The sequence below is a fragment of the Pedobacter chitinilyticus genome, from assembly GCF_003313385.1.
GTDB lineage: Bacteria > Bacteroidota > Bacteroidia > Sphingobacteriales > Sphingobacteriaceae > Pedobacter > Pedobacter chitinilyticus.
Genome location: NZ_QMHN01000005.1, coordinates 156,414 through 214,084, shown reverse-complemented (window position 1 = coordinate 214,084; position 57,671 = coordinate 156,414). Strand labels below are relative to the sequence as shown.

Below are 57,671 nucleotides of genomic sequence, written 5' to 3'. Positions count from 1 at the left end.
AGCGGCTTTTCCTTCTACCCGTTGCTTAAATTTCTGCCAAGCTACTTCTTCATCAACAGTATCGGCAGGAGCTAAGTCCGCACTTTCACTCCATATCCGTTCTAGTTGTTGGTAATAGGTTGCATTTTCGGCACTATCGGCAATCCAATCCTGTACCTGTTTGGTTTCTTCTAACGTGGTTTCTTTAAGCAGAAACTTTATCAAGATCTCATCATTCATATCGCTTCGCTTAATTTAAATAATCATTATAATTGGCCAGTCCCAGTAGTACCAGCACTAAAAAATCAACTAACTTGAGGCGTAAAATTTTAAGGGCCTTGCCCATTTGATTTTCTACGGTTTTGATAGAAATACCTAATCGTTCGGCAATCTCCTTATATTTCAATTCCTCAAAACGGCTCATTTGAAAAATGATTCTACACTGTTCTGGCAAAGCATTTAAGGCGTGCTGCAATTGTCTTTGCAATTCCGAAAGCTCTACCTTGTTAGATGCTGCCTCATGTTCGGTATTCATGGTATGCAGGCTAAAATCTTGGTACTTATTTTTAACCTGCTCATGCTTCATGAGGTTAAGACTATCGTTATACACACATTTATACAAGTATGCTTTAATAGATGTCTGCACATCTAGCAAATGCCTTTTTTCCCATAACTTTAAAAACATCGACTGCACCACTTCTTCGGCGGCATCAAGATCTTTTAAGAGCATGTTGGCATAACTGTGCAGAGCCTTGTAATGAGACTTAAAAAGCTGCTCAAAAGCAGCGTCGTTATATGTTTGTACGGCTATATTCACGTTTGGATAGTTCAAATATATCGGTTTGATTTCAGCTACACAATTAACCATTGGTTAACAAATTAATCCGTTTCAAAATTTGCGCCCCATTCTCGCTATCAATGGTAAATAAATCAATGTACTGCACTTTGGGGAACCAAAAACTTCCACCCTCTACTTTTACAAAAACTCGTTTTAAAAGCAGGTCCTTTCCTTCTTCTTTAATGTAGAGACGATACTGTTGGTCGGTTGGCGATTTCAACAAATACATGGGCAGCTTTTTGTAGGAAACCAAACGGACTTCATAAGCTTCGTTGCCCAAAGCTTTACATTTTACGCCGTAGGCAAATTTCCTTTCAATACCTGATAGTTCCTTAACCACTCCATTTTCTTCATACCTGATCCACGAAGCTTTTACAGGAGATTTTTCGTTTAAGCGGCCATCTTTTTCTAAATTCAATTGATAAACTACGGTGTTGGCGTCAGGTGTACGTTGTAAAAAGAACAACATATTTTTCAACTTCGGTTCGGGCAAGGGAGGCTGGGCCAATAACAATTGCGCCACTAAAAGCAAAAACATTCCTAAAATAGTTCCTTTTAAAAAGCGGGCAAGCTTGTATTGCTTATGGCTTTTGGGTTGCTGTTCCGCTTTATACCGATAAACCTTTGCGGGGCTGGCAAATAAAAAGAAAAGCATTTCCTTTAGGCCATCGCTTTGCCTAACATCTTCAGCAATGGCCCTGTACTCATGAAAATTAAGCACGAAAGGATTACTCTTTTCCGTAAGTGGAGTCGTAAGCCCGTATTTGGGTTTTTCTTCTTCGTACTGAAACGTTCCAAATAAATGGTCCCAGATCATGAACGTGGCTCCGAAATTTTTATCAATGTATTTTTCTTGGCTACCGTGATGTACTCTGTGGTTAGATGGCGTACCAAAATATTTTTCTATCCAAGGATGAAGCTTGCCAATAGTTTCGGTATGTACCCAAAATTGATAAAGCGTACTCATTTGACTGGCTACCATAAAAATTACAGGATGAAAACCGAACAGCGCCACTGGAATAAAAAACACCACCTTAACATGTTGTACCCAACTTTGTCTAAAAGCTACCGTTAAATTGTAATGTTCTGCAGAGTGGTGTACCACGTGCGACGCCCAAAAGAAGCGGTTAAAATGGGAAATGCGATGCGACCAATAGCTGCAAAAATCATAAATCAAAAAGCAAGGCACCAAGCTCCACCAGCCAAATTCCATGCGCCAAGGTAAAAGGTTATACAGCCAAACAGCACCTATAAACAATCCTGATTTCAGGAAAAGATTTACGAGCAAGTTGCCCAAACCCACCCATAGCGATCCTTTCAATTCATCATGGGTATAATCTTCGTGCTTAAATATTTTTCCAAGCACAAACTCCAGTACCGTAAACACCGCTACAAAAGGCAAAGCATAGGTAATAAGATTGGGTGTGCTGCTTTGCAATAGGTATAGATCTTCCAGGGCAAGCTTATGAGCGCCAAAATTGGACCCAAAAGCTTGCCAAAATGATTGGCCAGCCATAAAACTTAAATTTAAATTAGAACTTGATCAGTTTGCCAGATCCGCTAATGTCTTGTTGGATTACTGGGCTACCTTTGTAATAAACTTTACCACTCCCGCTTATCTTTGCCTTGATTCTGTCTTGCACCTGAAGTCTCAAACTTCCGCTACCAGAAATATCAGCATCAGCAGTTTTACTGGTGACATCTTCAAAATCTACGGTTCCAGAGCCCGAAATATCAACCTTTACGTTATCTATATGTAGGGCATGATCCGCCTCTACTTTTCCTGATCCGCTCACGGAGACATTCAAATTGGCAATTACAGGGAAGTTTCCTTCTATTTCGACCTCGGTGCTACCACTTAAATCTATCCTATTCAAGGTAGGCATGGTCAGGATCACTTCTACATCATCCCGCCTTACGTTTACCCCTTCAAAACCAATGTGCAGTACGTTGTTCACGATCCTGGTGGTGTAATGCGGAACAATATTGCTGGAACCTTTTACCACCACATTAAATTCGGTTCCATATTTTACCTCTACAGGTGTGGCACCGCTAGAACTGATTCCCGTAAACTGTCCCAAGTTTCTCGTTTCAGCAACAATGTTTCCATTCGCCGTTAATCGATCCTTTTTACACGCCGAAAAGTAAATAACGAAGACTAAGCCTAACACGATTGCGATTACTTTTTTCATATGTTTCATTTATTTGTGTGTGTGTGAAATCTTTAAAAAACAAATTGTAAACCTGCTTGGTAACCAATATGCAGTGACTGTTTAAAATCTGAGTTTTTACGGTTCCAGGTACGGATCACCAAATCATCACTTTCTGGGTGCAAGGCTTTTCCCTCTACCGTATTGGTACTTACGAAATTGATGGATGGACCTCCAAAAATCTCCAACCAAGGAGCTACTTTTACGGCTGGCAATAACCTAAAAGTACCCTTAAAGTATTCGCCCTTTTCAAAGCTTTCCAAAATCGTTTGCGTTAACTCCATATTTAGCCTAAAATATTTCGATTTAAAGAAATGAGCTCCCAAACCAGCCTCAAAAGCATAAACCTCATCTTTGTTTTTAAGGTTGTAGCCCACTCCAATAATTCCGTACATGTTTTTTCCCCCAGACCTGAACGTTAACATAGACGTCTGACTCTCGTCAATGGTTGCAGCGATGCTTTTTTCTCCGTTTTTGATGATGTTGATGATCCCGATTGGGTTATCGCTCGTTTCGGCAATATTGATGAATCCCGCTACTTGGGCGCCTTTCACCTTTTTGGCAATGTTAATGAACCCAGCAAACTGGCTACCGTTTACATCTTTAGCCACATTCATAAAACCAGCAAACTGTGATGCCGATATATTTCTGGCAATATTAGAAAACCCTGCGAACTGCACGCCTTTCATGTCGCCGCCCGTGGTATTAATGAAACCAGCAAACTGCGCTCCCTCCACATTCTTTTGAGCTAAGTTGGCAAAACCAGCAAATTGGCTACCTTTTGCCGAACGATAGGTATTTAAAAACCCAGCGAATAATGCGCCATTGGTTTGTTTACCGATATGGTTAGAGAAACCAGCAATTTGCACCCCATAGCTCTCGTTACGTACTACATTGCTTAAACCGGCATATGAAAAGCCTTTTTCTACCGAAGAAATGCCCGCTAGTAAATGGATAGATAAATTATTGGTATCTAAAGGTGCGTGTGTACCGTTAGTGCTTAATGGATAAATGAGCCCAAAATGAGCTTTGGTTGTTTTTGCCTCTTGTGCATTGGTTTGGAAGGCTAAGCCTAAAAAAGTAATCCCTAGGTAGGTTGCTTTTTTTATTTGATTAAATTGATTGGTAAAGTTTAACGCTTTCATTTATGTCTTATTTAAAAATGAGACAACAAGAAAGAAATGTACCCCTACGTGAATTTTAAAAAAAGTAAATTTTATTTATAAAACACTACAAATCAATGCTATAAAAAATAATTTTTGAATATTTATATTTTTGAAAAGCAATATTTAGTAATCCTTAGGTAGCATTAGTCCCGCTTTCCACTTTACTCTCCTGATTTAACATCAGGATCGTGTTCGTTTCAATCGGGTTTAAAAACTTGGGTTCAATGAGCAAAAAACCTAAAATTTGTGTATAGTTTTAGATTTTCAAGACCTCTAAGAGGTCAAATATTTATAAAAACCAGCTTATCACCTTTGGTACGACTCCTACAGAGTCGCATGCTCTCGCTCACATTTTTTCTCTACGACCATTGAAATCCTTCGGATTTTCGATTTCTCATTTAGTTAGCGTATCCCCTTACCAGCCTACCTTTTGATGATTGGTGATAACACCAACCATAGGACGAAATCTAAGCTGATATTTTTTTAAAAAGCAATCTTCTGTATTATTTCGGAATATTGACGGGCTATAAAAAGATCGTCATTTCGATCGCAGCGCAGCGAGTGGAGAAATCTTTGAAATATAAAGCAAGCGTGCTGTTGTCAAACGACACGTGTGTCATCGCTCATTAGCACGTGTGTCGTTTAGTGATGACACGCTAGGTATTACCCAACGACACGCGTGTGATTTGGTAACGACACACGTGTCATTTTTAATAAGCAGGTTTTAATGTAAACTTTGACGGTTAATTTCTTACTTCTGGCTTAAGACTGGAGCATTCAGAGACCACAAAAGATCGTCATTTAGAGCGTAGTCGAGAAATCTTTTAAAGTTCAAAGGTTTAACATAGCTTTCAGTGTTTCGAAGATCTATTTCGAGCTTTGATTCGGCTTAATTTACATTGTACAAAGATTTCTCCACTCGCTGCGCTGCGGTCGAAATGACGACCTTCCCCTCACGATCGGCGTTATCACCGTACCAGTTTATCTTTCTAAAGGCTGGGGATAACACCAAACATAGTTCTAACATCACTTTCAGTGTTCCGAAGGCCTATTTTCAACCTTTGTTGCAGCTTAATCTGCATTGTTAAAAGATTTCTCCGCTCGCTGCGCTGCGGTCGAAATGACGACATTTCCCTCTCTGGTCAGTGTTATCACCGTACCGGTTTATCTTTCTAATGGTTGGTGATAACACCAACCATAGGTTCTTAATAACTTTCCGAAAATCTATTTCGGCATAAAACAAAACTTTACAATACCCCGCCCATATAAGGATCAGTAATACTATCCATCCCAGTTTCAATGTGGCCAGCATAATGTTTTTGGTAGTCATCAAACCCATTTACCTTCACCTTGAAATTGTACCAATGATGGTATTTCTTCAAGTTAAGTGATACTATTTTTTTGGCACCTGCATCAACTTTGATGGTCTTGTTATTGGCTTTATACACATCATTAACAATCAATACTTCCATGGTTTGGTTGCTTTTGTTTTCCAAAAGCAACTGCAAATTCCCTGAATATTTTTTTGAATTATCCTGCAACTCCGGCATTGCGGTAAGCAACAAATCAGGATCAGCTTTGCTACCCATAAACCTACGATAAAAACCATTTGGCCCATGTACCGATAAGTCATAACGACCTTGTGCAAAAGCATCTATTTCCCAATTGTCCTCTATGTGATCATTTGCTTTTACGCCAATGTACCAGTTGCGACCTTGTTCACCACTGTAGGTATTTAAAGCCGAAACATTAAAAGGTGCGCCAACGCTTTGCTCGTCGGTAATAAAATCAAGAACGACACTTGTTTTGGTTTCATTTAAACGGGCGTCAACCCTTAAATGATACGGTAAAGCGCAAGCAGGCTTCGTACCTTTTTCCTGTTTGGCCATCAAGGCCGATACGCCATCTTCAAAAGCATGGTGTCGATTGATCTTGGCTATCTCATCTTCCTTTAACGGAAACGGAATGCGTTGTTGAGGCTTGTTCTTTACCTTTTGAATATGATCAATCACCTGATTGCGTTCCAACACATTTGGATATTTGAGCTTCTCACCTTTATAAGGCCTAAATATGGAGGTTAAATTCCCACAAACGGCCCTCCGCCAAGTACTAATTTGTTCGCTCTTTAGTTGCTTTCCAGTTTTATGCTTTAGGAAATCCTCCAAAAACATTAAGGTACTGGTATGGTCAAAAACCTGCGAATTCACATAGCCACCCCTGCTCCATGGCGAGGCTACAATCATGGGTACACGATAACCTAAACCAATGGGGCTACCTTCGTTGGCTTCATAATCCGAGGCAGTATCGATACCCTCAGAAACCTTCCCGCTGGCCAAAGTATCAGGTTTTGGCACTACAAATGGTGGCATATGGTCATAATAACCATCATTTTCATCGTAGTTGACAATAAAAATGGTCTTCTTCCATATTTCAGGGTTTTCAGTCAATATATTTAAAGCTTCCGATACATACCAAATGCCGTATAAAGGCGAACTGGTGTGTTCAGAAAAGCGCTGAGGAGCCACCAACCACGAAACCGTAGGCAATTTCCCTTCTTTAACGTCTTTTCTAAACTGATAAAAAATATCGCCCTTAGGCACATTCAAAGTTTCTTGCTCACCTTGTTCATTTTTATAAGTATGGGGAGCCAAATCTAAATAATCGGCAGCGTTAACATTAGTGGTAAACGCTTTATCAATTAGATTTTTCTCACGCTGTGTTAAACGATTGTATTTTTTAAGCACTTCTTCCGCCGAAAGATTTGGAGTAACCGTTTTGTCGCCATTCTTTCTGAAATAAGCTGATAATTTTACTTGATGCCGCTTTACATATTCCAAGGCATTATCGCCATAGTTCCCTAACCAATCATCGGTTTCAGACGGAAGTTTAGCTGTCCAAATCTCGTTTTGGTACACACGCCAATCAACCCCATTATCTTCCAATAATTCAGGGAAGGTAGGCCAATCTACAAAACGGCCTGTATGCGATTCGGCTTGTGAGTTGTTCACTACTGCCTTGGTTGTTTTGTCGTTGGGATGTGGACGTACATTGCCCGTCCAAAAGAATAATCTGTTGGGGGTGGTTCCTGTTAAAGACGAACAAAAATGATGATCGCAAATGGTAAAAGCATCGGCCATGGCATAATAAAAAGGCAAATCATGTCTTTTATAGTGAGCCAGGCACATGGCTGATTTTGCTGGAATCCAATGGTCATATTTTCCATTATTTCTGGCGGCTATTTGATCGGGCCACGAATGCGCCAAACCTCCCTGCCAAGTAATTTTGGTTTTATGAATATCTACATGAAAAGGTGTATACGCATTTCCTTTGGCATCACGCTGCACCCAAACTTTATCTTGGTTGGGCAAAATATGCGGATGAGGGTCATTAAAACCACGCACTCCTTTCATGGCACCAAACATGTGATCAAACGATCGGTTTTCCTGCATCAGAAAAACGATATGCTCCGCATCATAAAAAGTACTGCCCAATGTAGGGTTAATGGCTAAAGCTCGCTGGATAGCCTCTGGAAACATCGTGGATAATGCCGTAGCTCCCGACAATAAACTGGCTTGTTTTAGGAAATCTCTTCTGGTAGTCAAATCGATTATTTCAAAGTTAAAATTAAGGGACTGTTTCATAAGCTCTTCATCAAGAGTTTACGAAGCAATCTTAAACACTAAATATGATGCCCATTAAAAACAACAAATTTCCCAGCTTCGTTCCCAGCTTTCTCCACTCTGCAACTTTTCCATCCCTTCTTTATCTGCTAACTGCTGGTTGTGGTTAACACCATCGGCTATGCCACACCAAGGTTCCAAACATACAAAATTCGCATCTTTGGCCGCCCAAATTCCAAAGTAAGGAAATCCTTCGAAATGAAAATTTAAGCCATTATAATTTTTATTATTGAGCAGTCGGATATGTTTACTTTTCAGACTTTTAAAAACCAGCGCATCCTCATAAAAGAGCTCATGCTTTAAAGGTAAAATCTTATCGCTAAGCTTTAACGTCGTGGTTTCATCTAAAACCAGGTTATCTACAATGTGATGAAAAGTAAGCTCGTCATCATTATCAAACTGCAGATAATAATCGGTATAAACCCCTTCATTGTGCAAAGGTGCCGCAAAGGCGGGATGCCCACCAATAGAAAACAAAAGTGGTTGATTACTTGGGTTTGAAACCTGATAAGCGCATTGTAAGCTAGCTCCCTGAAGCCGGTATTTAAGGGTGAGTTCAAATTCAAAAGGATAGTTTTTTAAGGTTTCTTCATTATGTCTTAGCTTAAAAGCAATCTCCGTAGTATTTAATTTTTCATAAGAAAATTCCATATCACGGGCAAAACCATGCCTTGATAAATGATAGGATTTGCCTTGGTAGAAATAGGTATTATCTTTAAACGCTCCTACAATCGGAAATAGCACTGGACTAAACTTCCCCCAAAACTTCGCGTCACCACTCCACATATAGTTTACCTCACTATCGGTTCCCATGATACGTTGAAGTTCTGCGCCTTTGGTAGAAAAATCTACCACCAAGTGCTCATTCTTTATAGAAACAATCATGAAATAAAAATAAAGCTTTTCGGAATATCTTTTTGAAATTTTAACAAACTCTAACAAATTGTGCTGGCAGATCAGCAAATAATTGTAGTAACCATGTCTCCCTTTGAAGAGCCTGCTCCGAAACTTCGGAGGAGATTAAGAGGGAAGTTGAACAATTAGCAATAATATTATCCCTCCCTATCCCCTCAAAGAGAGGGGGATATAGCAATAGCTCCTAACATTAGCCACATCGTTTAAACCCTCATTGTCACTCTAACCCTTTTTGATACACTTCGGGGTTAATTACCTGTGGCATTTGCTCGCCCTTTAAAGCTTTAATGATATTTTGGGCTGCCATTATTGCCATTTTTTCTCTGGTTTCTTCAGTAGCAGAGCCTATATGCGGCAGTATACATACATTCTCCATATTTAATAGGGGATTGTTTCTATCCATAGGTTCGGGGTTAGTCACATCTAAACCAGCACCCCAAATAGTTTTATTTTGTAGTACTGTCATTAAATCCTTTTCATTGTGAATAGCCCCACGTGCAGTATTGATAAAGATGGCATTGGGCTTCATTTTTTCAAACGCTGTGAGATTGAACATGCCTTTAGTTTCTTCCGTTAAATTCACATGCACCGAAAGCACATCGCTTCGTTTCAGTAAGTCATCAAAAGATACATAAGTAGCGTTTAATAATTCCTCTGCATTTTTGTTTTTACTTCTGTTATGGTAAATCACCTTCATTCCGTATGCTGCTTTTGCTTTTTTGGCAAGCTCCAATCCTATCCTGCCTAAACCCAATACACCAAGGGTTTTACCGTAAAGTTCTTGTCCTAGGTTTTTCATGGGATCAAAAAATCCCCACTCGCCACGCTCAATGGTTTTATGCATATAGAAGGCTTTTCTCGCTACAGAAAGCATTAACAAGAAAGCCGTATCTGCTGTAGCTTCACTCAATACGTCGGGCGTATTACTGATAGGCATGCCATGTTTAGTGGCGGCGTTAACATCAACCTTATCGTAGCCAACGCTCATTAATGCAATGCCTTTTAAATGTTTACAAGAGCTGAGAAAATGTTCGTCGATTTTATTAGGTCCCACACTTAGTAATCCAACATGTCCCTCACACATTTTAATAAGCTCAGCGGGCGTTAAATCTTTGTTTTCAGTATAAATGCTAAGACCATAACCTTCATTTCTAATCAATTCCAAAGCATTTTCGCTAATTCTACGTGTAACTAAAACTTTCTCCATAACCCAAATTGTGTCTCGTAAAATTAACGCTTTTAATTGGCTATTGTTTAGACAAAAACAGCTATCCAAAGCTATTTCGGCATTTTTAATATATTTTTTACCAAGGAAGTTAAACCTTGCTTCAAAACACCACTCTATCGGATATGCAAGCAAAACATTATCTTAAGATCCAGTTATTGGCATTGTTCATGTTCTCCTCGCTGTTATCGGCAGTAGCTCAAGAGAGTAGTCCAAAAACAATGGAATGGAACATTAATGGCGAGACCAGAAAAGCACTCGTTTATATTCCTGCCGCCGCCAAAAACAAATCAACTCCAGTTATTTTTGCTTTTCATGGCCACGGCGGCACCATGCTCAACATGTACAGAACTAGAAGTTTTGAAAAGCTTTGGCCAGAAGCCATTTTCATTTGTCCGCAAGGATTAAATACGCCAGGTTTGCTTACCGACCCAGAAGGTAAAAAAAGTGGTTGGGTGATGAATGTTGAAGCTGATAAGAATAGAGACTTACAGTTTTTTGATGCCATGCTTAAAACGCTTAAAGCCGACTACAAAGTTGACAACAATCGTATTTATGCCACAGGACACTCCAACGGCGGTGGCTTTACTTATTTGCTGTGGGCAACAAGAGCCAACGAGTTTGCCGCCTTTGCGCCAACCGCTACCGCAGCTGGAAAATTAAGAGGCGACTTAACCCCTAAACCTGCTCTGCATTTAATGGGCGAAGCAGACCCCTTGGTAAAACCATTCATGCAAAAAGCAACTTACAATAAAGTATTATTAGTAAACGGCTGTAGTAAGGAAGGAACAAAATTAGATAGTAATGCCACTTTATACGCTGGTAAAGATGGAAACGATGTCATCATTTTTTTGCACAGCGGTGGGCATGAATACCCACGAAACGCGAACCAAACGATCATCGATTTCTTTAAGAAATATACAAAAAAGTAAAACCAGCATCAAATTTATTCCATTTAGCTATATTTAACTATGGAACAAATGGTGATGCTTAAACATGCTTTACTGGCATTTGCAGGAATAGATGAAGAGAACTTTGATCTTTCGCGTGAATACTGGCAGCCAAGGAATTATCAGAAAGGTGAGTTTTACAACGAATATAAAAACGTCTGCAAAAACTTAGGATTTATCATTGATGGTATTTTTCGCACCTATTATGTAAACGAGGAGACTGGAGAGGAGAAGAACATCTTTTTCTTTTCGCCCCAACAAATTATTGTTTCTTATAAAAGTTTCGTTAACCAAGCACCTTGTAATTATCACACTGAATCGATGACGGCTGCGAGCGTGCTCTATATTAGCTATGCAAATTTGGAGAAACTTTATCAGCAATCACACCAGTGGGAACATTTTGGACGGCTCATTGCAGAGAAAGCTTTTAACCTAGCCATGACCAGAACGGAAGATTTTATTTTTAACACACCCGAACAGCGCTATAAAGATTTAACCGAAGCTCATCCACAATTGGCCAATCATATCCCATTATATCATATTGCTTCTTATTTAGGCATTCAAGGCCCGTCATTAAGTAGAATTAGAAAAAGAATGGTAAGCAAATAACGATTTTAACCTGGGTTAAAATTATTGACAGTTTTTGTGCGGAATTTTGACTTGTTCAATTTAAAACAAATTCAAAAAACGATGAAAACTATCAACTCTAAAACCGTACTATTTGTAACAGGTAATTTTGTAAGCCACTTAGGATGGACCGCTTGGCAAAAATATTTCGAAGAACAAGGCTACACCACCCTTGCTCCAGCTTGGCTTTTTAAAGAAGGTACCGCAGCAGAACTGAGACAAAAATATCCAGATCAAAATATTGCCTCATTAAGACTAAGCCAAGTAGTAGATTATTTCGAGAACATCATTAAAACCTTGCCTGAAAAACCAATTATTGTAGGCCACTCTATGGGCGGCTTAATTACCCAACTATTAGTTCAACGTGGTTTGGCAGAGGCGGCTGTGGCTATTCATTCTGTACCACCACAAGGCGTAATTACCACTAAATTTTCTTTCTTTAAAGCTACTTGGGGGCCATTGGGATTTTTCACTTCGCCAAATAAAACTTTCTTAATGTCTTTCCCTCAATGGCAATATGCTTTTACCAATGGCATGCCTTTGGAAGAACAACAAAAAGCTTATGATGAAAATGTCATTCCAGAATCTAAAAGAATTTCAAGAGATGGATTAAGCAGTGCAGCAAAAATTGATTTCAAAAAAGCTCACGCACCTCTACTTTTCGTTGCTGGCTCAACAGACAACGTTATGCCCGCTTCCTTAAACTACAGCAATTACAAAAAATATAAAAACGAGCAATCTATCACCGATTTTAAAGAGTTTGAAGGCAACAATCATTTTGTGCTAGGCCTTTCTAACTGGAAAAATACAGCAGATTATATCCTTAATTGGCTTGCCAACAAAAACTAATTCCCTAATTTAGGGTTTATTTGATATGGCAAAAAACATTCTCATTGCAGGTGCCACTGGCTTAATAGGCCAAGAGTTGGTTGCACAGCTGCAGGCAAAAGGACATCAGGTAAGTATTTTAGTGAGGAAACCTACGCAGAAAGCAGGAGTCAAAGTTTTTCTGTGGGATGTTGATCAGCAACAGATTGATAAGGATGCCTTTAACGGGATTGATACCGTGATTAATTTAGCGGGAGAAGGCATTGCCGACAAACCATGGAGCCAGCAACGCAAACAACAGATTATTGATAGCAGGGTAAAATCTACCGAGCTGCTTTTTAAAGCCATTAAAGAAACTAACGCACCTGTAGAAACTTATCTCTCTGCTTCGGGCGTAGGTTATTATGGCGACAGAGCCGATGAGGTTTTAGATGAAGAAAGTTTGCCTGGCAACGATTTTTTGGCTGAGTGCTGTATTCTTTGGGAAAAAGCCGCTGATCAAGGCATCGCTTTAGGAATTAGGGTAGTAAAGCTGAGAACAGGCATTGTATTGAGTGAAAAAGGTGGCGCATTAGCTACCATGGAAAAACCAGTGAAAAATTTTGTAGGTGCGGCACTAGGTACTGGCAAACAGTGGATGCCTTGGATACATATGGATGATTTGGTAAACATCTACCTTAAAGCAATTGAAGATACTTTGTTATTTGATGCCTACAACGCTACAGCGCCTTCGCCCGTTACAAACACCACTTTCACCAAAGCACTAGCCAAAGCTTTACACAGACCTGTTTGGCCAGTAAATGTTCCCAAGTTTGTTTTAAAATTGATTTTGGGAGAGATGAGTATCCTGCCTCTAATCAGCAATAATACCTCTGCTCAAAAAATATTGAATACTGGCTTTCAATTCAGATATTTGACCCTCGAAAATGCCTTGACCGCTATTTATGAGCAAAGAAAATAATGCACAAGCCATCAGCATTTGCTGGCTGAGAAGAGATTTAAGATTAGAAGACCATGCCGCCCTGTATCACGCCCTTAAATCAGGTTGCCCCGTACTCGTTGTTTTCATCTTCGACCTCAACATTTTAGATCTACTAGAAAATAAAAAGGATGCAAGAGTAGATTTTATCCATCAGCAATTAACAAAAATCAATCAACAACTGGTAGATAAAGGCTCTTGCTTGCTGGTTAAATTCCAAACGCCACAAAAGGCATGGGAAGAAATCATTATTGAATTTAACGTGCGGACGGTTTACACCAATCATGACTATGAACCTTATGCGAGAAAAAGGGACGAAGAGATAGCCGATTTGCTAAAACAAAATGACATCGCCTTTCATACCTATAAGGACCAGGTAATTTTTGAAAAAGATGAAGTTAAAAAAGGAGATGGCAGCCCTTATACTGTTTTTACTCCTTATTATAAGCAATGGCAGCTCAAGCTCAATCCTTTTTATTTAAAGCCCTATCCTACGGCCAAATATTTTAAGAACTTATATCAAGTTTCTGCTGAAAAAGCATTCCATTTTCCTTCTTTGGAAGATATGGGCTTTTCTACAAGTGGAGTTAAGTTTCCATCTATCAACTTTAAGGAAAAATTAGATGGTTATGAAAAATACAGAGATTATCCAGCCAAAAATGCCACTACCAAACTTAGCTTGCACTTGCGTTTTGGCACAGTAAGTATCAGAAAAGTAGTGGGTGAAGCACTCTCTCAAAAGGCCGACAAATGGGTATCTGAATTGGCGTGGCGGGAGTTTTACATGATGATTTTATGGCATTTCCCCGAAACCGTTAACAGCTCCTTTAAACCTGATTACGACAAAATCAATTGGCGCAATAATGAAAAAGAATTTGAACTTTGGTGCAAGGGCGAAACGGGTTATCCTTTAGTAGATGCAGGCATGCGAGAACTGAACAACACAGGCTTTATGCACAATCGTGTGCGCATGGTGGTAGCTAGCTTTTTATGCAAACATTTGCTCATTGATTGGCGTTGGGGTGAAGCCTATTTTGCCGAAAAACTTTTGGATTACGAACAGGCCAGCAATGTGGGCGGTTGGCAATGGGCCTGCGGTAGCGGTAATGATGCAGCCCCTTATTTTAGGGTATTTAATCCCGAACTACAGCTCAAAAAGTTCGACCCTAAAATGGAATATGTGTTTAAATGGGCTCCTGAATATCAAAAAGCGATCGCTCCTATTCCTATTGTAAATCATGAGTTTGCTCGCAATAGAGCATTAGAAAGTTATAAGAAAGCATTAAACGAAAAAGCCAGCTAATTGCTGGCTTTAATATTTTTAACTATTTGTAACATTAGTAATTTCTATTGTGAAATCAAGTACAGCATTTGGAGGTACAGAGCCATAACCAGAAGTTCCATATCCTAATCCAGAGGGAATAAAAATCCTCACTTTTGAGCCCTTCTTAAATAGCGGCAAAACTTCTCCCCAACCTTTCACTACCTCAAGCAATTTTGCCGTGTACGAATCACTGCTATCAAATTGCGTTCCATCCAAGAATCGTCCCGAATATTTTACCACTAAACTAGAATGCTCATCAATAACATCTGTTCCAGTACCCTGAGTTATCTCTTGATAATAAACTCCTGACGAATGCTTAATTGCTGTAATCTGGTTAGCGGCTAAAAATTTAATGATTTTATCGTCATCTAATTCGTCTTGCTTTCTAAAAGCACTTGTTTTAATATATAAGTCTATTATTTCATTCGAAGGAATGGGACCTGCTCCATTTTTACCAAAAGCTAAATAGGAAGGCAATAATATCCTTGCACTTCCACCAGGTTTCAAAGATAAAACAGCTGTTCTTATCGCAGGTATATTATAATAAATCGAAGTAGATAGCGAACTGTTAAAAAACGAATTCAGGTACCCAACATAATTGCCTAAATTGGCGTAAGTTGGGGATTGAAGGTATTGCGTCCCATTCATTAATGATTTAACCGTAACATCATAAAGCACAAAATCGGTATTAGTAAATAAATCTCCTGTTCCTGGTTCTGTAATTTGATAGTAAAAACCAGAAGGGTCAGACTTTACATTCTGCAAGTTATTTTTAGAGATATAATTTTTTATTTGCGTTTCATCAATATCTTCTATTTTTTCATACTCTTTTTTGCATGAAGTAAAAAGTGTTAGCACCATAAAAAGCACTACCAAATAAGTAAAGGTTTTATACATTAAGTTCTTATTGTGCATGAATCAAATCAATAGTAAAATCTAAAACAGTATTTTTAGCAATCGGCCCTTGGGCTCTATTGCCATAAGCCAAACCAGAAGGAATAATCAAACGAATACGGCCACCCACCTTAATCAAAGGTACGCCAATAGTCCATCCTTGTATTACTTGATCTAAAGGAAAGGTCACGATCGCCTCTGATTTTTCAAATTGAGAACCATTTAAAAATTTACCTACATAATTAACGCCAACTGTAGAGGCGGCCGTTACGCTAGCTCCTGTCCCTGGGGTGATAATTTGGTAGTATAACCCTGAACTGTGTTTTGTTGCTTGGATATTGTTTTTGGCAATAAAATCAACAATTAGGGCGTCATCCTTCTTCGCTTGTTCCTCTGCATTATAATCGTCTTTACTACATGAACTTAGCGTTACAACCGCCAAAAAAAACATGAGTAAACACTTTATGTTTAACTTCATTTAGCAAAAATAAACTTTTAAACCCGATGCTACAATTTTTAACCAAATTTAACAAATTGACAGTTGATCGATGGGGTTATTGAAGCATAGAAATCTTTTGTCTCTCAACAGGGACTAATGTTCTAGAAAGTTATTAAAGCACTAAATATTAGTCTTTGGTTACACTAATAATTTCTATATCGTAGTCCAACACTTTGTCGCTAGCATATAGATGCCTTAATGGATAATATACCGTATTAGGATCTGAGGTATTTCTGTACCCTAAGTGGGAAGGAACGATGATCCTTATCTTTCCGCCTGCAGAAATTCTACCTATTAAAACTTCCCAACCTTTGACAAATGAGCTTAATATGTCAGTTTGAGAAGTCCCTTTTTCAAAAATGGTTCCATCTAAATACTTGCCAGTATAATTACAAACAAAAGTAGTGGTCGGACTCACTAATTCAGCCCCAGTACCCATAGTGATCAAGTTATATTTTATGCCAGACGGATCCGTATTAAAAGTTAGGTTGTTTTTGGTAATGAAGGTTTGTATCTCGAAAGCATCAACCTGGTGTCTTTTCTCAAAGCTATACAAGCCTAACTCCACCACAATGGTTTCATTTGAACCTATCCCGAAATTACTTAATCCATTTTTACCAAAAGCCATTCGTGAAGGTAAAAGAAGCACTGCTTTCCCACCTCTTTTTAATCTTCCTAAAACTTCCCTAATGGGTTTAAAAGTATAAACGGAATTTCCAATCGCAAAACGGTCCGTGTATCCTAAAAAAGTTCCTGAAATAGAGATATCACTTGTCTGATAATAAACCTTACCTGAAGTAGATTTAAAGGTATAAGAATAAAAAACAGAATCGGTATTTATGAGTGTACTACCTATTCCAGGGTCCGTAATACCATAGCTATAGCCGTCTACATCTGTAAATGTTAAACTAGAATGGACATCTTTATAGCTTTTAATGTTTCTATTATCTAGTTCTTCAGTGGTTTCATACTCCTTCTTACAGGAAGTCAAAAGTGCGAACACCGTAAAAAGTGCGAACAAATAGGTGCTGGTTTTAGAGGTTGTGCTTTTATTGTGCATGGATCAATTCAATTAACGGATAAGAATACCATCCAACAACTTTTTATTAAGTCCTAGGGTTAACAATGGGGCAAAGCGTTTTCTGATATTTTTCATAAAGTTTATGTGTAAAATTTATCAAAGAAAAAGCTTTTTAAAACAGCGTGCAAAGGCATAAAACCTGAGGTTTTAGGATTTCTCAAAACCTTCATAACAAACTGATTTACAGAAAAATAATTTAATATTAGTTTTCCACAAAAAATATTTAGCGTATCATTAATCATCGGTCAAACTCGGTCCTTTCATCCTTAAAACCAGTCATCTATAAGAACTTAAAACTTAAAAAACAATGAAAAGAAACTTAAAAATGCTGGCTGTAGCTGCCGTAATGGGGCTTACAGTTTTTTCGTGCGCTAAACAGAATGAAGCTGATTTAGCAAACGCTCAAGCCGAAAAGCTTGTTTCGAGTACTGAAGGGCAAATGACTACCTTAACTACCTACACTCCTGGCGTAAGCTATCAGTATAGGGTAACCAATGGCACTTCCACTTTTCTTGCGATTGAATACATTGCTGGCGATGCGGATTCTAGGTTAATCATCGCTGCGCCGCATGGCGGTGGAACTAGACCTGCATTTATGAAAGACCGGACGGAGACTTACACCTATGGCACTTTACCTTACGACCAGTACAGCACCGACACCAGCTTCTCTGACCTGGCAGACACTAAAACCAAGGAACTGGCGATCGCCATTGCCGATTCGGTTCGTATTAAAACGGGCAAAAGGCCTCACCTGATCATTAACCACCTTCATCGCTCAAAACTTGATGCCAACAGACGACGAGAAGTAGCAACGCAAGGAGGCATTTATGCTGGACCTGCCTGGGACAAATTCCATGAATATATTGACGCTGCCAAAGCAACCATTAATGCCAGCTACGCCTCTGGATTATTTATTGACATCCATGGACAGGTACATACGCCAGAAAGAACTGAAGTAGGCTACATGCTCACCAAATACCAACTTGCCACCTACACCAACACCTTAGGTAACTTAACCAGCCAATCGAGTGTTAGGGCAATGGTGGGCAACGGCATTACGCACACTAGTTTGATTAAAGGCACCAACGCTTTTGGCAGCCTGCTTAATGCCCAACTAGGCTACATGGTGACACCAAGCAATACTTATCCGCTGCCAGGAGATACGGCCATTTTCACGGATGGCAAATATTTTGATGGGGGATATAATACCTCACGACATGGCTCTAAACATGGAGGCACAATCTCTGGCTTCCAGCTAGAATTCAATTCGAGTGTTAGGACCAACGATAGCACAAGACCTGGTTTTGCAGGGAAAATTGCTAATGCGCTGCAAAGTTATATGAACGTGTATTTCTAAAATAAAAAAGGCTTAAGGATGGCATCGCCAAACCTTAAGCCTTAACAAACAAATTATATCACCTTAAAAAATATATTTATTAGCTTCTATGATTTGTTGCGCTACATGCTGACGAGCCTCTTTCACATTGAAAGGTTCCATTTTGGTAAACCTTCTCAAACCTACCAACATCATACGTAGCTCATCACCTTCGCCAAATGCCCAAAGCGCTTCTTTACCCGCTTTGGCTACCCCGTCAACAGCCTCTACAAAATAGATGCGCATCATATCCAACTGACCTTTGCAAGCTTCCTCACCTCTCATGCTCACCAATTTCTCTGTACGAAGCATGGTTGATTCCGCCATATATACGTAGCTCGCCATATCAGCAATATTCATCAAAATTTCCTGTTCTTTGCTCAAACTCATCATCAGCTTTTGTACTGCTGCACCAGCAACCATTAAGGTTGCCTTTTTCAAGTTTTGCAATACTTTTTTCTCAGCCGCAAACAGGGTATTATCTTCTTCTCCAAAATCAGGGATCGACATCAACTCCGCTGCTACGGCTGTGGCTGGTGTCATCAAATCTAATTCACCTTTCATGGCACGTTTCAACATCATATCAACGGTCAACAAGCGGTTGATTTCGTTCGTTCCTTCAAAAATACGGTTGATACGTGCATCGCGATAAGCCCTGTCCATTGGCGCATCCGCACTAAAACCCATCCCACCGTAAATCTGCACACCTTCATCTACCACATAATCCAACGCTTCAGAACCCCAAACTTTTAAAATGGCACACTCTACCGCAAACTGCTCTACGGATTTCAATTTAGCTTTAGCTGGTTCCATGCCATCGGCTACTAAGGCGTCATACGTATCGTCAATATTTTGTCCAGCACGATAATTTGCTGCATCTACCGCATAAACCTTGGTCGCCATTTCAGCTATTTTATAACGGATAGCACCATATTTAGAGATTGACCTGCCAAACTGTTGACGCTCGTTAGCATAACTTACAGCCGTACTGATCGTTGCTTTTGAAGCACCAATAGCCGCAGCCGAAAGCTTAATACGACCGATGTTCAAGATGTTAACGGCAATTTTAAATCCGTTCTGACGATCGCTCAACATGTTCTCTATTGGCACAGCACAATCGTTAAAGAAAATCTGACGGGTAGAAGAACCTTTTATCCCCATTTTATGCTCCTCTGGGTTCATCGTAATGCCACCAAAATCACGCTCTACAATAAAAGCGGTAAGATTTTCATCATCATCAATCTTGGCAAAAACAATAAAGATATCTGCAAAACCGCCATTGGTAATCCACATTTTTTGACCGTTAATGATGTAATGCTTCCCATCATCGCTCAACTTGGCTTTGGTTTTTCCGGAGTTGGCATCCGAACCCGAGTTAGGCTCTGTTAAACAATAAGCCGCTTTCCACTCACCAGTACCTAGCTTTGGAATATATTTGGCTTTTTGCTCCTCATTTCCGTAGTACAAAATAGGCAAAGTCCCAATTCCCGTATGTGCTGATAATGCTACCGCGAAAGAATGTCCCGCACCTACCACATCAGCCACCAGCATAGAGGTATTGAAGTTCTTACCGAAACCTCCATATTCTTCTGGCACAGAAACGCCCAAAATACCTAATTCACCTGCTTTGGTCAATAAGGCTGGCATTAACTCTGGATCTTCATGACTGTCTAATTTCTCTAAATTAGGATAAACCTCCGCTGCTAAGAAATCACGGCAGGTCTGTGCAATCATTTGCTGTTCTTCATCAAATTCTTCTGGTATAAATACATCGTGGTAAGATGTTTCCTTAATCAGGAATTCCCCTCCTTTAATTGTTTTGCTCATTGTTTTAAGTATCTAGTAGCGAGTATCAAGTATCAAGACTGGTTGCCGATCTTGATATTCGCTAGGTTTAATTTTTAATCAATTTTCGCTCTAAAGCATATATCATTTTTTGAATTTCGATTGTTTGATTAATTAGGTTTTTAGCTAACACATCATTAATCAAGCCTAATCTATTTGAAATGATTAATTGTGTTTCGAGTTCAAATGCAGAACCTTGACTAATATTTAAGAAGTGTTTGAATTGTAAATCCGTATTTCTTCATGCCCCTTCTGCAATATTTGATGATATCGAAATTGTACATCTTTTGATTTGAGAGATAAGACCATATTTTTCATCAATTGGCAACAAAGACATTGCCTGATAAACGTCTACCGCTAAATCCATAGCCTTTTGCCAAACTTTCAAATCTTTAAAATTATGCATACTTGCTATTTTGTCAATTGCTCAATCTTGATACTTGATACTCATATCTTAATCCTAAAAAATCTCAAATATCCCCGCAGCTCCTTGTCCTGTCCCCACGCACATGGTCACCATGCCGTATTTCTGGTTTTGGCGTTTGGCTTCATTAAAAAGCTGCACCGATAATTTAGCTCCTGTACAACCCAGCGGGTGTCCTAAAGCAATAGCTCCGCCGTTTACATTAATTTTGCTTTGATCTAAGCCTAAGGTTCTGATGATGGCTAATGATTGCGAAGCAAACGCCTCGTTCAGTTCAATCAGCCCAATTTCATCCTGTTTCATATTGGCCATTTTTAGCGCTTTAGGAATAGCCTCAATTGGGCCAATACCCATAATACGTGGCGGCACGCCCGCCACACCATAACTTACCATACGGGCAATCGGCTCTGCGCCTAGTTCTTTCATTTTCTTTTCCGAAACAACCAGCACAAAAGCAGCACCATCTGAAGTTTGTGAGGAGTTCCCTGCAGTAATGCAACCATTGGCAGCAAAAACAGGCTTTAACTTGGCCAAACGGTCTAAAGTTGTATCAGCACGTGGCCCTTCATCCGTATCTACCACATAGCTGCGTGTCTGCTTCTTCATATTCGCATCCAAGTAGTTTTCGTTCACTGTAATAGGCAACACACCTGCTTTTAAATGACCATTTTTAATGGCTTCAACTGCTTTCAGGTGTGAGCGATAAGCAAACTCATCCTGGTCTTCCCTACTCACGTTGTATTCTTTAGCCACAGCTTCGGCAGTTAATCCCATGCCCCAATACCAATCTGGATTATTTTTGGCCACCTCTGGATTGGGCACTAATTTCCAACCACCAAATGGCATTCCCGACATCACTTCTACTCCACCAGCCACAATACAATCGGCCATGCCTGCTTTAATTTTAGCTACTGCCGTGGCAATGGTTTCCAAGCCCGAGGCACAATACCTGTTTACGGTTACGCCTGGTACCTTGTCGGTATCCAAGCCCATTAAACTGATCATACGACCAATGTTCAAGCCTTGTTCCGCTTCGGGAGTGGCATTACCCACAATCACATCGTCAATTTCCTCTTTTACCAAATTAGGTACCGATGCCACCAACTGTCTGATCACATCCGCGGCCAAATCATCAGCTCTGGTAAAGCGAAATACCCCACGTGGAGCCTTGCCAACGGCTGTTCTAAGTCCTGCTATTATGTATGCTTCCATTTTTAATAGTATTTAGTAGTTAGATTTTAGTATTTAGACAGATGATTTTAATTTGACTTGAAATGAATAACTCATTTTCTGCCATTCGTTTATTTTCTCTGTCAACAACTCTAACTCTTCTTCCAATAAATAATTCAAATTATAAGATATAATCAATTGCGTCTCGGTTTCATAAGATGAAGCATGCGCTATCGATAAAAAATAAAGGAACTCTTTATCTGAATTTCGACCAGCGCCTTCTGCGATATTAGATGGAATTGAAACTGCAGCTCTATTGATTTGACTAATCAATCCAAATCTTTCCTTATCTGGAAATTTAGAGGTAGTGCGATAGATATCAGTAACTAATTCTATTGCTTTCTGCCAAACTTTCAACTCTTTGTACTTATGCATTTCTAAATACTAACTACTAATATCTAACTACTCCAGCTTAATTCCTCAAAGGCTTCCCTTTCGTTACAATACTTTGGATACGTTCCAGTGTTTTACGTTCTCCGCATAGCGATAAAAAGGCTTCGCGCTCCAGATCCAACAAGTATTGCTCGGTTACTTCTGTTGGTGACGACAAATCTCCACCGCACATGACATAACCTAGCTTTTCTGAAATCTTCTTATCATGTTCTGAAATGTAATGACCAGAGTACATGCTATTCGCTCCAGCGTGAACAATACCCAAACCTTGCTTGCCCAGCACTTTAATGTTTTTACGTTGGACAGGTTTGGTATAACCCGCATCGGCCAATTCAATAGCTTTCGCTTTAGCATCCGCAATTAAACGGCTACGGTTCATGCTAATGGCGTATTTATCTTTTTGCAAATAACCCAACTCAAAAGCTTCCACAGCAGAGGTCGACACTTTGGCCATACCAATGGTTAAGAAGCGGTTTTTTAAGGTGTTTTGTACAATTTGATCGTCGCTGAACTCATCAGATGCCCTTAAAGCAAACTCTTTCGTCCCACCACCACCAGGAATTACGCCTACACCAAATTCAACTAAGCCCATATAAGTTTCGGCACTCAACTGTACGTGGTCGGCATGCAAGCTAAACTCGCAGCCACCGCCCAAAGTAAGGTTATGTGGTGCCACCACTACTGGAATTGAAGAGTAACGGATACGCATAGAAGTATTCTGGAACAAACGTATGGCCATGTTCAGTTCTTCCCATTCCTGCTCTACGGCCATCATGAAAATCATGCCCACGTTAGCTCCAGCAGAGAAATTGGCACCATCGTTACCAATTACTACACCACGATAATCCTTTTCGGCCATATCAATGGCTTTATTGATGGCGCTTAAGGTATCGCCACCAATGGTATTCATTTTCGAGTGGAACTCTACGTTTAAGATCCCTTCACCCAAATCAATAATAGATGCACCTGCATTTTTATAAAGTACTTTATTGTTGGCTTTCAGGTTTTCGAGGATAATGAAATCTGAGGTACCTGGAATAGCTTTATAGCTTTTCGAAGGAATGTCGTAGTATTTTTTTACACCGTCTTCTACCTTATAGAAAGAGGTGTTTCCGCCTGCCAACATTTCACCTACCCAAGTAGCTGGTTCGTTGCCATATTTCTTCATCCCTTCAATAGCTTCGGCTACGCCAACGGCATCCCAAACTTCGAAAGGACCAAGCTCCCAGCCAAAACCAGCACGCATGGCATCATCTATTTTGTAAAGCTCATCGGCAATTTCTGGAATACGATCAGAAACGTATTCGAACAAGCCAAAGAACGAAGTACGGAACAGTTCGCCCGCTTTATCTTTTCCTGCAGCAAAAATTTTCATCCTATCGGCTACCTTGTCGATACTTTTGGTCATCTCTAACGTAGCAGATTTTACTTTTTGCTGTGGTTTATATTCTAATGTTTTAAGGTCAAGCGCCAAAATTTCGCTTTTACCTTCTGCATTTTTGATTTTTTTGTAGAAACCTTGTTTGGTCTTATCTCCCAGCCAATTGTTTTCGGCCATTTTTTCTACATAAGCAGGCAGCTTAAATAGATCATGAGCTTTATCATTCGGCACATTATCATACAAGCCTTTGGCCACTTTGATCATGGTATCCAAACCTACTACATCCGAAGTACGAAAAGTAGCCGATTTTGGCCTTCCCAATGCTGGGCCAGTAAATTTATCTACCTCTTCTATGGTCAAATCCAACTTCTCTACCGAATGTAGCAAAGCCATGATGGAATACACCCCAACACGGTTGGCAATAAAAGCAGGCGTATCTTTGCACAACACTGTAGTTTTGCCCAAAAACTTATCACCATAATGCATCAAGAAATCTATAATTTCTGGCTTGGTATATGGTGTTGGAATAATCTCGAGCAACCTTAAATAGCGTGGTGGATTAAAAAAGTGAGTACCACAGAAATTCGATTTAAAATCTTCACTTCTTCCCTCGGCCATTAAGTGGATAGGAATACCAGAAGTATTCGAGGTAATTAAAGTGCCTGGTTTGCGGAACTGCTCAACTTGTTCAAACACCTTTTTCTTGATGTCCAAGTTTTCTATCACCACCTCTATGATCCAATCGTAATTGGCAATTTTAGACATATCGTCATCGAAATTGCCTGTACTGATTTTTTGAAGTACATTTTGGGAATAGATCGGCGATGGATTGCTTTTTACTGCAGTTTGCAGCGCGGCGTTAACGATCCTATTTTTTACCGCCTTGTGATCTAGCGCCAAGCCTTTCGCTTGTTCCTCAGCCGTCAATTCCTTCGGCGCAATATCCAACAATAAAACTTCTACGCCAATATTAGCAAAATGGCAGGCAATACGTGAACCCATAATACCCGACCCTAAAACCGCTACTTTCGTTATTTTTCTGTTCATTATTATTTTTTTGTTGGCCGATAAGCCAATGTTAACTGGTTAATTTTATCCAGCGTATTGATCAATTGTTCTTTCTCTCTAACGCTCAGCTTTTCATTCAAATATTCATTAAATGAAATCACCACATCACGAGCAAGCTTGCGTTTTTCGATACCAAAAGGTGTCAAAAAAATCTTTACAGACCTCTTATCTCCTTCTGACGTTTCTCTATAAATCAACCCCGATTCTTCCATATTGTTTAGCATCCTTGACAAACTTGTGGCTTTAACCCCAAGCAAGCTCGCCAATGCCGATACAGCAGTACCCTCAGCCTCTATATTGATTAGTACGTAGCCAATAGCTTGGGTAATCCCAAATCCGGACGCTATTTGGTTATAGGTGTTTGAAACATTTTGCCAAACCACCTTTAAAAAATAATCTACTGTTTCTTTCTGCTTCATCAATTTATTATGCTTGCATAACAAATTTAGTGAATTGATTTTTACTATGCAAGCAGAATATCACTTTTTTGAATGAGACTTAATTTCCCCCTAAAAAGTGCCGATCCAAACCACAAACATTGCGGATAAACATCTTTGTAGTCAGCGGGAAGCTGTCAATGAAACCTAGCAGCGGCTTCCAGAAATATTTTTACGATATTATTTCACCTGTCCAGCAAATTTCCACTTTGTGCTAAAATCTTCGGTCAACGCTTGGTTGGTCAACAAAGCTCTCAGCATTTCTACTGGCATGCAATTTTCTTTCAAGATGCGATCGTGGAAAGCGATGTTAGTCATTTTGCCAGTTTGCACTAACTCTTTGTGTAGTTCTTTAAATTGTAGGCCACCAATCATATATCCAATTTGATATAAAGGGCCGTAATTGCCTGTAAAAGACCTTCTCACTTCTGCTTCGGCATTGGCTCTTTCAAAGCCTACACGCTCTACCAAGAAGTCGATACACTGTTTCGGTGTCCACTCACCCAAATGATATTTGGCAGAAAAAATAATGCGGGCACAGCGGTGCATACGCCAAAACAACATTCCAATTTTATCTTCTGGTGTTTTTGCAAAGTTGTTATTCCAAAGCAGCATTTCCCAATATAGCGACCAGCCTTCCGTCCAAAACGGCGTACTAAATGCCCTGCGATAAGGCTTGTATCTGCTTTGCATGTAATATTGTAGGTTATGTCCCGGGATTAATTCATGAAAAACCACTGCTCTAGAAAAATGTCGATTATTCCCCCTCAAGGTCATCAGCTTTGCTTCTTCGCTCATGTCCTCTGTAGGATAGGCAATCAACACCGACTCGCCTCCTAAAAAGAATGGCGCAAACCGCTGTTCTTCTGGCGTCAGCATACGCATACGCCATCCTTCTTTTGCCATTGACGGAACGGTGATTAACTTATTTTGCTCTACAAAGTTGATGGCTTCGTTCGCCAATTCAAAAACAAGCTCGGGTTGTTTACCTAGCGGTGGATAAGCAGTTTTCACTTTTTCCAGTGCCGCTTTCCAGTCGTTACCAAAACCCATTTCACGAGTGGCTTTTGCCATTTCCGCATCGCACCAAGCAAATTCTCTTTGGGCTATGGCCGCAAGTTCTTCTGGGGTGTAAGCAATCATTTCATTTTTCAACCCATCTATCAGTGCTAACCGACCAATAGGCTCACCAACAATACCCGTTCCATCATCTAAAGAAGTGTTTTGCTTGGCGATTTTTTCTAAATCTGTAGCGTAGCTTTTCAATGCTGCAATTACTTCTGGATATAGATTTTTCGTAGCCTTGGTAAACTGAGGATCGTAACCATCATAAAACTTATACGCTTCCGTAAAAGCTGTGGTATATTGACCTACTGTTTGTTGTGCCCAATTTGCCTGCTTCCAATTTACGGAAAGCTCCTTTTTATCGATAGCTCTTCTGGTTGTTTCAATTTGAGTTTTTAACTGCTCAAAAGCTGCGCTCACCTCAGCCCCAAGCTGCTGTTTACCAACTCTTCTTTTTTGTTCAAAATCTACAATGATGGATGCGAAGGGCAGCAAATAACGGTTGTTTTTGAAATCTTGATACGCTGTTTTTAAATTTTTGTCATTTGCAACGATATTTCTTTTTAATAAAAGGTAGTCGACCTTCTCATTTTGCGACAACTTGGCAAATGGGATACGTTTCAATTGACCAAGCCAGTCTTTATAGAATTGATCCATCCGCCCAAAATATTCTTCAGTTCTCTTTAGCACATATTTTCTGTTGAGCATGTTTTCATCAGACTGAAATTGATTGATGTAAGGCTGCAAAATGCTGGCTTCATTATTCAGCAAAACAGACGAGTTTTGTGCATTAGCTATCAGAACGATGTTCAACATAGCAAGGAGGAGAACTTTTCTCATAATCAAGTGTTAAGAATGTCTAATATAAGTATGATTATCCTAATCCGCAGAAATTCATTTACTTTGCAGGTAATGAAAAAAATCTCTCTTACGGTTTTATGTCTTTGCATGGCTCATTTCAGTTTTGCACAAGGCAAGTTTCTTAAAAAGCTTTTCTCTAACGAAAAGGATACGACTCGCAAATCAAGCTATATGCCCATTCCAGTATTTGGTTACGCCCAAGAAACTGGTTTTGAATTTGGCTTAGGTAGCATTTATTCTTTTTATGTAGATAAAGCTGACACCAACAACCGTAGTTCCAACTTTTTTGGCGCAGCTTCTTATTCTACTAAAAAAACTTACAATGTTACTTTTAGAGGTGAAGCTTGGACTAAACGCAACGAATTCCATTTTATAGGCGAGACGCGTTTCAAAAACATGCCTTTTAATTTTTACGGCATCGGCAACAATACTTCACATGTTGATGAAGATAAACTGGTACAACGTATGCTTAAGCTACAGTTTGATGCAGAAAAGGCGTTTGCTAAAAACACCTACACAGGCGTATCTATAGGCTTTGAAAATTATCGTTTTAAAGACAGCGAACCAGGAGGGATTTATGCTACGGGTAATGGTATGCATGATAAAGATGGTGGTTCTGTTGTTTTTATCGGCGTTTCACAAAGTTACGATACTCGAAATTCCAATAATTATCCTACCAAGGGTTTTTTTGGACGTATTAGCTACCAATATGCACCTGACCTGTTTGGGGGCGAAAATTTTACGGGTAGTCAGATCAAAGTGAATGTGCGCAATTTTTGGTCGTTGGCCCCTAAAGTAGTACTTGGTGTACAGGCATTATATCATACCATTCAAAGTAAAAACACTTCATTTTATTTATTACCACAATTAGGTAATGATGAAATTATGAGAGGTTATTATGGCGGTCGTTATCGCGATGAGAATTTATTCGCTACGCAAGCGGAACTTAGGTATAGGTTTATGGAAAGATTAGGCGTTGTCGTTTTTGGCGGCACAGGTAAAGTTTTTGCCAATGATGATTTCGACCTTAAAAACTTCAAGCCCAACTATGGCATTGGCGGAAGATACTTTTTTGATCCTGCAAAAGGTTTAAGTGTACGCATTGACTATGGCGTTGGAGAGAAGCGACCAAACGAAAAGCGCCAAAGTGGGTTCTATATTAGCTTCGCGGAATCTTTTTAACACCCTTGAAATTTATTTAGCACGAAGTTTTTACATACCTTACGCCACAATAACAAGGTAGGAATTCTCAGTTTCTAGTATTTTTATAGAAATTAGCTTAACGCTAAAATCTAAAAACTTAACTGCTATTTGCAGGTTATGATGAATATGAAAAAATTTCTATTATTATCGCTGCTACCTTTCACTTTATTTGCCCAAAAACCTAGCCCAAAAGAAATCAACGATTGGGAAAAACAAGCGCAACAAATAGAAATTATCCGCGATAAATGGGGTATTGCTCACGTTTATGGTAAAACCGATGCAGATGCTGTTTTTGGGATGTTGTACGCACAGTGCGAAGACGACTTTAAACGTGTAGAACTTAACTATATTGAAAAACTTGGTCGTTTGGCAGAAATTGAAGGTGAAAAAAGCTTGTATAATGATCTTCAAATCAGGCTGCTTATCGACAGCAATCAGGCGATTAACGATTATAAAAAAGCCGAACCTTGGCTAAAAAAGATACTGGAAGCTTACGCTGATGGGATTAATTTTTACCTCTACAAAAACCCACAAATTAAGCCTTCACTACTTACCAAGTTTAAACCTTGGTATCCATTTTTATGGACCGATGGCAGTATTGGTGCGATTAGTACTGGCAACCTCACCATTGCCGAACTTAAAAAATTCTACACCAACGATTACTCGCCAACCAGTTCTCTTCCGCAAATCAGAGACCAACATAGCGGTTCTAACGGTTTTGCCTTTGCTCCCAAAATCAGTAAAACGGGTAAGGCCATGTTATACATTAACCCGCATACCACTTTTTATTTTAGGCCCGAAATACACATGCAAAGCGAGGAAGGATTGAACACCTACGGTGCTGTTACTTGGGGGCAGTTTTTCATTTATCAAGGGTTCAACGAATTTTGTGGTTGGATGCATACTTCCAATAATGTGGACGTGGCTGATATGTATGCCGAGAAAATCACCAAGTTGAATAAAACGCTTTATTACACTTACGACAAAAAACTTTATCCAATTGGTAAAAAAACGATAGAAATCAAATACCTGGAGAACGGACTGTTGCAGACTAAAAAATTTGAAACCTACTTTACGCATAATGGTCCTGTAATGGCGGTGAGAGATGGCAAATGGATTAGTTTGAAGCATCAAAACCAAAATCCAAAAAGTTTACTACAAAGCTGGATCCGTACCAAGTCAAAAAGCTTTGAAGATTATCAAAAAGCGATGGATTTAAACGCCAACGCCTCCAACAATACGGTTTATGCAGATGCCAAAGGTAACATCGCCTATTGGCATGGCAACTTTGTTCCTAAAAGAGATACCGCTTACAATTGGAGCGAGGTAGTAGATGGCACCACTTCTGCTACCGCATGGCAAGGTCTTCATCCTGTTAGCGAAACTGTTCATTTATATAACCCAGCAAACGGCTGGTTGCAAAATTGTAACTCTACACCCTTCACGGTAGCTGGTGCAAATAGTCCGAAAAAATCGGCTTACCCAAGTTACATGGCTCCCGACGGTGAAAATTTTAGAGGTGTGGCTGCGCTACGCTTATTAAACCAACCTAAAAAATACGATTTGAATGACGTGATCAGTATGGGTTACGACACCTACCTTCCTGCTTTTGAAGTACTTTTACCTGCACTCGTTAAAGCTTACGAACAACTCCCACTAGATCACAGTTTTAGAACAACATTGAAAGAGCCCATTGCCGAGTTGAAAAAATGGAACTATCATTCGGCAACAACCTCCGTTGCAGCCACTTTAGCGATGGAATGGGCGCAAAGGGTAAATAGGGACATCCAAAACGTATATATTAATCAAGGTGAAAAAGATCAGGTGGAGAAGACTATCGAATTTACCAAAATAGCAAAAGCTGAAACTTTGTTACAACCTTTAAAAGTCACTATTGACGATTTAAGCAAACGCTTTGGCAAATGGCAAATGCCTTGGGGCAAAGTGAATAGATTTCAACGATTAACGGGACAAATCAACGAAAAATACGATGACAACGCTCCTAGTTTTCCAGTAGCTTACGGTTCGGCTTTATGGGGACAATTGCCATCATACCGCAGCAATCCATTTAACACCAACAAACGTTATGGCTATAGCGGTAATAGTTTTGTTTGTGCGGTAGAGTTTGGCGAAAAAGTAAAAGCTAAATCGGTACTGGCAGGAGGAAACAGCGGCAATCCTTCTTCTAAACATTTCAACGACCAAGCAGAAATGTTCAGCAAAGGAGAATTTAAAGACGTGCTATTCTACAAAGAAGATGTATTGGCTAACATGGAGAAAAAATATCGCCCTGGAGAATAGGTTTTAACCGAACAAGCCCGCTACCGCACTAATCGTGAGTGCCACAATACAGGTATTGAATACAAAGGAAATTAAACTATGCCCCAAGGTTAATCGTCGCATGCGTTTGGAAGTAATGTCAATATCCGAAACTTGGAAGGTCATGCCTATCACGAAGGAATGATAGGCGAAATCAATAAAATCAGGCTCTTCATCTCCTGGAAAAACCAATCCTTTGAGGAGTTTACCAGCTTTTGTACCGTAGTATAGGTGTGCATAACGGGAAGTGTAACTGGTATGCACCAGTATCCAGCTCAAAAACATGCCCAACATTCCCAATAATACTTCAACCCATTGTTTTGAACCATGATCTGTTTTTACTAAAAGGATAAAAACAGCCATCATACCTGCAAAAGTGGCCAGTATTACAATAAGGAATGTAATTGCTCGACCGCCATCTTCAATACTAGCATGTTGGTGAGTTTGAGTTGCAGATGATTTGGCGAAAACCAACCAGCTAATTGCGGTTTGAATAGCACAAAATGTAATCCAAGAAAGCATTAATCTGCTCAAAAGGCCATCAAATAAAAAGGCGGAAAGAAAATAGACAATCACTGCAATGACCAGACTTATGGTTAAGTGCTCTGTCGCCTTAATGTGATGTATTTTTTTGAGTCCCATTTCTACATTCTTTCTTCAATAAATATAGAAAAATTTCCACTGGGCTTGTATGAACACCAGTGGAAATGAAGATAAATCTTTGGGTAATTAATTAGTTTTTAATGTATTTCTTTGTTTTGTAAGTATTGGCCATTAAATCGACTTCTATGATTTCCGCCTCTACTTTAAGATCAGCATCATCCCTTAAAGAACCGTAATAGATCACCATCTTTTTGTTTGTATTGTCAACATGAATTACTTTGCCCTCGGCTTTATATTTCTCCAATGCAACTTTTGCTTTTCCTGTTAACAAAACATCATCTAAAACCCTCCTCACTTTTGTAGAATCAGATGCAGACCATTCTATTTTCGAAAGCGCTACATCTTTACTGAAAGACAATGCACCTTCTTTACCAGGCCCAGAAATTACACTGGTTTGTTCCTTATTTGCTGCAAACTCATAAAAATCGTAGGTTTTCTTATTGATGTTATAAATGATACTTTGGTAAACTTTAATTTTCCCATCGGCAAAATGAACCTTTGCATTTTCTGCGTGCATAAATCCGTTTTTACTGTCTAAAGATGCGTCATCAGCTTCAATCATTATTTTTCCGATCTGTAATTTAGCCTTTTTAAGATAACTGATCCCTCTGTTAGGGTACCCCGTAGCTTCTAAAGCTGAAAGCACTTTAACATCATTTTCAGAAATTGGTGTGATCTTCAGCGGCTTTTGCGGCCCTCCAGCTATTTTTTGAAAACCTTCTTTGGTATAAAATTTTGCATATAATACTGGGTCAATTAGCTCATGCTTTTTAGGATTGGTATATAATGCGATAAGCTTATTGGTTGCATACACATTCTTTGATATCAATTTTTCACCAATAAATTTTACGTTAACGGCGTCTCCAATTTTAAAATCTTCCGCTTTGGTTTTCAGGGCTGATACATTTAGCAAAATTTTAAAAGTTCCATCGTTCAGTTCAATTTCGTTAACATATCCAGCCGAATTTCTTTTGATGCTCTTAATGTTACTATAGGCAAATCTGGCTCTGTTGGCTTCGTACAAAAAGGCATGCTTTTCTGGCGCCTTCATTAACGATTTACCTGTTGGCGTAGCGGCAGCATTGACCATGTAAATAGGTGTATCGTAAATCAGCTCCTCGTTTTTAGCAAGATTTTTTATGCTTAACTTTTGAATCTTCCCAGAAATGGTCACGGTCAGCTCATCGCCAGCCTTAATTTGATAAGGGATATCATGCCTAATGGGATAAGTCGTATTCCCTACTTTAAGATACAATATCCTAGGAAAAATTTGTTTTGAAATACTGTCTACCCTGCCTTTAATGGTTTTTCCAATCAACGGATCTTCTTGGATATTTTCATTTTGTTTTAGCGTTGCCTTACTCGGCACAACATTTACCACTTCAATAGTAAAACCCCAAGTGATGCCTAAAATGAGAGGCACGACCATTAGATACATTAATTTTTTCATTTTCTTTGATTTAGTGTTGAATAACATCTTAATACGCTCTTTTATTGGACTTTTCACAAAATTGTGGACCAAAGCAGTTTGGCTTTCACTCACCGCCAGTTTTAATAGTAAGGAAGCGTAATCTTTTGAACCGAATTGATTGGCTGTGGCTTCATCAGCTTCATATTCGTGTGTTTGCTCTAGCGCTTTGTCCCATAAATAAATGACAGGATTAAACCACATGATTGCCTTGGCCATCATCATAATAATTTTATCTACGGAGTGGTATTGTTGCGCATGAACCTTTTCGTGATTAAGTAAGGCGGCCAGTTCTTGAGGAGCTAAATTTGATCCGTTGATGAAGACATAGTTGAAAAAAGAGCAATTGGTAAATCCTTCTGTTTTTTCTAAAAGTTTTAGTCCATCTATTGATTTGGCATTTTGCCGAGTATAACGAACCAGCACAAACAGCTTTCTTATTCCAAAAAGCAGCAATAACACAGTAATCACAGCGTAGGCATAAGGAAGTAAGGCTAGCCAGTCCGTTTGCTGCTTCGCTAATTTTTCGGGTTGAAAAGCTTTGGGAACGTCAACCGCCTGTGTTGTGTGGATGGATTGCAAATTTTCCACTTTAAGCGAGGCTACCGATCCTATTTCGCTAGCGACTGGTTGAACTTCTCTTTCGATGGTAAAATGTAGTGTTGGAATAACAAAGCTGATGATTAAAGTGCCCAGCAGATAAAATCTGTTGAATTTAAAGAAGGTAAGTTTTTGAAGTACCAGCAGATAGAAGGCGAAAAACAATACCAAGCCAGCACTTGCTTTGAGTAAATAGCTGAACAGTTCCATGTTAAAATTTTTTATTGATGAGTGCTTTTAACTCTTCTATATCTGCTTCACTTAGTTTGTCTTGCTTTACCATAAACGACAATAGGCTTTTGGGCGAATTATCGAAATAACCAGAGAATAATTTAGAAAAACTGGTTTCGGCATATTGCGCTTTGGTAATGGCGGGAAAATATTCGTAAGTTTTGCCATAGGCTTTATAACTTACGTAGCCTTTCTTTTCTAAAAGCCTCACAATTGACGAAATGGTGTTGTAGGGAGGTTTAGGCTCTTCATCTATTTCTTCGATGATGTCCTTTACAAATGCATGTTCTAACTTCCATAGAATTTGCATGATACGTTCTTCGGCTTTGGTTAATTCTTCCATAACCGAATGTATAACTGATTTTTCAGTTATACAACTAAAAAATCAGTTATAGAATTAACTAACTGACTAACAGTTAAATAATTTTAATTAGAGAAATTATATTTTAAGCTTAAAGTGCTCTTTGGCTTGCCCCTTTCTGAAATAAACCAATCCAATCCAAAATAAATCGACAGTGATGGTTACTTCTGGATGTGCCTTAATTTCTTCCCAAGCTTGTTTCATCCCTTCGCTCCAATAGATATCGTCGAAGATCAACAGGCTATTTTCGGTGAGTTTGGGTAAACACCATTCAAAATAATTGAGCGTGGCTTCTTTGGTATGGTTGCCATCAATGTAAACGAAGTCCAACTGAGTGCTTTCTTCAATGGCCTTTGGCAGTAAGTCGTTAAAATTACCTACTTGTAGCTCCACATTGTTTAAGCCTAGTTCATTAAAGTTTTTGTAAGCGACTTCGGCGGTTTGTGGACAGCCTTCGATGGTGAGCACGTTGGCTTTTGGCTGCGCTTTGGACAAATATGCGGTGGTAATGCCCAAGCAGGTGCCCAACTCTATGATGTTAGCGGGTTGGTGGTTGGCCGCAATGCGATAAATTAACTGTGCCAATTTGGGCGATTTTAGCGCATTCTTCGCAATTTGCGCTACCTTTTTTGTACGGTTTTTGTTTAAGTGTGAACCTGCTCCTAAATCGGTGACGGTGATGAGTTTTTGGTCAGCTAAAAGTTTTTTTCGCTGTGCTTCTATGTCTTTGTAAACGCTTTTTGCAGAAAAATCGTAAATTACCTCATCCGCTAGCTTGTAAACAAAGGGCGAGTGTGTTCCGTGTCTGGTTTTAGCAGTAAACTGATGTTTAAGATAATCGGCAAAAAATTGTAGGACCATGGGGCAAAAGTAGAAAGTTAAAAGTTAAAAGTAGTAAGTTAAAAGTAGAAAGTAGCTTAGGGGAGATTTTAACAAGCACTTAGGCTTGTAAGCTAAACCCGATTGAAGTGGAAATACTTTTTGTTTTTGTCATTCTGAGCATAGCGAAGAATCTTTAGAAAAAGTGCACTTCAGGAACAGATCCTTCGACAAGCTCAGGATGACAGCTGTTGAAGACAAAAAGATTGAAACGAAAAGCGGGGCTGTTTTTACCAATGGAAAACTGGCCTTGATTTTCGAAAATATATACACAATAAGGTTAGAAAGGGTAACATCACATGAAAAATGTTGCAGAAATAGATGCGTTGGTAAAGTTATTGGATGATCCTGATGAGGAGGTTTTTATGCATGTGCAAGAGAAACTGCTCGAATACGGAAGCGATGCGATTAGCTCGCTGGAATCGGCGTGGGAGAAGTCGTTGGATACGATGTTGCATGAACGGATAGAGAATATTGTACATACTATTCAGTTTACCAACGTTAAGCAGGATCTTAATTTGTGGTACCAAAGTGGTGCTTTTGATCTTTTACAAGGGGCATTGATTATTAACCGTTACCAGTTTCCAGATTTGGATGAGCAGGCGGTTATTAACCAAATTGAAGATATTAAAAGAGAAGTTTGGGTGGGCCTGCAATATGAAATGAGTTCGATTGAGAAAATTAAGCTGGTGAATCATGTGTTTTATAATCAGTTTGGTTTTGGCGGCAACACCAAAAATCATCATGACCCGCAAAATTCTTATTTGAACCAAGTACTGGAGAGTAAAAAAGGGAACCAGATTTCGTTGGCCATTATTTACTCGACCATTGCACAAAAATTAGACATTCCTGTTTATGGCGTTAATTTGCCACAGCATTTTATATTGGGTTATATTGACGAAAGTAATCCTGATAGGGAGCAGGCGGTGTTGTTTTACATCAATGCTTTTAACAAAGGGGCTATTTTTGGCAAGCATGATGTAGACCAGTTTTTGCGTCAGCTTAACTTGGAGCCTCAACCTGGCTTTTATGCACCGTGCAGCAATGCGGAGATTGTTCGCCGTATTCTTAGAAATTTGATTTCGGCTTATGAGAATTTGGGTGCTGCGGAAAAAGTAGCGGAACTTAAGGAAATGCAAGAAATCTTATCATAGGCTTGAGATGATACAAAATCAACTTAAAAAAGCCATTTGCTTTGGAGAAATTTTATGGGATAATTTACCTTCTGGCCGATTGGCTGGTGGTGCGCCTATGAATGTAGCCTACCATTTACGAAAATTGGGCGTTGATGCTTCGCTGATTAGTCGCGTTGGTGACGACCAAGCTGGCAGGGAATTGATTGATTTTATTTCTTCGATGGATATTCCCGCTGAAAATATACAAATTGACACCGAACAGCGCACCAGCGAAGTGGTTGCCGAACTTAAGGAGAATAACGAGATGGTTTATACCATTACTTATCCTACGGCTTGGGATTACATTGTTTGGCAAAATGATTTTGAAGCAAAAATAGCAAATGCGGATGCTTTTATTTTTGGGAGTCTTTCGGCACGAAATGAAGTAAGCAGGGCCACTCTACTGCAGTTATTGGAACATGCAAAGTTTAAGGTGTTTGATGTGAACCTTAGAGCGCCTTATTATGATAAGGACAGTATTGCTACTTTTTTAAGCCACGCTGATTTTGTAAAGCTGAACGAAAATGAAATCGCGATGTTGGGAGATTGGTTTACGGCACAGCATCACGAGCGAAGCGTAGTAACTGCTTTAATGGAAAAATTCCAACTCTCGGAAATATTAATTACGAAAGGGGCCGATGGTGGCACTTATTACAATACGAACCAAAGGATTAACTACCAAGCTGAAAAAGTAGTTGTGGTGGATACTGTGGGTAGCGGCGATAGTTTTTTAGCGGCATTTTTGAGCAAAAAATTGGCTGGCGAAGAAATAGTGTATTGCCTAAATTTTGCCGCTAAGGTGGCTGGTTTTGTTACTTCGCAAAAGGGTGCCTGCCCTAGTTATGATACTGCAAGTTTGGGGTTTTAAAAGATAATTACTTTGCGTTCTTAGCGTGACTCTTCTTTTCTTAGCGTTTATTTTTTTAACGCAAAGGCTTTTAAGTATTCGCAAAGAACGCAAAGACTTGTACCTTCTCGTAAATATGATTGGTGATAACACCAACCATAGGTTAAATATATAAGACTTTCGTTATTACGATTCCATGCCTGAAAACCAACGTTAAATTTACTTACTCGCTAAAAAATCGCTCAAATAGCTACATTCATAGCTGGCTTTTTTAAAGTAAGCGGTGCTTCCGTATTGCTGCTTTAATTCTGCAAAATAAATATTGTTGCGATTTAATTGATATAGCTGGTTAATTCTATTGGTATAATCAATATCGTACCATTTAGATGAACTTAAGGCTCCATTTGCTTTTTGCTTTTGCTCACATTTGGCCAACATAAAAGTACATTTTGCCCTAAACTCTGGATCTTTACTTAAGCTACGTGCTTTGAGATACCATGCTTTCGCCGTTTGAGCCAGTTTATAATCTTTGTCGTATACGTAAACTGGTTTTTCATTCACCGCGTAAGAGCTCCATCCATAACTAATGAAGATCCATGAGTTGCCAAAATATCCTGTCTGATAAACCCCATTGGCCATTTTGAAATAATACTGTGCAGCATTCTTTTTATCGCTAACGATTAGTTTTTCTAAACGTACCATCTCTTTGGCAAAGGTTTTCTTATTGTAGGTTTGCGCTTTGGAGGTAAATTGTTTTGGATAGTCGTTAATTGTCGTGATAAAAGGATTGGCATACATTGTTCCCTCGGTGTACCAATTTTCAGGAGCTTTAAAATCATGATTAGGTGCTAACTTTTCAAAACATTGTAATGCTTTTTGATATTGATGCTCTCGTAGGTAGGCTGTTCCAAAAAGTTCGTAAAAATCAGATTTGCTTAACTTTCTCAGGTCCTCGTTGATAAAGGCGTCAAAGCTACTTTCATTGGCCTTGATAAATCTTTTTTCTAATTGCCCCAAGGTTGAAGCGCTTAAATAGTTTTGCCAAAACTCAAGAGCGGTCCAACTCATGCGACTAGAAAAGTTGTTGCTTTTGGTCGAATCAGGAATAAAATCACCTTTTAACATCAACAGAGCTGCTCTTGTGGTGTCGCCCATTTTCAGGTAAGTGGGAACCAATAATTCTTGATAAAAATTGCGGGTGGTTGAGATGAACCTATTCTCTCTATTCTCGGCAAAGTAATCATCTCCAGAAACAGGTTTTCTGTCTTTACGTTTTTCATCTAACCATTTTAAGGTAGGCACCAGTTCATTAACATTAAAAGCACCTTGCTTTTTAAGCTTTCTGGCATTAATTAATAGGTTAATGATTTGATATTGATTGCTGTAGCTAGGTTTTAATTGTGCAGGGTTAAGTTGCTTTAACAATTTGGCTGCGGCTTGATCATCATTCTTGATCCAGTTAAGGTAAGCGCCACTAATGATCCCCAATTCTGGCTCTGGGTACTTTTTTTCGTTTGCCAGTTTTAAGGCAAAAGCTTTGGTTAATTCTAACTGTTGCAAATTTGCTTTCCTGATGTTGTCCTTTTGCTGCTGGTCGTTATCGTAATAGTAATTTTTTGCCAAACCAGAAGGCTGGTTCAAATTCTTTTCCAGTTTATTGATTTCTCTTACTAGCAAAGTACCATTCATTAGGTTGTTTGGTGTACTGCCATAAACTTTATATAAGGCTTTTAAATCGTATTCTGGATTACCGAAACTTTTGATGGCCAAAATGTAGGCTTTCTCTTCTTCATTTTTAGCAAAAGTCAGTACTTCATCGATAGGTGCCGACGCGTAGTGAAAGTTTTTGTAGGCTTGTACTCTTCGCTCTGGATTGCTGTTAAAAACTTTTGAGAAAAGATAGGCTGCTTCTGTTGGGTTTCCGCCATAACGAACCGAACCTGCGTAAACGGCCATGGCCCAACCTTTGGCTAAATCGGTAGACGAAATTGGTTCTACATATTGCTTGTATGTGGCTTTACAGGCTTCATAGTTGGCTGCATAGTGGTACATCCTTAGGGCTTGGTAAGCATAACGTAGTTTTAAGAAGGAATCCTTTTTTACCTGTGCTAACTGCAACAGGGCTTCTTTTGCCTTATTGGTCATTTGTGCGGTATCTCTTTGCACTGGGTTCCAAAGATCAAAGCTTACCGCAGCAAGGGGCTCGCAACTTTTGGCAAAGGCAAAATAGGCTAAGGCTTGTTTGTTTTTAGCCAAGGCTTTTAAAAAAGCATTTTGCTGCAAGTCTTGGGGTAGTTGCTTTAAATTTTTCTTAGTGAGGTTCGCCAAAAGCACATTGGTAGCGCTATCGCTTTCGTACATGATCTGGTGAACTTCTTCCTTTTTTACTTTGAGGTAATTTGCCCATTCGGCGCTATTTAAATCATACTCATCTACACTTTCTTGATCGTGATAAAGGTATTCCCATTCACTAAAGCTAAACTGATTATACTCTTTCCCCTGTACATCGTTATGAAAATAGGAGATATAATAATCGTAAGGATCTATTTCGCCACCACAGGCTATGTTTACCACAATTTCACCAAAAAAGATGGTTAAAAAGCTAGCGCAGAATATGAGTGATTTCTTCCAGTTCATAGATTTTAAAATTATTGAGTATCTGTTCATCTAAATGATAAAACAATAAATTCAGTGGTTTTCTCGACAGATATTGGTCAAGATAGACCGTACTCTGTCTGATATCTTCAAATTTACTGGCTTCAAACCTAATTTCATCATTTTTGTAGAGTCCAAATTCGGGTAAATCGGTATTTGCCTGATACAGTCCATTATGCATTTTGGTGAATGCGCTATTAGCGGTAAGGTTGGCCAGCTTTAATCGTTTGGAAATGCCTGCATAGTTCCCGCCCCTAAACACCACAGCCCATGAAAATAGCGGTAAGGCGACATCTATTGGCATGGGATAATATCCTAAATTTTCTCCTGCATATTTCTTCAATTCTTGTACGTCTAAAATTGAATTTTGTGTACCATATTTCCTCAGGTTGCCCATGTTATAACACATTAGCAGTACTTTATCTACTGGTGGAATACCGCTTTTCTCCTGATTTTTCAGCTGATGTAACCGCAGGGTAGAGGAAATGGTTTTGTTGCCCAGCTGCTTTTTGATTTCCTTAAGTAGCAGAAAATAGTTGGTTCTGGTGGTAGCTGTCCAATCGCAATCTATTTGTAATTCTCCATAAGTTGATTTGCCTGCTTGCTTTACTTTTCCGTTTACAAACTGTACGATATTAGAAGCAAGTTTTTTTAGTTGTGCATTGTCGGTTTCTTTCAGTACGTCATTTACCATAAAAACTACGGGCACCAGCTCCAGGTTTTTAGGGAGTTGGTCTTTAAATTTAATGGGTGCTACGGGACTTATTCCGCCGTTTAAATCTCTGTCTACATCTAAAATCCTTACAAATAACTTTTTGCTGTTGAAATGTTGCAAATAGTTTTGTTCAACGGCATTGGTTTGATACACGGTTTTCCAATAGTAAAAACTGGTTTGCACCTCTCGTTTTTGTTGGCAACCGATGAACAGAATTACAAAAAACAATATATACTTGCATTTCATAAGGCAAAATTAACATTAAGTACGGGATGAGAGCAGTAATACAAAGGGTAACCGAAGCGAGTTGTAAAGTAGATGGAACAATAACGGGCGAAATTACCAATGGCTTTTTGGTTTTATTGGGAATTGAAGATGCAGATACGCAAGAAGATTTAGAATGGCTGGCTCAGAAAATTGCCAATATGCGTGTTTTTGGGGACGAAAATGGATTGATGAATAAATCGCTAGCGGATATTGATGGGAACATTCTGTTGATAAGCCAGTTTACTTTATTTGCGGCTACCAAAAAAGGCAACCGACCTGGCTTTACTCGTGCCGCACGTCCTGACAAGGCCATTCCGCTTTATGAGGAAATGAAAAAACAGTTAAGTTCGTTGCTGTGTAAAGAAATACAATGTGGCATTTTTGGTGCTGATATGAAGATTAGCTTACTGAACGATGGCCCTGTGACGATTATGATAGATACGAAAAACAAGGAATAAGGGGATTTTAGATTAACATTACGTTTGGCAGGGGATCTTTTTTCTCCTTGAAGGTACAATGATTCCTTTACAAAGCCCTATGTTTCCTTTGCAAAGCCCTATGTTTCCTTTGCAAAGCCCCATGTTTCCTTTGCAAAGCCCTATGTTTCCTTTGCAAGGCCCCATGTTTCCTTTGCAAAGCTCTATGTTTCCGTTGCAAGGCCCCATGTTTCCTTTGTAAAGCCCCATGTTTCCTTTGCAAAGCCCTATGTTTCCTTTGCAAAGCCCTATGTTTCCGTTGCAAAGCCCTATGTTTCCGTTGCAAAGCCCTATGTTTCCGTTGCAAAGGCCTATGTTTCCGTTGCAAAGGCCTATGTTTTCTTTCCGAAGACCAAAATCGACCTTTTTAAATTAATTTTAGGCTAAACAAAAAGCGCCCCGAAAAAATCGGGGCGCTTTTTGTTCAATAGAGTGGATTTATTAATAAGCTCCTAAATAGAAACTACCTGATTGATTTTTCAATTTAGCTCCTTTGGTAACTTGTTTCGTCTTGTAGTTGATCGCATATAAATTGCCATCAACACCATTAGGAGTCATAGGAATATATATGTTATCGCCAAAAATGGCAACATTTTGGAATTGTCCAAAAGCACCCGTGATTGCAGTTACACCTGTATTTGTATTTGCAGACCTACCTGAGAAACCAATATCAGTTTCGTTATCGGTAGTCAATTTTGTAGCTGTTTTAGCATTTAAGTCCACCAAAGCCAGATAACCGCCAGTAGTTCCGCTAACGGTATAAAGCACAATACCAACACCGTCTTTAATGTATCTCCATGAGCTAATTGAAACATTACTAGCAGAATTTAAAGCAGCTTTTAAATCAAAATTGTAACTGTTATCATATTCGTTAGTTGTACCGCTGATACGTAAAATTTGAGAACCAGAAGTTGCTGTAGCTTGATAAACATGTCCATCAGTTCCTACATATTGTGTCATGGTGCGATAGCTGTGGTTGTTCGTTTTACTGATTGTAGGATCCACATAAATCAATTTAGGATTAGTTAAAGATGGATAATCCACTACCAAAGTAGCTGTACCCAATTCTCTTGTTCCACTACTCCATGTTTGAGTTCCATTAGTATTCACTGTTGATTTTTTGGTTACGTCTGTTCTTGTTAAATTACAACCGATAAAAATCTTCGTTTTTGCCTTATTTAGAATTGGCACATCAATACGGCCTATTTGATAACCAGACTTTGTTTGTTCAGCAGTAAACGGAATAGTAAATTCTGTTTGGCGAGTTATTTTAGGGTCATCTAAGCTGAGTATAGCGATTTTCGCAGTGCTTTTCACGTCAATAAAATCAGCTCCAGCACCTGGGGCAGAAGCCTGAATAGTTGCAGACGCATATACACCCACTCCTATTCCTTCAGCAGCCACTACCCAACGTGGGGCCTCTCCTAAAATTGGTTCTGTGTCTACTTCTTCACGAGTATCTATAAAGCTTTTTCCACCTTCAACTTTGTATTTATTAAAAATACCTCCGTCCGTTCCCGTATATTGGATATTGTACAAAAAGTTCCCATTTATAGATCCTTGTACACGGGCTGTACGTTGAGATCTTAGGCCATAACCACCAGTAAAAACATTTACTTCAAAATTAGGATTAATTGCTTGCTCTGGTGTGATAGCAAAAGCCATGGTTCCACCATTTCCTGCTGTACCTGTAGCATCTGGAAATGCTGCTGTTAAAGTGATATATTTTCTGGCCCAAACATCAGGTCCCGAAACCGAACTAGCTTCAGAACTTCCGCTTTTCTTGCATCCTGTTAAAGTCCCGATTGCTAATGCGCATCCGAACAGTGCGGTTTTAAAAAAACTATTTTCCATGTTGTTATTTATTAAAATTATTTATCGTGTAGTTTAATTTGAAATAGAAGGCCCTTCCAGGCTTTTGGACACCAAAATTGTCGTACAACTCGGCATTCAGTATATTTTTACAATCGAAACTCGCAACTAATTTTCCGCTGGGGAAGCGATAGCTAGCGCCTAAATCGTGGGCAAATTGAGTAGGTGTGGTAAACCATTCCGATTCCATCCAGATGGTTCTAAACGGTGCTACATAACCAGCATTGTAATAAAGGTTGAGATTAGAGCGCTTTTGAAAAACATCATTCAAGCGGTATTGTACATTCCCATTAACGGTAAAGAAAGGTTCGTTTGGCACTTGTTTGTTATAGAGACTGTGGGGATTTCCTCTTTCATCTTTTTCTACTTTAAATAGTGAATTGAATTTGGAAAAATTAACCATCGCGTTCAATTTATTATCGAAAATGTAATTCACCTCCGCTTCAAATCCCACCGATTGGGTTTTTGATAAATTGACAAATTGGGTAACCTGTATATCTTCTATTTGGTTTTCGCGTCCTTCTATCACCTCGTCTACACGAGTTTGCAAAATAATCTTGTCATAGCCATTACGCCAAAACATATTGCCGTATAGCATGAACTTATGTTTATTGGATTTAACAATGTTATAGCGAGCCCCAAAATTGTAGTTAATCGCCATTTCGGGCAAAATATTCGGGTTTGCTAGTAAGTTGTTTTCGGGTTCACCATAAATATGGCGATCAGTAGGCATAATGAAAGATTTTTCAGCAGAAACAATTAAATAGCCATTATTGATCGGCTCATAGGATAGTGTACCTCCAAAACCTTTGTTATCCCTTGTCGTTCTAGAATTTTCGTAAACCAAACCACCTGCATTCTCCGCTATCGGCGACTTTTGATCGGTTTGATAAATGGCATATTTCCCGAAAATATTGGTCTTTAATTTCCCATTAAAAAGCTCCGACTCATAGTTCATTGCCCAAATATTAGTAGTAAGCACATTTTGAGTAATCCATCTGCTCCTCGCTGGGTCTAATAGATCTTGATCATTTCTATTAGATTTTTCAAACTTGTGGTTTAAGGAAACGCGGTGCCCCGAAAAAATGTCGTAAGCTAAATTTGAACGTATATTTGAAATTCTACGCTCTATATTACTCATTACGGCATCGCCTTGTTGCCCTTTCCCAGGGCTATAACCATAGGTCTCAGGCGGTCCTTCTGCATTTTTAACCAACAAAGTACCATCCCAATTATATCTTAGGCTTACTGTATCTTGTAAATAGGTACTTCTTCTGCTGTGTACAGCGTTCACATTAAGCGAAAGGCCATCAAAGAATAAATCCTTTTTATTATAGTTCAAGCTAAATACATGCGCTTGATATTCATTAAAGCGTCCAAAATAGGGCTTAGTCATAGTAACTCCATGTGGGATTTCTTTGTAAGAATCTGAGATGTTATAACCTAAAAATATCTGATCAGCCAACTTTACATTGGTAAAACCAACTTCAAAACGTCCACCAATGGTCTCAAACTCATCATTAGATCGTTTCACTCGATAGTTTCTGATAATTCGACCACCAGGTAAAGTGTACTTTGAAAACTTCCCCCACATTTCATAATTATTATCGGAGTGACTATAAAATCCAGAAGCACGGGTAGTAAAACCATTTTTAGGATTACGATATAAAGCACCAACATCCGCCCGATAAGTATTAAATGACCCATAGGAAACCGCAGCAGTAATGTTATTTGCCGACGCATCTTTTTTCATAATCACATTGATGGCCCCTCCAATATAATTCCCACTCAAATGAGATGGCAATACCCCTTTGTAAACTTCAATACGCTCAATCATTGATGGTGGTATATTATTTAAGTTGAAAGATGAGCCGTATGTAGAAATCTCTATGCCGTCCAAAAACAGACCGATGGTACTTCCAGACATCCCATTCAAGTTATATTCGATAGGCGAACCTTCACCACCATTTTGCCTCACACGAACGCCAACACTCCGATCCAACAGTTCATTGGTCGTCAAATTCCGTAATGAAGCTTCTTTAGTTTCGATAATGGCAACCGCAAACCCGCTGGTCTCCATTTTTTTCTTTTCGGTTTTACCCGTAATGCTCACCTCGTTAAGTGTTTTATGGTCCTTTGCTTTTGCCGACACATTGAACACATGCTCACTTTTATCTATCGTAATGGTTTGTTTTTTAGCGTGTATCTCCATGGAGCCAATTTCCAATACATGGCTACCATAAGGGATGTTCTTTAACTCGTAATACCCCTTTTCATCAGATAAGGTTTGCTTGTTCAAAGCTTTGATCATGACCACGGCACCTGCTACAGGCTCTTTATTTTCCGTAATAATTTTTCCAGAAATATTCCCAGTTTGAGCTTTTGCTACAGTATTAAAGGCAAAAACCCATAACATGGCGAGTAAAAAATGCTTCATTATTCCCTATTGATTTTCACTTTTTATTTAGAAGAAGTCTAAATAAATGTAAATTGCGGCAAATATAGGTTTAACACTATCCTACGAAATGACTTCATACGAAAATTTAGCAACGCAAAAAGAAAAAGCAATAGCACTTCATTTAAACCTGTCTATTTTCCCAAACAGTATGGATGCTCCGTTGCTATCAAAGCATTTAACATTCAGTAAGTTCTTATTCAGAAAGCTCTTAGCCGAGGAAGTTGGTACAAATCCCATTTGTATTTCTTCAGACCAAAACATCCTACTCATCCAATACTGCCTATACGGAAGTTGCAGTATCAAAAATGCTGCATCTCAAAAAACAGATACTTTTAAGCAAGCAGAGTATAATATTATTTTATTGCCAAAGGGCGAAACCACATTGATTACTCCCAAAGGGAATTGCGACTTAGTGCATATTTATTTGAGCGAGGCTTTCTTTTACCGATATGTGCCGCAGCATTACAGCACTCCGTTGCATAACCTAAAAGGCATTGGGAAGCTGTTTCCTAAAAACCTTTACCTCAGCCCCAAGCTAAAAAACATTTTAAATGAGATCAATCTTTGCGATTTTGGAGACCATTTAAAAAACCTGTATACCAAAGCTAAAATTATTGAGTTGCTTAGTCTTCAACTGGTACAACATGAGGAAGAGAAGTTGATTCCTGCCACTTTAAAGCCTTTGGAGGTGCAGAAGATGATCGTAGTAAAGGAAATCATCGAAAACAACCTAGCGGATTCTCATACCATTGCGTCTTTGGCGAGGTCGGCAGGTACTAATGAGCAATATTTAAAAAAGCATTTCAAACTATTATTTGGCAGCACTGTTTTTGGCCATATGATTTCTTGCAAAATGGAGAAAGCAAAGGAAATGTTGTTAACTGGACAATATCGAATTACCGAAATCGCTGAAATGGTGGGCTACAAACATGCTACCCATTTCACCAATGCTTTTAAAAAGTTTTTCGGCTGCTTACCACAATCATTCAAAACCAAGGTGTTTTTTGGCGGATATTTTTCTTTTAGCTTAGAGCTAGAAGCTTTGGAGGTGCTGATGATGATTTGATTTTAGGGGTTAGGGACTAGGAGTTAGGGGTTAGTTCACTGGTTCATTAGTTCATTGGGAATTGGTTCATTGGGAATTGGTTCACCATCCCTTCAACTTTGTCATCCAGAGCGCAGCGAAGGATCTCCTTATCAAACAGGGTTAATCGTTTAATTGGTTATTTGGTTAACTGCTCATTTGATGATTGGATATTGGTCATTGATCTTTGTCATTAATCATTAACACTTAACCATTGGCCATTAATTCTCAATCCTTATCTTTGACCATGACCATTACCGAAGCACAACAAATCATCGATCGTTGGATCAATACTACTGGAATCCGTTATTTTAATGAACTGACCAATACCGCTATTTTAATGGAAGAAGTGGGTGAGGTTGCCCGTATCATGGCTCGTAAATACGGCGAACAATCGTTCAAAAAAAGTGATGAGCAAGTTGATTTAGCAGATGAAATGGCTGATGTACTTTTTGTGTTAATGTGCCTCGCCAATCAAACAGGAATTGACCTTGAAGAAGCATTGGCTAAGAATCTGGAGAAAAAAACTATTCGTGACGCGGAAAGGCACAAGAATAATGAGAAGTTAAAATAGGGAATTGAGAAAAACACTCAAAAGATTCTTGGCTCGGAATTTACAGTGAAAATTTACGTTACAGCTCGGCTCTAATCTTCGCTGCCACCTCTGCGAGTTGTTCTTGACTAAGCTTCAATTTAGGATTGGCAAAGTTCATATCATTCATTTGGTTGATGGGAATAAGATGTACATGTGCATGTGGCACCTCCAAACCAATTACCGCTACCCCAACCCTATCACAGGGATAAGCCTTTTTGATACCTTTAGCCACTTGCTTTGCAAACAACATCAAGCCTTGATAAAGTTCGTCATCTATATCAAAAATGTAATCCACCTCTTTTTTGGGAATTACCAAGGTATGGCCCAGTACCAAAGGACTGATGTCTAAAAAGGCCAAAAATTCTTCGGTTTCCGCTACCTTGTGCGCAGGGATATCTCCCGTTACTATTTTAGAAAAGATGCTACTCATGTTGGTTTTGAGTTATGGGTTACCAGTTACGGGCTAAGTTGCAAATCTCGCAACATTTAACCCATAACATGTAACTACTATTATCTAGAGATTTCCAGAATTTCAAATTCGATTTTGCCTGCTGGCACTTCTATTTCAGTTTTATCGCCAACAGATTTACCTAATAAACCTTGGGCAATAGGTGACTTCACCGAAATTTTTCCTGATTTCAAATCGGCTTCGCTTTCAGCTACCAACTGATAGGTCATGGTAGCCCCGTTTTTTACATTTTTTATTTTAACGATAGATAGTGCCAATACTTTTGACAAGTCTAACTTCGATTCGTCTAACAGCCTAGAGTTGGCCAGTACGGTCTCTAATTTTGCAATCTTTGCTTCATGCAAACCTTGTGCTTCTTTCGCCGCATCATACTCTGCATTTTCTGATAGATCACCTTTATCACGGGCTTCAGCAATGGCTTTTGCTATTGACGACCTCCCTTCAGTTTTTAACTGATGTAATTCTTCTTTAAGTTTATCTAACCCTTCTTTAGTGTAGTAGGTAATTTCTGCCATAACGCTATTTCTTTTCTTTAATCCTCTTAAAAAACAAACAAGACTACATGGGTGATTAACCTACATAGTCTTGCTTTGTGTTAAAAACGAAGATATAAGCCTAAAACTATAAAAGCAAATAAATTGATGGAATTTTTAGTCCCCAATAGGTCATATAAATGCCTATTGCTTAACTAATTTATATCCTTTTTCGGCCACTTTCAATACATAAACCCCTGTAGGCCAATTAAAATTAGAAAAGGTATTTTCGCCAGGCTGCAATTGCTTTTGCCATATTTGTTTACCGCTTACATCAAACACCTTGGCCATTTGCCTTGTGTTCGATTGTATCGTCAATTTATCTACCACAGGGTTTGGAAATATAGTGACCTTGCCTATATCATTCTTTACAAAACCAATATCGCTGTAGGTGCTTGTACCGTTAAGTTCTATCTGCTTAATACGGTAATAAGTAATCAAATTATCTTTCAGAAAAGGAGCGTCGTCAACAAATTGATAATGGTTGGTGCCATTACCTGATGATTTAAGTGTTGCTAACTTTTCAAAAGTTTTTCCTTCGCTACTGCTTTCAATTTCATAGGCGGCAACTTCGCTTTCTTCTACGCTCCAAGTTAATTCAGCCTTTTTATCAAGCCCCAGTTTAGCGTTAAACTTTAGCCATTTGATGGGCAACACGTCCGACTGAAGCTGTAACGCCCAAAGCTCCGTACCAGCTGTGCCATCATCAGCCTTAAATAGCAAAAGATCATTTAATCTGGTAAGTAATGTAGGAGCAGAATTTCCGATGTCACTTCTGATGTTGTACACCATTTGTGTCCCTGTTACAGTGCCATCACTTTTCCAAAGTTCCAACCCATCAACACCGTTGGTGGCCGAGAAGAATAAGGCATTACCTACACTTACAATCTGTGACGGAGAAGAAGACCCTACTCCACTAAAAATATCTTTTACCATCACTGTCCCTGCATCGGTACCATCGCTTTTCCAAAGTTCACTACCATTTACGCCATCGTTTGCTGTAAAAAATAAAGTTCCGTTATGATTAACCATGCTGTTAGGGCTTGCCCCATTACTACCATTCCAAATATCTTTTACCATCACCGTGCCTGCTGTGGTCCCGTCACTTTTCCAGAGTTCATGGCCACTAAAACCATCCGCGGCGACAAAATATAAGGTGGAGCCTACACCTATCATATTAATTGGATATGAGCCCAATGCTCCACTGCGTATATCTTTCACCAATATTGTTCCTGCAGTAGTGCCATCGCTCTTCCAAAGTTCATATCCATTTACGCCATCATTAACGGCGAAAAATAGGGTGCCATTCACGTTGGTCATATTATTAATACCGCTATCAAAAGATCCGCTATAAATATCTTTGACCATCATAGTCCCAGCCGTAGTACCGTCGCTTTTCCAAAGTTCCCTCCCATTTACCCCATCACTTGCCACAAAAAACAAGGTACCATTTACGTTTATAAAAAGATCTACATAAGCATCTCCGCTACTCGGATAAACATCTTTTACCAGAACGGTCCCCGCAGCCGTGCCGTCGCTCTTCCAAAGTTCAGTTCCTTGGGTTCCGTTGTTGGCCGAGAAATATAAGGTGCCATTGATATTAGTCAGATTTGAGGGATTAGACCCCTGTACACCTGGATAAATGTCTTTAACCATCACCGTTCCTACCGCCGTTCCATCGCTCTTCCAAAGTTCTTGCCCTTGAGGTCCGTTATTAGCCGAAAAGTATAAAGTACCATTAACATTGGTAAGTTTTAAAAGGTTCGGCATCCCACTTCCTGGATAAATATCTTTGACCATACTTGTACCGCTTAAAGTGCCGTCTGTTTTCCAAAGCTCATTTCCGTCTACACCATTATCTGCAACATAAAACACTTGATTACCTACCAAAGTAAGTAGTTGAGGGTTGGCGCTACCCGTACCGATATAAACATCCTTGATCATTATGGTACCTGCAGCAGTTCCGTCACTCTTCCAGAGTTCAAAACCATTTATTGCATCATAAGCGGAGAAATATAAAGTGCTATTAAGTGTTGCAAAAGTACCAGGGCTAGATCCAATATTTCCTGAGGCGATATCCTTTACCATTACCGTTCCTGCCAACGTACCGTCACTTTTCCAGAGCTCACGATTGTTCACGTCATCAGTAGCAGAAAAATAAAGGGTGCTCCCCAACATCAAAAAATTGGAAGCCTGATTGAACGAATTTCCACTATATATTTTTTTGATCAGCGTAGTACCAACGGTAGTACCATTGCTTTTCCATAATTCAACTTCACCTACATTATTATTAATTGAAAAATAAAGAATGCTACCATTGGCCGTTAAACCATAGGGTCGAGACTCAGAAGAAAAATCTTTAACGGTAACTGTTCCAACAGCTGTGCCATTACTCTTCATTACTTTACTTGCTAGTGATCCATTTCCTAGAATAAAGTATAGGGTTCCATTAACATTGGTCAAATTTACGATATCCGAATTACCTGAGCCAAGATTCAGATCACTGACCATCACTGTACCTACGGCAGTACCATTACTCTTCCAAAGTTCAATGCCATTGGTACCATTATCTGCTGTAAAATAGAGTGTGCCACCTACATTCAAAAGATTTTCGAGAGTACTTGTCCCGACACCTACATTGATATCTTTTACCATCATAGTCCCAGCGGTAGTACCGTCACTCTTCCAAAGTTCTTCTCCATTGATACCATTATCGGCCACAAAAAACAAAGTGCCATTTACGTTGGTAAATAGGCGCGGAAATCCCGAACTAGCCCCACTAACGATATCCTTCACCATTACCGTTCCCGTAGCAGTACCATCACTTTTCCAAAGCTCTAGTCCGTTAACCCCATCGTCTGCAGTAAAAAACAAGGTGCCATTCACATTGGTAAGTAAGTAGGGCACATATCCTCCAATACTAGCTCTAATATCTTTTACCATTACCGTACCCGCAGCGGTACCATTACTCTTCCAAACTTCATAGCCGTTTACACCGTCCTCGGCAACAAAGTACAGTACCCCGTTTACGTTGGTTAAAGATTGCGGATTTGAACCCAAACTACCGGACCTAATATCTTTAACCAACACAGTCCCCGCTTCTGTTCCGTCAGTCTTCCATAATTCAGAACCACTAGCTGCATCTCTAGCCACAAAATATATACTTCCTCCAACTTCAATAGTATGGCTAGGACTCGAGGATACCGCAGCTCCAGAGGAATTTACATCTTTTAATAAATAAGGTGTTTGGCCTTTTACGTAAGCGGCAAGAATAAAAAGCAGGAAAAATAGTGTCCTTTTCATACTGTAAACTGATATTAAATACCAGTAAATATGAATGAATGGGTTTGCCTATACAATACCCATTTTTAGGTATTTTAAAAGGGAATTTTTATTTACCTATGGCAGTACAACTTGCCTGATGTTTTACGGGGAAGTTGAGTGAACTTGCAATAAAGCACATTCTACTGGCTTCGGCATGTAAAGAATTGGCCCAAGAAATATCCTCTGGTTTTGAAATCACGACTTGCGGTTGCAGCAATATTTCGGTGAACTTTCCGCTACCATCGGCATTTTCGGTCATCGTACCTGTTGCGTTATCTGTGTACTCTATTACTACGATACCGTTTTTAGAGCAGAGATGTAAATACCAAAGCATGTGACAAGACGATACAGAAGAAAGCAGCAAATCTTCAGGGTTGTATTTAGATTTATCACCTAAAAAAACCGAATCAGAAGAACCCTGAATGGGCATTTTACCTTCTATCTCAACGGTAAAATCACGATCGTACGAACGGTAATCCATTGTACCTGAACCTTTGTTGCCTACCCAAACCAAATTGGTTTTGTATATATGATGCTTAGCCATAATTAGATACGAATCGAGAGGTACAAGTTTCAAAAATCGTTTCTCCACTTATACTTGTCTAAATTGTTTTGTTTGTGCCAATTTAACAAATTATCTATTCATATTCTCTAATTTCTGGGCTAAAACTTCAGAAATTTTACGATAGGAATCGAATGTCCAACCGCCCACATGAGGCGTTAAAATTACTTTCTCGTTGGTTTTCAGCGACTCATACCAAGGCTGCACTGCTAAAGCTGGAAATTTTTCATTTTCCAATACATCCAAGCCGGCCCCTATAATTTTGCCATTAGCAATATTGTTAAGCACTGCTTGGGTATTTACAATTTCTCCCCTAGCGGTATTGATGAAAAAGATAGGCTTTTTAAAGTGAAAAAAGTACTCGTCATCAACCATCTGCCTAGTTTCTTTGGTCAATGGAATATGCAAGCTCAACACATCGCTATGTTTCACAATTTCCTCCATGCTCACTTCCCTTGCATAGGCATCGCTAAAGTTGGTTTTATATTTATCGTAGGCCAGCACATTTACGCCAAAGCCCGATAGTTTGCGGGCAAAGCTTTGTCCCATAAAACCATAACCAATAATACCAACCGTTTTATCTTTCAACTCGTAGCCCCTATTGCCTTCACGATCCCAAATACCATTCCTGATCTGCAAATCGGCTTGGCGGAAATTATTCATTAACGACAACAACAAGCCAACGGCATGTTCTCCTACCGCATCCATATTGCCTTCATTAGCGGCCAAAAGGGCAATATTGCGTTGTTTAGCGATGTCGATATCAATATTATCAAGTCCAGCTCCCGCCCTGGCTACAAACGCTAGCTTGGATGCTGCTTCAAAAATTTCTTGGTCTATCCTAAATTTGGTTCTTACGGCAACTCCTTCATAATCAGCAATAGCTGCAAGTGTTTCTGCTCTGGTAATTAACGGTCTATCGTCAACAACATATCCCAATGCCGTAGCACGTTCTTTAAAAACAGGATGTAAATCGTCAACAATTAATATTTTTTTGCTCATGCCTAAGGCGTTTTTTTAATGTATTCAAGCGTTTGTTCAATCCAATCGCTTTTGTACGGATCTAACAGCACATCTGGGTTAACACCCCTACTTTCGTAGGCTAACTCCTTGTCGATACCTTCCATATCGGTAGGATAAAAGGTAAAGCGACCGCTGGGAAGCAATATTATTTTTCCGTAGTTACTTCCAAATGTAATCATCCCTTTAGATTGTTCGCCAAGCGTTACGATATTTTTTTGGCCTTTTAACCCAATAATGACTTGCTCGGCATTGCTTACCGTTTGGGCGTTTTGAAGGATAAAGATTTTGCCTTTATATTTTTTAAAGAGATTGATAAATTTTTGCGAAGTTTTGTAGGCACCTCCAGTATTGTTACGTAGGTCTACAATTAAATATTTAGAAGCTAAACGACCATCAATAGTTTTATAAAACTCCTCTGATTTTTTAATATTGGCATTATCAGCATTAAAACTACTTAACCTCAAATAACCCGTTTCATCGTTAATGGGTCTATATTCAAAATTCTCGGCTGATTTGGCAAGTGTAGAAAATCTCTTTTCCTTGCTTTTCACAAACGGTGTCCCTATGAGCACACCATTGATTAGTCTTACATTTTTAATCAGCTGATAAGGAACATTTCTGCCACCATACTGTACACAATCATAACCGCCATAAGGGGTTTTGATGATTTCACTCATTAAGATCCCATTTTTCAACAGTACTAATTTATAGTGCTGTTGATCGGCAGTGTAAAGTCCAAATTCATAGTCGCCCATGTAATAAATGCCTTCCAGCTCATTTTTGTCTTTTTGGGCGAGTTGCTTTCTTAAGGAATCGATATTGATAGGCAAAGTAACATAAGCTGCCTTTAAGGTTGAATCGGGCGTGCGGTAAAAACCTAAATGGTTATCGTTAATAGGATAAATTAAGCGACTTAATTGTTTAAAAGTCGTTTTCTCATCCGCATTTTTCACCTTTTCTTTAACCTCTTCATAAAGCCGCTGGTAACTGGCATCGCCTTTTAACAACTTTTTATACGAGGGCATTTTTTGGATCGCCTGATATAGCGCATCCAAATCTGTTTGGTTCTGATCTTGCTGGGCAAAGGCTACCAATCCTAGCAATGAAATTAAGAGTGTACAAATTGAGGTTTTCATCACCATAAGGACGTTGGAATTTGGATTAAAGTTGCATCATCTGGTAGATAAAAAATTGGTCAGTTCAATAAAATCGGATACCGTAAGTTGCTCCGCTCTTTTTTCATAAAAAGGGTGTTCGCCCAGTTTATCTCTCGGCACCACAGCAGAAAGTGCATTTCGCAAAGTTTTTCTACGTTGGTTAAATCCCGCTTTCACTGCTCTCCAAAATAATTTTTCATCGCACCCTAGCTGTTCAACACTATTTCTGGATAAACGAATCACTCCCGAATTAACTTTTGGAGGTGGGTTAAATGTTCCAGGTTTCACGGTAAACAGGTAATCAATATCGTAATAAGCTTGAGTAAGCACACTTAATATGCCATACTCTTTAGTGCTAGGTTTAGCAGCTACACGCTCGGCCACCTCCTTTTGGAACATGCCCACCATTTCTACAATGTTATGGCGACTCTCCAAAATCCTGAATAAAATTTGTGAAGAGATGTTATAAGGGAAATTGCCAATTACAGCAAACTTGCCTGGGAAAATAGATTCGAAACTTAGCTTTAAGAAGTCACCGTTAATAAGCCTATCACCCAACTGGGGGTATTTCTCGCGAAGGAAGTTGAAAGATTCAACATCGATATCGATCAGAAAGGTTTCCAAATCTTCTCTGGACAACAAAATATCTGACAAAATCCCCATTCCAGGGCCCACCTCCAACACCTGACGATATTTATCCGTATGGATAAGCCCATCCACGATTTTTTGTGCAATGTTCTTATCGGTTAAAAAATGTTGCCCTAAATGCTTCTTTGCTTTAACTAAACTCATGTGCCAAAGGTAAGGATTTATGATTTACGATTGTAGGATTACAAATTACTATCAATGAGGGTAGCATTTCAAGCAGCTCCTGTGTTTTTTCATCATGAATAACATCACTTTGTAGGGCTTTTTTTAACCTTTAAGAGATTAAACCAAGGTTGAAAACAGGTATCCAAAGTCTCATGATGTGTCTCAAATCTTACATCTCATATCCTATATCTCACATCTATTCGTTATTTTGCGCTAAATTTTATTTTTAGGCATGAGCAACAAGATTAAGGTAGGTATTAGTATAGGCGATATTAACGGCATTGGTTTAGAAGTAATTTTAAAAACACTTGCCGAAAGCAAGATTTTGGATTACTGCACGCCAATTGTTTATGGCCATACCAAAGTTGCCTCTTTTCATCGCAAAGCTTTACGTTTAAGCGAGTTCATGTTTAATGTAATTCCTAATGCCGAAGCTGCTGCTGCTCATAAACCTAACATGATTAATTGTTGGGAGGAGGATATAAAGATAGATTTAGGCACTGCCAATGAAACTGGAGGTAAATACGCTTTTATTTCATTGCAAAAAGCTACCGACGACTTGGTACGTGGCGCTATTGATGCTTTGGTAACGGCACCGATCAACAAAAACAACATTCAATCTGCTGATTTTAAATTCCCAGGCCATACCGAATACCTTCAAGAGCGCAGCGGAAGCAATGATGTGTTGATGTTTTTGGTAAGCGATCTTTTGCGTGTTGGCGTGGTGACTGGACACATTCCTGTAACCGATGTAGCCAAAAGCATTACCAAGGAAAAAATCGTTAAAAAACTACAGTTGATCAATGAAAGTCTGAAAAAGGATTTTTGGATCGAAAAACCGAAGATTGCTGTGTTGGGCCTTAATCCACATGCTAGCGATAATGGGTTGTTAGGCAATGAAGAAGCCGAAATTATTGCTCCAGCCATTCAAGAAGCTTTTGACAAAGGGATCATCAATTTTGGCCCCTACCCTGCTGATGGTTTTTTTGGAAACGGGACCTACAAGCAATTTGATGCAGTGCTGGCCATGTACCACGACCAAGGTTTAATTCCTTTTAAAACAATCGCGTTTGAAACGGGCGTAAACTATACTGCTGGATTAAAGTTTGTACGTACTTCTCCAGACCATGGCACTGGGTACGATATTGCAGGTAAAAACCTAGCAGATCCTACTTCATTTATGGAAGCTTTATTTGCGGCCATCCACATTGTTAAAAACCGCAGGGAGCAAGAAGCGATGCTGCGCAATCAGTTAAAAACTGGCGGCAAAATCATTGAAACGGCCACTGATGTGAAGGACGACGCAAACTGACAGTGATGAAAAAACTTCATCTAAACCACCTCTTTCTCGTCAGCATTAGCTTTTTTTTCTTCCTTTTTAGCAGCTCATTTACTCCCAAAAAGCCATCTAACCAACAACCAAAATTATGCAGTGTAGTTTTGGATGGAGGAACCTGCGTAGGTGACGTACTTACCGTAAGAAGCTCGGAACCTGTCCGATCAATCACCTGGATGCTTGACGGGGTTCCCATCCTAAATCAAAATATCGCGCAACAAAATAATGGTATTGTAGTGGCTGGTGGCAATGGTACAGGAAGTGCACAAAATCAATTTGCCAATCCAGCAGCAATATTCGTGGACAAAGACGGGAATCTTTTCATTCCAGACATGACCAATAATCGCATACAGAAATGGGCTCCTGGAGCTACCAGTGGAGTTACTGTAGCGGGAGGAAATGGTTCTGGAGGCGGAGCAAATCAATTTAATAGACCCACAGGTGTAGCCGTAGATAGGAATGGCAACATCTATGTAGCCGACCAAAATAACCGCAGGGTGCAGAAATGGGCTCCCGGAGCGACCAGTGGCACAACAGTAGCATCAGGCATTGGAGCTCCAACACGCGTTTGTTTCGACAATAGCGGAAATCTTTATGTTTCTGCACAAAATGATGAAAGTATTTTAATGTTTGCCAATGCCACGGGTTCAGCGAGGATTGTGGCTGGGGGAAATGGCACAGGCAGAAGCCCTAACCAGCTAGCCAGTCCAACAGGGATTTTTGTAGATAACAACAATAACCTCTACATCTGCGATACAGATAATACTCGAATCCAAAAATGGGTTATCGGCGCAAATTCAGGAACTACTGTAGCTTCATTATCTACTAATCCTTTAGGAATTTATGTTGATCAAACCGATAACATGTACATCTGTGATTACACGGGCTACGCCGTATTGAAATGGCCTTTAGGAGCTCCATCGGGCATGATTATAGCAGGAGGAAATGGACCAGGTAGTAATCCAAATCAGATAAAGCCAGTGGGTATTTTTATGGATGATTACAACAATCTTTTTGTAAGTGATTTTGATAACGCACGAGTAATTAAATTTTCAAATATTTACACAGGTAGCTACACTACCCTTTCTAATGGGGTGTATACCGTAAAGATTACTACCACTAGTGGATGTGAAGTAACTTCTAATCCGATAAACATTAAAGCAAAAGCAAATGCTCAAATTAGCATTACTGTAGACAAGAGTATTACCTGTACTAACTTCCCTTCCGTATTTACGGCAAACTCAACCAATGGAGGAAGCAACCCGACCCTACAATGGAAAGTAAATGGTATTGATGTCCCAAATGCAAATGC

Annotated in this window: 48 protein-coding genes and 1 pseudogene (2 of these 49 cut by a window edge); 15 read left to right on the top strand and 34 right to left on the bottom strand. The window is 39.3% G+C overall.

The window, feature by feature from the left end:
• From DUT70_RS15865 to DUT70_RS15830, 9 genes are all read right to left on the bottom strand, one after another.
• Positions 1-219: the beginning of a FecR family protein gene (locus DUT70_RS15865; RefSeq protein WP_113648340.1), read on the bottom strand. Its footprint begins 735 nt before the window's first position; 219 of the gene's 954 nt are visible here — the first part of the coding sequence; its start codon is at positions 217-219; its stop codon lies beyond the left edge, outside the window.
• Between the two features lie 10 nt (positions 220-229).
• Positions 230-847, bottom strand: coding sequence for an RNA polymerase sigma-70 factor (locus DUT70_RS15860; protein WP_113648339.1), 618 nt, complete (start codon positions 845-847; stop codon positions 230-232).
• A complete protein-coding gene (locus tag DUT70_RS21210) occupies positions 840-2,333 on the bottom strand; it encodes a DUF4833 domain-containing protein (protein WP_162926642.1) in 1,494 nt (497 codons plus the stop codon). Before DUT70_RS21210 ends, DUT70_RS15860 begins: the two co-directional genes overlap by 8 nt.
• A 16-nt stretch (positions 2,334-2,349) precedes the next feature.
• A complete protein-coding gene (locus DUT70_RS15850) occupies positions 2,350-3,009 on the bottom strand; it encodes a head GIN domain-containing protein (protein ID WP_162926641.1) in 660 nt (219 codons plus the stop codon).
• Between the two features lie 32 nt (positions 3,010-3,041).
• The gene (locus tag DUT70_RS15845; protein WP_113648337.1) at positions 3,042-4,172 is read right to left on the bottom strand and encodes a hypothetical protein; all 1,131 of its coding nucleotides are present in this window, start codon (positions 4,170-4,172) and stop codon (positions 3,042-3,044) included.
• Between the two features lie 910 nt (positions 4,173-5,082).
• The gene (locus DUT70_RS21350) at positions 5,083-5,220 is read right to left on the bottom strand and encodes a hypothetical protein (RefSeq protein WP_205529816.1); all 138 of its coding nucleotides are present in this window, start codon (positions 5,218-5,220) and stop codon (positions 5,083-5,085) included.
• Positions 5,221-5,440: 220 nt separating this feature from the next.
• Positions 5,441-7,834: a phosphocholine-specific phospholipase C gene (locus tag DUT70_RS15840; RefSeq protein ID WP_240432139.1), complete on the bottom strand. Its 2,394-nt coding sequence runs from the start codon at positions 7,832-7,834 to the stop codon at positions 5,441-5,443.
• Positions 7,835-7,888: 54 nt separating this feature from the next.
• A complete protein-coding gene (locus DUT70_RS15835) occupies positions 7,889-8,758 on the bottom strand; it encodes an aldose 1-epimerase family protein (RefSeq protein WP_113648528.1) in 870 nt (289 codons plus the stop codon).
• 247 nt (positions 8,759-9,005) lie between these two features.
• Positions 9,006-9,995, bottom strand: coding sequence for a 2-hydroxyacid dehydrogenase (locus DUT70_RS15830; protein WP_113648336.1), 990 nt, complete (start codon positions 9,993-9,995; stop codon positions 9,006-9,008).
• 143 nt (positions 9,996-10,138) lie between these two features.
• On the opposite strand from DUT70_RS15830, the gene DUT70_RS15825 reads away from it, so the two are divergent.
• The 5 genes from DUT70_RS15825 to DUT70_RS15805 all read left to right on the top strand — a co-directional run bounded on the left by DUT70_RS15825 (position 10,139) and on the right by DUT70_RS15805 (position 14,700).
• Positions 10,139-10,945, top strand: coding sequence for an alpha/beta hydrolase family esterase (locus tag DUT70_RS15825; RefSeq protein WP_113648335.1), 807 nt, complete (start codon positions 10,139-10,141; stop codon positions 10,943-10,945).
• A gap of 39 nt (positions 10,946-10,984) precedes the next feature.
• The gene (locus DUT70_RS15820; RefSeq protein ID WP_113648334.1) at positions 10,985-11,572 is read left to right on the top strand and encodes a Crp/Fnr family transcriptional regulator; all 588 of its coding nucleotides are present in this window, start codon (positions 10,985-10,987) and stop codon (positions 11,570-11,572) included.
• Positions 11,573-11,653: 81 nt separating this feature from the next.
• On the top strand, positions 11,654-12,439 hold the full coding sequence (locus tag DUT70_RS15815) for an alpha/beta hydrolase (protein ID WP_113648333.1): 786 nt from the start codon (positions 11,654-11,656) through the stop codon (positions 12,437-12,439).
• A gap of 25 nt (positions 12,440-12,464) precedes the next feature.
• Positions 12,465-13,379, top strand: a complete 915-nt coding sequence (locus DUT70_RS15810) for a TIGR01777 family oxidoreductase (RefSeq protein ID WP_113648332.1) — start codon at positions 12,465-12,467, stop codon at positions 13,377-13,379.
• Entirely contained in the window at positions 13,363-14,700 is a 1,338-nt protein-coding gene (locus DUT70_RS15805; RefSeq protein ID WP_113648331.1) for a cryptochrome/photolyase family protein, read from the top strand. The genes DUT70_RS15810 and DUT70_RS15805 overlap by 17 nt, the downstream gene beginning before the upstream one ends.
• A gap of 18 nt (positions 14,701-14,718) precedes the next feature.
• Here the strand turns inward: DUT70_RS15805 and DUT70_RS15800 are convergent, their stop codons facing one another.
• The 3 genes from DUT70_RS15800 to DUT70_RS15790 all read right to left on the bottom strand — a co-directional run bounded on the left by DUT70_RS15800 (position 14,719) and on the right by DUT70_RS15790 (position 17,174).
• Entirely contained in the window at positions 14,719-15,618 is a 900-nt protein-coding gene (locus tag DUT70_RS15800; protein WP_162926640.1) for an FKBP-type peptidyl-prolyl cis-trans isomerase, read from the bottom strand.
• A 7-nt stretch (positions 15,619-15,625) separates the two neighbouring features.
• Positions 15,626-16,093 carry an FKBP-type peptidyl-prolyl cis-trans isomerase gene (locus tag DUT70_RS15795; RefSeq protein WP_240432138.1) on the bottom strand — a complete coding sequence of 156 codons (468 nt, stop codon included), beginning with the start codon at positions 16,091-16,093 and terminating at the stop codon, positions 15,626-15,628.
• A gap of 148 nt (positions 16,094-16,241) precedes the next feature.
• The gene (locus DUT70_RS15790; protein WP_113648328.1) at positions 16,242-17,174 is read right to left on the bottom strand and encodes an FKBP-type peptidyl-prolyl cis-trans isomerase; all 933 of its coding nucleotides are present in this window, start codon (positions 17,172-17,174) and stop codon (positions 16,242-16,244) included.
• A 328-nt stretch (positions 17,175-17,502) separates the two neighbouring features.
• Between DUT70_RS15790 and DUT70_RS15785 the strand changes: the two genes are divergently transcribed.
• Positions 17,503-18,552: a hypothetical protein gene (locus DUT70_RS15785; RefSeq protein ID WP_113648327.1), complete on the top strand. Its 1,050-nt coding sequence runs from the start codon at positions 17,503-17,505 to the stop codon at positions 18,550-18,552.
• A 63-nt stretch (positions 18,553-18,615) separates the two neighbouring features.
• Here DUT70_RS15785 and DUT70_RS15780 read toward each other — a convergent pair whose 3' ends face one another.
• From DUT70_RS15780 to DUT70_RS15750, 7 genes and pseudogenes are all read right to left on the bottom strand, one after another.
• Positions 18,616-20,397, bottom strand: a complete 1,782-nt coding sequence (locus DUT70_RS15780) for an acyl-CoA dehydrogenase family protein (RefSeq protein ID WP_113648326.1) — start codon at positions 20,395-20,397, stop codon at positions 18,616-18,618.
• Between the two features lie 67 nt (positions 20,398-20,464).
• Positions 20,465-20,821: pseudogene (locus DUT70_RS21435) on the bottom strand (four helix bundle protein).
• A 54-nt stretch (positions 20,822-20,875) separates the two neighbouring features.
• Positions 20,876-22,051 (bottom strand): acetyl-CoA C-acyltransferase, encoded by a 1,176-nt coding sequence (locus DUT70_RS15770; RefSeq protein ID WP_113648325.1) that lies wholly within the window; start codon positions 22,049-22,051, stop codon positions 20,876-20,878.
• Between the two features lie 33 nt (positions 22,052-22,084).
• The gene (locus DUT70_RS15765) at positions 22,085-22,444 is read right to left on the bottom strand and encodes a four helix bundle protein (RefSeq protein WP_113648324.1); all 360 of its coding nucleotides are present in this window, start codon (positions 22,442-22,444) and stop codon (positions 22,085-22,087) included.
• A 37-nt stretch (positions 22,445-22,481) separates the two neighbouring features.
• A complete protein-coding gene (locus tag DUT70_RS15760) occupies positions 22,482-24,890 on the bottom strand; it encodes a 3-hydroxyacyl-CoA dehydrogenase/enoyl-CoA hydratase family protein (RefSeq protein ID WP_205529814.1) in 2,409 nt (802 codons plus the stop codon).
• A gap of 2 nt (positions 24,891-24,892) precedes the next feature.
• The gene (locus DUT70_RS15755; RefSeq protein WP_113648322.1) at positions 24,893-25,330 is read right to left on the bottom strand and encodes a MarR family winged helix-turn-helix transcriptional regulator; all 438 of its coding nucleotides are present in this window, start codon (positions 25,328-25,330) and stop codon (positions 24,893-24,895) included.
• 198 nt (positions 25,331-25,528) lie between these two features.
• The gene (locus DUT70_RS15750; protein WP_113648321.1) at positions 25,529-27,253 is read right to left on the bottom strand and encodes a DUF885 family protein; all 1,725 of its coding nucleotides are present in this window, start codon (positions 27,251-27,253) and stop codon (positions 25,529-25,531) included.
• 72 nt (positions 27,254-27,325) lie between these two features.
• Between DUT70_RS15750 and DUT70_RS15745 the strand changes: the two genes are divergently transcribed.
• Entirely contained in the window at positions 27,326-28,456 is a 1,131-nt protein-coding gene (locus DUT70_RS15745) for a BamA/TamA family outer membrane protein (protein ID WP_113648320.1), read from the top strand.
• Between the two features lie 147 nt (positions 28,457-28,603).
• Positions 28,604-30,778 carry a penicillin acylase family protein gene (locus DUT70_RS15740; protein WP_113648319.1) on the top strand — a complete coding sequence of 725 codons (2,175 nt, stop codon included), beginning with the start codon at positions 28,604-28,606 and terminating at the stop codon, positions 30,776-30,778.
• 3 nt (positions 30,779-30,781) lie between these two features.
• Here DUT70_RS15740 and DUT70_RS15735 read toward each other — a convergent pair whose 3' ends face one another.
• The 4 genes from DUT70_RS15735 to DUT70_RS15720 form a co-directional block, all read right to left on the bottom strand.
• Complete coding sequence (locus DUT70_RS15735; RefSeq protein WP_113648318.1) at positions 30,782-31,438, bottom strand: DUF1345 domain-containing protein; 657 nt, start codon at positions 31,436-31,438, stop codon at positions 30,782-30,784.
• A gap of 91 nt (positions 31,439-31,529) precedes the next feature.
• On the bottom strand, positions 31,530-33,737 hold the full coding sequence (locus DUT70_RS15730) for a M56 family metallopeptidase (protein ID WP_113648317.1): 2,208 nt from the start codon (positions 33,735-33,737) through the stop codon (positions 31,530-31,532).
• Position 33,738: 1 nt separating this feature from the next.
• Positions 33,739-34,101 (bottom strand): BlaI/MecI/CopY family transcriptional regulator, encoded by a 363-nt coding sequence (locus DUT70_RS15725; RefSeq protein ID WP_113648316.1) that lies wholly within the window; start codon positions 34,099-34,101, stop codon positions 33,739-33,741.
• Between the two features lie 96 nt (positions 34,102-34,197).
• On the bottom strand, positions 34,198-34,980 hold the full coding sequence (locus DUT70_RS15720; RefSeq protein ID WP_113648315.1) for an O-methyltransferase: 783 nt from the start codon (positions 34,978-34,980) through the stop codon (positions 34,198-34,200).
• A gap of 317 nt (positions 34,981-35,297) precedes the next feature.
• Here DUT70_RS15720 and DUT70_RS15715 point away from each other — a divergent pair, with 317 nt between their 5' ends.
• Both DUT70_RS15715 and DUT70_RS15710 read left to right on the top strand, forming a co-directional pair.
• Entirely contained in the window at positions 35,298-36,152 is an 855-nt protein-coding gene (locus tag DUT70_RS15715) for a transglutaminase-like domain-containing protein (RefSeq protein WP_113648314.1), read from the top strand.
• 7 nt (positions 36,153-36,159) lie between these two features.
• Positions 36,160-37,041: a carbohydrate kinase family protein gene (locus tag DUT70_RS15710; RefSeq protein WP_113648313.1), complete on the top strand. Its 882-nt coding sequence runs from the start codon at positions 36,160-36,162 to the stop codon at positions 37,039-37,041.
• A 198-nt stretch (positions 37,042-37,239) separates the two neighbouring features.
• On the opposite strand, the gene DUT70_RS15705 is transcribed toward DUT70_RS15710, so the two are convergent.
• Together DUT70_RS15705 and DUT70_RS15700 are read right to left on the bottom strand one after the other, a co-directional pair.
• Positions 37,240-39,657, bottom strand: a complete 2,418-nt coding sequence (locus DUT70_RS15705) for a hypothetical protein (protein WP_113648312.1) — start codon at positions 39,655-39,657, stop codon at positions 37,240-37,242.
• Positions 39,623-40,636 carry a hypothetical protein gene (locus DUT70_RS15700; RefSeq protein ID WP_113648311.1) on the bottom strand — a complete coding sequence of 338 codons (1,014 nt, stop codon included), beginning with the start codon at positions 40,634-40,636 and terminating at the stop codon, positions 39,623-39,625. Before DUT70_RS15700 ends, DUT70_RS15705 begins: the two co-directional genes overlap by 35 nt.
• A 26-nt stretch (positions 40,637-40,662) precedes the next feature.
• Between DUT70_RS15700 and dtd the strand changes: the two genes are divergently transcribed.
• Positions 40,663-41,115 carry a D-aminoacyl-tRNA deacylase gene (gene dtd / locus DUT70_RS15695; protein WP_113648310.1) on the top strand — a complete coding sequence of 151 codons (453 nt, stop codon included), beginning with the start codon at positions 40,663-40,665 and terminating at the stop codon, positions 41,113-41,115.
• 459 nt (positions 41,116-41,574) lie between these two features.
• On the opposite strand, the gene DUT70_RS15690 is transcribed toward dtd, so the two are convergent.
• Positions 41,575-42,987 (bottom strand): hypothetical protein, encoded by a 1,413-nt coding sequence (locus tag DUT70_RS15690; protein WP_113648309.1) that lies wholly within the window; start codon positions 42,985-42,987, stop codon positions 41,575-41,577.
• Between the two features lie 4 nt (positions 42,988-42,991).
• Entirely contained in the window at positions 42,992-45,442 is a 2,451-nt protein-coding gene (locus DUT70_RS15685) for a TonB-dependent receptor (protein ID WP_113648308.1), read from the bottom strand.
• An 88-nt stretch (positions 45,443-45,530) separates the two neighbouring features.
• Between DUT70_RS15685 and DUT70_RS15680 the strand changes: the two genes are divergently transcribed.
• Entirely contained in the window at positions 45,531-46,529 is a 999-nt protein-coding gene (locus tag DUT70_RS15680; protein ID WP_113648307.1) for a helix-turn-helix transcriptional regulator, read from the top strand.
• Positions 46,530-46,794: 265 nt separating this feature from the next.
• Positions 46,795-47,121: a nucleotide pyrophosphohydrolase gene (locus DUT70_RS15675; RefSeq protein WP_113648306.1), complete on the top strand. Its 327-nt coding sequence runs from the start codon at positions 46,795-46,797 to the stop codon at positions 47,119-47,121.
• Positions 47,122-47,179: 58 nt separating this feature from the next.
• On the opposite strand, the gene DUT70_RS15670 is transcribed toward DUT70_RS15675, so the two are convergent.
• From DUT70_RS15670 to rsmA, 7 genes are all read right to left on the bottom strand, one after another.
• Entirely contained in the window at positions 47,180-47,572 is a 393-nt protein-coding gene (locus DUT70_RS15670) for an HIT family protein (protein ID WP_113648305.1), read from the bottom strand.
• 80 nt (positions 47,573-47,652) lie between these two features.
• Entirely contained in the window at positions 47,653-48,126 is a 474-nt protein-coding gene (gene greA / locus DUT70_RS15665; RefSeq protein WP_113648304.1) for a transcription elongation factor GreA, read from the bottom strand.
• 162 nt (positions 48,127-48,288) lie between these two features.
• Positions 48,289-51,447 carry an ELWxxDGT repeat protein gene (locus tag DUT70_RS15660; protein WP_113648303.1) on the bottom strand — a complete coding sequence of 1,053 codons (3,159 nt, stop codon included), beginning with the start codon at positions 51,445-51,447 and terminating at the stop codon, positions 48,289-48,291.
• Between the two features lie 88 nt (positions 51,448-51,535).
• Complete coding sequence (locus tag DUT70_RS15655; protein ID WP_113648302.1) at positions 51,536-52,012, bottom strand: OsmC family protein; 477 nt, start codon at positions 52,010-52,012, stop codon at positions 51,536-51,538.
• A 90-nt stretch (positions 52,013-52,102) separates the two neighbouring features.
• Positions 52,103-53,032: a 2-hydroxyacid dehydrogenase gene (locus DUT70_RS15650; RefSeq protein WP_113648301.1), complete on the bottom strand. Its 930-nt coding sequence runs from the start codon at positions 53,030-53,032 to the stop codon at positions 52,103-52,105.
• 2 nt (positions 53,033-53,034) lie between these two features.
• Complete coding sequence (locus DUT70_RS15645) at positions 53,035-54,189, bottom strand: S41 family peptidase (protein WP_162926639.1); 1,155 nt, start codon at positions 54,187-54,189, stop codon at positions 53,035-53,037.
• Between the two features lie 36 nt (positions 54,190-54,225).
• Positions 54,226-55,002 carry a 16S rRNA (adenine(1518)-N(6)/adenine(1519)-N(6))-dimethyltransferase RsmA gene (gene rsmA / locus DUT70_RS15640; RefSeq protein WP_113648299.1) on the bottom strand — a complete coding sequence of 259 codons (777 nt, stop codon included), beginning with the start codon at positions 55,000-55,002 and terminating at the stop codon, positions 54,226-54,228.
• Between the two features lie 253 nt (positions 55,003-55,255).
• Between rsmA and pdxA the strand changes: the two genes are divergently transcribed.
• Together pdxA and DUT70_RS15630 are read left to right on the top strand one after the other, a co-directional pair.
• Positions 55,256-56,335 carry a 4-hydroxythreonine-4-phosphate dehydrogenase PdxA gene (pdxA, locus tag DUT70_RS15635; protein ID WP_113648298.1) on the top strand — a complete coding sequence of 360 codons (1,080 nt, stop codon included), beginning with the start codon at positions 55,256-55,258 and terminating at the stop codon, positions 56,333-56,335.
• 5 nt (positions 56,336-56,340) lie between these two features.
• Positions 56,341-57,671, top strand: partial view of a T9SS type B sorting domain-containing protein gene (locus DUT70_RS15630; protein ID WP_113648297.1) — the 5' portion only. The gene runs 934 nt beyond the window's last position; the window shows 1,331 of its 2,265 coding nt (coding positions 1-1,331); the start codon lies at positions 56,341-56,343; its stop codon lies beyond the right edge, outside the window.

Excerpts from the sequence above, each read along its gene's own strand:
- DUT70_RS15860 (WP_113648339.1), bottom strand. The coding sequence starts at position 847 with ATGGTTAATTGTGTAGCTGAAATCAAACCGATATATTTGAACTATCCA.
- DUT70_RS21210 (WP_162926642.1), bottom strand. The coding sequence starts at position 2,333 with ATGGCTGGCCAATCATTTTGGCAAGCTTTTGGGTCCAATTTTGGCGCT.
- DUT70_RS15850 (WP_162926641.1), bottom strand. The coding sequence starts at position 3,009 with ATGAAAAAAGTAATCGCAATCGTGTTAGGCTTAGTCTTCGTTATTTAC.
- DUT70_RS15845 (WP_113648337.1), bottom strand. The coding sequence starts at position 4,172 with ATGAAAGCGTTAAACTTTACCAATCAATTTAATCAAATAAAAAAAGCA.
- DUT70_RS21350 (WP_205529816.1), bottom strand. The coding sequence starts at position 5,220 with ATGTTAGAACTATGTTTGGTGTTATCCCCAGCCTTTAGAAAGATAAAC.
- DUT70_RS15840 (WP_240432139.1), bottom strand. The coding sequence starts at position 7,834 with ATGAAACAGTCCCTTAATTTTAACTTTGAAATAATCGATTTGACTACC.
- DUT70_RS15835 (WP_113648528.1), bottom strand. The coding sequence starts at position 8,758 with ATGATTGTTTCTATAAAGAATGAGCACTTGGTGGTAGATTTTTCTACC.
- DUT70_RS15830 (WP_113648336.1), bottom strand. The coding sequence starts at position 9,995 with ATGGAGAAAGTTTTAGTTACACGTAGAATTAGCGAAAATGCTTTGGAA.
- DUT70_RS15825 (WP_113648335.1), top strand. The coding sequence starts at position 10,139 with ATGCAAGCAAAACATTATCTTAAGATCCAGTTATTGGCATTGTTCATG.
- DUT70_RS15820 (WP_113648334.1), top strand. The coding sequence starts at position 10,985 with ATGGAACAAATGGTGATGCTTAAACATGCTTTACTGGCATTTGCAGGA.
- DUT70_RS15815 (WP_113648333.1), top strand. The coding sequence starts at position 11,654 with ATGAAAACTATCAACTCTAAAACCGTACTATTTGTAACAGGTAATTTT.
- DUT70_RS15810 (WP_113648332.1), top strand. The coding sequence starts at position 12,465 with ATGGCAAAAAACATTCTCATTGCAGGTGCCACTGGCTTAATAGGCCAA.
- DUT70_RS15805 (WP_113648331.1), top strand. The coding sequence starts at position 13,363 with ATGAGCAAAGAAAATAATGCACAAGCCATCAGCATTTGCTGGCTGAGA.
- DUT70_RS15800 (WP_162926640.1), bottom strand. The coding sequence starts at position 15,618 with ATGTATAAAACCTTTACTTATTTGGTAGTGCTTTTTATGGTGCTAACA.
- DUT70_RS15795 (WP_240432138.1), bottom strand. The coding sequence starts at position 16,093 with ATGAAGTTAAACATAAAGTGTTTACTCATGTTTTTTTTGGCGGTTGTA.
- DUT70_RS15790 (WP_113648328.1), bottom strand. The coding sequence starts at position 17,174 with ATGCACAATAAAAGCACAACCTCTAAAACCAGCACCTATTTGTTCGCA.
- DUT70_RS15785 (WP_113648327.1), top strand. The coding sequence starts at position 17,503 with ATGAAAAGAAACTTAAAAATGCTGGCTGTAGCTGCCGTAATGGGGCTT.
- DUT70_RS15780 (WP_113648326.1), bottom strand. The coding sequence starts at position 20,397 with ATGAGCAAAACAATTAAAGGAGGGGAATTCCTGATTAAGGAAACATCT.
- DUT70_RS15770 (WP_113648325.1), bottom strand. The coding sequence starts at position 22,051 with ATGGAAGCATACATAATAGCAGGACTTAGAACAGCCGTTGGCAAGGCT.
- DUT70_RS15765 (WP_113648324.1), bottom strand. The coding sequence starts at position 22,444 with ATGCATAAGTACAAAGAGTTGAAAGTTTGGCAGAAAGCAATAGAATTA.
- DUT70_RS15760 (WP_205529814.1), bottom strand. The coding sequence starts at position 24,890 with ATGAACAGAAAAATAACGAAAGTAGCGGTTTTAGGGTCGGGTATTATG.
- DUT70_RS15755 (WP_113648322.1), bottom strand. The coding sequence starts at position 25,330 with ATGAAGCAGAAAGAAACAGTAGATTATTTTTTAAAGGTGGTTTGGCAA.
- DUT70_RS15750 (WP_113648321.1), bottom strand. The coding sequence starts at position 27,253 with ATGAGAAAAGTTCTCCTCCTTGCTATGTTGAACATCGTTCTGATAGCT.
- DUT70_RS15745 (WP_113648320.1), top strand. The coding sequence starts at position 27,326 with ATGAAAAAAATCTCTCTTACGGTTTTATGTCTTTGCATGGCTCATTTC.
- DUT70_RS15740 (WP_113648319.1), top strand. The coding sequence starts at position 28,604 with ATGAAAAAATTTCTATTATTATCGCTGCTACCTTTCACTTTATTTGCC.
- DUT70_RS15735 (WP_113648318.1), bottom strand. The coding sequence starts at position 31,438 with ATGGGACTCAAAAAAATACATCACATTAAGGCGACAGAGCACTTAACC.
- DUT70_RS15730 (WP_113648317.1), bottom strand. The coding sequence starts at position 33,737 with ATGGAACTGTTCAGCTATTTACTCAAAGCAAGTGCTGGCTTGGTATTG.
- DUT70_RS15725 (WP_113648316.1), bottom strand. The coding sequence starts at position 34,101 with ATGGAAGAATTAACCAAAGCCGAAGAACGTATCATGCAAATTCTATGG.
- DUT70_RS15720 (WP_113648315.1), bottom strand. The coding sequence starts at position 34,980 with ATGGTCCTACAATTTTTTGCCGATTATCTTAAACATCAGTTTACTGCT.
- DUT70_RS15715 (WP_113648314.1), top strand. The coding sequence starts at position 35,298 with ATGAAAAATGTTGCAGAAATAGATGCGTTGGTAAAGTTATTGGATGAT.
- DUT70_RS15710 (WP_113648313.1), top strand. The coding sequence starts at position 36,160 with ATGATACAAAATCAACTTAAAAAAGCCATTTGCTTTGGAGAAATTTTA.
- DUT70_RS15705 (WP_113648312.1), bottom strand. The coding sequence starts at position 39,657 with ATGAACTGGAAGAAATCACTCATATTCTGCGCTAGCTTTTTAACCATC.
- DUT70_RS15700 (WP_113648311.1), bottom strand. The coding sequence starts at position 40,636 with ATGAAATGCAAGTATATATTGTTTTTTGTAATTCTGTTCATCGGTTGC.
- dtd (WP_113648310.1), top strand. The coding sequence starts at position 40,663 with ATGAGAGCAGTAATACAAAGGGTAACCGAAGCGAGTTGTAAAGTAGAT.
- DUT70_RS15690 (WP_113648309.1), bottom strand. The coding sequence starts at position 42,987 with ATGGAAAATAGTTTTTTTAAAACCGCACTGTTCGGATGCGCATTAGCA.
- DUT70_RS15685 (WP_113648308.1), bottom strand. The coding sequence starts at position 45,442 with ATGAAGCATTTTTTACTCGCCATGTTATGGGTTTTTGCCTTTAATACT.
- DUT70_RS15680 (WP_113648307.1), top strand. The coding sequence starts at position 45,531 with ATGACTTCATACGAAAATTTAGCAACGCAAAAAGAAAAAGCAATAGCA.
- DUT70_RS15675 (WP_113648306.1), top strand. The coding sequence starts at position 46,795 with ATGACCATTACCGAAGCACAACAAATCATCGATCGTTGGATCAATACT.
- DUT70_RS15670 (WP_113648305.1), bottom strand. The coding sequence starts at position 47,572 with ATGAGTAGCATCTTTTCTAAAATAGTAACGGGAGATATCCCTGCGCAC.
- greA (WP_113648304.1), bottom strand. The coding sequence starts at position 48,126 with ATGGCAGAAATTACCTACTACACTAAAGAAGGGTTAGATAAACTTAAA.
- DUT70_RS15660 (WP_113648303.1), bottom strand. The coding sequence starts at position 51,447 with ATGAAAAGGACACTATTTTTCCTGCTTTTTATTCTTGCCGCTTACGTA.
- DUT70_RS15655 (WP_113648302.1), bottom strand. The coding sequence starts at position 52,012 with ATGGCTAAGCATCATATATACAAAACCAATTTGGTTTGGGTAGGCAAC.
- DUT70_RS15650 (WP_113648301.1), bottom strand. The coding sequence starts at position 53,032 with ATGAGCAAAAAAATATTAATTGTTGACGATTTACATCCTGTTTTTAAA.
- DUT70_RS15645 (WP_162926639.1), bottom strand. The coding sequence starts at position 54,189 with ATGAAAACCTCAATTTGTACACTCTTAATTTCATTGCTAGGATTGGTA.
- rsmA (WP_113648299.1), bottom strand. The coding sequence starts at position 55,002 with ATGAGTTTAGTTAAAGCAAAGAAGCATTTAGGGCAACATTTTTTAACC.
- pdxA (WP_113648298.1), top strand. The coding sequence starts at position 55,256 with ATGAGCAACAAGATTAAGGTAGGTATTAGTATAGGCGATATTAACGGC.